40 protein-coding genes (1 of these 40 running past the window's edge) are annotated in these 57,671 nt (G+C 66.6%); 15 read left to right on the top strand and 25 right to left on the bottom strand.

Annotated features, from left to right (window positions below):
- From ACHQ4I_RS27560 to ACHQ4I_RS27535, 6 genes are all read left to right on the top strand, one after another.
- Positions 1-648: the 3' portion of a GHMP family kinase ATP-binding protein gene (locus ACHQ4I_RS27560; RefSeq protein WP_420774756.1), read on the top strand. It extends 444 nt beyond the left edge of the window; 648 of the gene's 1,092 nt are visible here — the last part of the coding sequence; its start codon lies beyond the left edge, outside the window; its stop codon occupies positions 646-648.
- Positions 645-2,558 (top strand): class I SAM-dependent methyltransferase, encoded by a 1,914-nt coding sequence (locus tag ACHQ4I_RS27555; RefSeq protein WP_420774755.1) that lies wholly within the window; start codon positions 645-647, stop codon positions 2,556-2,558. The genes ACHQ4I_RS27560 and ACHQ4I_RS27555 overlap by 4 nt, the downstream gene beginning before the upstream one ends.
- The gene (locus tag ACHQ4I_RS27550; RefSeq protein WP_420774754.1) at positions 2,555-3,745 is read left to right on the top strand and encodes a glycosyltransferase; all 1,191 of its coding nucleotides are present in this window, start codon (positions 2,555-2,557) and stop codon (positions 3,743-3,745) included. Before ACHQ4I_RS27555 ends, ACHQ4I_RS27550 begins: the two co-directional genes overlap by 4 nt.
- Before the next feature lie 999 nt (positions 3,746-4,744).
- A complete protein-coding gene (gene istB, locus ACHQ4I_RS27545) occupies positions 4,745-5,497 on the top strand; it encodes an IS21-like element helper ATPase IstB (RefSeq protein ID WP_476445411.1) in 753 nt (250 codons plus the stop codon).
- 649 nt (positions 5,498-6,146) lie between these two features.
- Positions 6,147-9,596: a beta strand repeat-containing protein gene (locus ACHQ4I_RS27540; protein WP_420774752.1), complete on the top strand. Its 3,450-nt coding sequence runs from the start codon at positions 6,147-6,149 to the stop codon at positions 9,594-9,596.
- 594 nt (positions 9,597-10,190) lie between these two features.
- Complete coding sequence (locus ACHQ4I_RS27535) at positions 10,191-10,619, top strand: GtrA family protein (RefSeq protein WP_420774960.1); 429 nt, start codon at positions 10,191-10,193, stop codon at positions 10,617-10,619.
- Positions 10,620-10,715: 96 nt separating this feature from the next.
- On the opposite strand, the gene ACHQ4I_RS27530 is transcribed toward ACHQ4I_RS27535, so the two are convergent.
- The 4 genes from ACHQ4I_RS27530 to ACHQ4I_RS27515 all read right to left on the bottom strand — a co-directional run bounded on the left by ACHQ4I_RS27530 (position 10,716) and on the right by ACHQ4I_RS27515 (position 14,866).
- Positions 10,716-11,999 (bottom strand): FAD-dependent monooxygenase, encoded by a 1,284-nt coding sequence (locus ACHQ4I_RS27530; protein WP_420774751.1) that lies wholly within the window; start codon positions 11,997-11,999, stop codon positions 10,716-10,718.
- Between the two features lie 277 nt (positions 12,000-12,276).
- Positions 12,277-12,714: a VOC family protein gene (locus tag ACHQ4I_RS27525; RefSeq protein WP_420774750.1), complete on the bottom strand. Its 438-nt coding sequence runs from the start codon at positions 12,712-12,714 to the stop codon at positions 12,277-12,279.
- Between the two features lie 322 nt (positions 12,715-13,036).
- Positions 13,037-13,675, bottom strand: coding sequence for a hypothetical protein (locus ACHQ4I_RS27520; RefSeq protein WP_420774749.1), 639 nt, complete (start codon positions 13,673-13,675; stop codon positions 13,037-13,039).
- Positions 13,676-13,951: 276 nt separating this feature from the next.
- On the bottom strand, positions 13,952-14,866 hold the full coding sequence (locus tag ACHQ4I_RS27515; RefSeq protein ID WP_420774748.1) for a D-alanyl-D-alanine carboxypeptidase family protein: 915 nt from the start codon (positions 14,864-14,866) through the stop codon (positions 13,952-13,954).
- 310 nt (positions 14,867-15,176) lie between these two features.
- Here ACHQ4I_RS27515 and ACHQ4I_RS27510 point away from each other — a divergent pair, with 310 nt between their 5' ends.
- On the top strand, positions 15,177-15,785 hold the full coding sequence (locus ACHQ4I_RS27510) for an AAA family ATPase (protein WP_420774747.1): 609 nt from the start codon (positions 15,177-15,179) through the stop codon (positions 15,783-15,785).
- A gap of 166 nt (positions 15,786-15,951) precedes the next feature.
- The gene (locus ACHQ4I_RS27505; protein WP_420774746.1) at positions 15,952-16,998 is read left to right on the top strand and encodes an asparaginase; all 1,047 of its coding nucleotides are present in this window, start codon (positions 15,952-15,954) and stop codon (positions 16,996-16,998) included.
- A gap of 84 nt (positions 16,999-17,082) precedes the next feature.
- Here the strand turns inward: ACHQ4I_RS27505 and ACHQ4I_RS27500 are convergent, their stop codons facing one another.
- From ACHQ4I_RS27500 to ACHQ4I_RS27485, 4 genes are all read right to left on the bottom strand, one after another.
- Positions 17,083-17,709 (bottom strand): dihydrofolate reductase family protein, encoded by a 627-nt coding sequence (locus ACHQ4I_RS27500; protein WP_420774745.1) that lies wholly within the window; start codon positions 17,707-17,709, stop codon positions 17,083-17,085.
- Positions 17,710-18,206: 497 nt separating this feature from the next.
- Positions 18,207-18,422, bottom strand: a complete 216-nt coding sequence (locus ACHQ4I_RS27495; RefSeq protein WP_420774744.1) for a hypothetical protein — start codon at positions 18,420-18,422, stop codon at positions 18,207-18,209.
- A 287-nt stretch (positions 18,423-18,709) separates the two neighbouring features.
- Complete coding sequence (locus tag ACHQ4I_RS27490) at positions 18,710-20,074, bottom strand: flavin monoamine oxidase family protein (protein WP_420774743.1); 1,365 nt, start codon at positions 20,072-20,074, stop codon at positions 18,710-18,712.
- Between the two features lie 198 nt (positions 20,075-20,272).
- On the bottom strand, positions 20,273-21,259 hold the full coding sequence (locus tag ACHQ4I_RS27485) for a hypothetical protein (protein WP_420774742.1): 987 nt from the start codon (positions 21,257-21,259) through the stop codon (positions 20,273-20,275).
- A 968-nt stretch (positions 21,260-22,227) separates the two neighbouring features.
- Here ACHQ4I_RS27485 and ACHQ4I_RS27480 point away from each other — a divergent pair.
- Positions 22,228-23,631 carry a cellulase family glycosylhydrolase gene (locus ACHQ4I_RS27480; protein ID WP_420774741.1) on the top strand — a complete coding sequence of 468 codons (1,404 nt, stop codon included), beginning with the start codon at positions 22,228-22,230 and terminating at the stop codon, positions 23,629-23,631.
- 47 nt (positions 23,632-23,678) lie between these two features.
- On the opposite strand, the gene ACHQ4I_RS27475 is transcribed toward ACHQ4I_RS27480, so the two are convergent.
- The 11 genes from ACHQ4I_RS27475 to ACHQ4I_RS27425 all read right to left on the bottom strand — a co-directional run bounded on the left by ACHQ4I_RS27475 (position 23,679) and on the right by ACHQ4I_RS27425 (position 33,698).
- Positions 23,679-24,182 carry a COG4315 family predicted lipoprotein gene (locus tag ACHQ4I_RS27475; protein ID WP_420774740.1) on the bottom strand — a complete coding sequence of 168 codons (504 nt, stop codon included), beginning with the start codon at positions 24,180-24,182 and terminating at the stop codon, positions 23,679-23,681.
- Positions 24,183-24,227: 45 nt separating this feature from the next.
- Complete coding sequence (locus ACHQ4I_RS27470) at positions 24,228-24,407, bottom strand: putative sulfate exporter family transporter (protein ID WP_420774739.1); 180 nt, start codon at positions 24,405-24,407, stop codon at positions 24,228-24,230.
- A 242-nt stretch (positions 24,408-24,649) separates the two neighbouring features.
- Positions 24,650-25,414 (bottom strand): DUF8020 domain-containing protein, encoded by a 765-nt coding sequence (locus ACHQ4I_RS27465; protein ID WP_420774738.1) that lies wholly within the window; start codon positions 25,412-25,414, stop codon positions 24,650-24,652.
- Between the two features lie 96 nt (positions 25,415-25,510).
- Positions 25,511-27,118 carry a long-chain-fatty-acid--CoA ligase gene (locus ACHQ4I_RS27460; RefSeq protein ID WP_420774737.1) on the bottom strand — a complete coding sequence of 536 codons (1,608 nt, stop codon included), beginning with the start codon at positions 27,116-27,118 and terminating at the stop codon, positions 25,511-25,513.
- A 48-nt stretch (positions 27,119-27,166) separates the two neighbouring features.
- Positions 27,167-27,823 carry a 3-oxoacid CoA-transferase subunit B gene (locus tag ACHQ4I_RS27455; protein ID WP_420774736.1) on the bottom strand — a complete coding sequence of 219 codons (657 nt, stop codon included), beginning with the start codon at positions 27,821-27,823 and terminating at the stop codon, positions 27,167-27,169.
- A 1-nt stretch (position 27,824) separates the two neighbouring features.
- Positions 27,825-28,577, bottom strand: coding sequence for a CoA transferase subunit A (locus tag ACHQ4I_RS27450; RefSeq protein WP_420774735.1), 753 nt, complete (start codon positions 28,575-28,577; stop codon positions 27,825-27,827).
- A complete protein-coding gene (locus tag ACHQ4I_RS27445; protein ID WP_420774734.1) occupies positions 28,574-29,176 on the bottom strand; it encodes an RBBP9/YdeN family alpha/beta hydrolase in 603 nt (200 codons plus the stop codon). The genes ACHQ4I_RS27450 and ACHQ4I_RS27445 overlap by 4 nt, the downstream gene beginning before the upstream one ends.
- A 42-nt stretch (positions 29,177-29,218) precedes the next feature.
- Entirely contained in the window at positions 29,219-30,556 is a 1,338-nt protein-coding gene (locus ACHQ4I_RS27440) for an MFS transporter (RefSeq protein ID WP_420774733.1), read from the bottom strand.
- A 138-nt stretch (positions 30,557-30,694) separates the two neighbouring features.
- Positions 30,695-31,747, bottom strand: a complete 1,053-nt coding sequence (locus ACHQ4I_RS27435) for a beta-keto acid cleavage family enzyme (RefSeq protein ID WP_420774732.1) — start codon at positions 31,745-31,747, stop codon at positions 30,695-30,697.
- Between the two features lie 43 nt (positions 31,748-31,790).
- Entirely contained in the window at positions 31,791-32,684 is an 894-nt protein-coding gene (locus tag ACHQ4I_RS27430) for a TauD/TfdA dioxygenase family protein (protein WP_420774731.1), read from the bottom strand.
- Between the two features lie 39 nt (positions 32,685-32,723).
- The gene (locus ACHQ4I_RS27425) at positions 32,724-33,698 is read right to left on the bottom strand and encodes a quinone oxidoreductase family protein (RefSeq protein WP_420774730.1); all 975 of its coding nucleotides are present in this window, start codon (positions 33,696-33,698) and stop codon (positions 32,724-32,726) included.
- 175 nt (positions 33,699-33,873) lie between these two features.
- On the opposite strand from ACHQ4I_RS27425, the gene ACHQ4I_RS27420 reads away from it, so the two are divergent.
- Positions 33,874-34,893, top strand: coding sequence for an AraC family transcriptional regulator (locus ACHQ4I_RS27420; RefSeq protein ID WP_420774729.1), 1,020 nt, complete (start codon positions 33,874-33,876; stop codon positions 34,891-34,893).
- Between the two features lie 43 nt (positions 34,894-34,936).
- On the opposite strand, the gene ACHQ4I_RS27415 is transcribed toward ACHQ4I_RS27420, so the two are convergent.
- The 5 genes from ACHQ4I_RS27415 to ACHQ4I_RS27395 form a co-directional block, all read right to left on the bottom strand.
- Positions 34,937-35,431, bottom strand: coding sequence for a hypothetical protein (locus ACHQ4I_RS27415; protein ID WP_420774728.1), 495 nt, complete (start codon positions 35,429-35,431; stop codon positions 34,937-34,939).
- Positions 35,432-35,455: 24 nt separating this feature from the next.
- Positions 35,456-36,583, bottom strand: coding sequence for a TFIIB-type zinc ribbon-containing protein (locus ACHQ4I_RS27410; protein WP_420774727.1), 1,128 nt, complete (start codon positions 36,581-36,583; stop codon positions 35,456-35,458).
- Positions 36,584-37,056: 473 nt separating this feature from the next.
- Complete coding sequence (locus ACHQ4I_RS27405) at positions 37,057-38,211, bottom strand: SPFH domain-containing protein (RefSeq protein ID WP_420774726.1); 1,155 nt, start codon at positions 38,209-38,211, stop codon at positions 37,057-37,059.
- A 132-nt stretch (positions 38,212-38,343) separates the two neighbouring features.
- Complete coding sequence (locus tag ACHQ4I_RS27400; RefSeq protein WP_420774725.1) at positions 38,344-38,862, bottom strand: hypothetical protein; 519 nt, start codon at positions 38,860-38,862, stop codon at positions 38,344-38,346.
- Positions 38,859-40,361, bottom strand: coding sequence for an alkaline phosphatase (locus tag ACHQ4I_RS27395; RefSeq protein ID WP_420774724.1), 1,503 nt, complete (start codon positions 40,359-40,361; stop codon positions 38,859-38,861). Before ACHQ4I_RS27395 ends, ACHQ4I_RS27400 begins: the two co-directional genes overlap by 4 nt.
- A 1,132-nt stretch (positions 40,362-41,493) precedes the next feature.
- Between ACHQ4I_RS27395 and ACHQ4I_RS27390 the strand changes: the two genes are divergently transcribed.
- The 4 genes from ACHQ4I_RS27390 to ACHQ4I_RS27375 are packed head-to-tail and all read left to right on the top strand — an operon-like array spanning position 41,494 to position 54,982.
- The gene (locus tag ACHQ4I_RS27390) at positions 41,494-41,811 is read left to right on the top strand and encodes an acyl carrier protein (RefSeq protein ID WP_420774723.1); all 318 of its coding nucleotides are present in this window, start codon (positions 41,494-41,496) and stop codon (positions 41,809-41,811) included.
- Between the two features lie 13 nt (positions 41,812-41,824).
- Positions 41,825-48,046, top strand: a complete 6,222-nt coding sequence (locus ACHQ4I_RS27385; RefSeq protein ID WP_420774722.1) for an SDR family NAD(P)-dependent oxidoreductase — start codon at positions 41,825-41,827, stop codon at positions 48,044-48,046.
- A gap of 34 nt (positions 48,047-48,080) precedes the next feature.
- The gene (locus ACHQ4I_RS27380; protein WP_420774721.1) at positions 48,081-53,408 is read left to right on the top strand and encodes a beta-ketoacyl synthase N-terminal-like domain-containing protein; all 5,328 of its coding nucleotides are present in this window, start codon (positions 48,081-48,083) and stop codon (positions 53,406-53,408) included.
- Positions 53,405-54,982 carry a PfaD family polyunsaturated fatty acid/polyketide biosynthesis protein gene (locus ACHQ4I_RS27375; RefSeq protein WP_420774720.1) on the top strand — a complete coding sequence of 526 codons (1,578 nt, stop codon included), beginning with the start codon at positions 53,405-53,407 and terminating at the stop codon, positions 54,980-54,982. The genes ACHQ4I_RS27380 and ACHQ4I_RS27375 overlap by 4 nt, the downstream gene beginning before the upstream one ends.
- Before the next feature lie 23 nt (positions 54,983-55,005).
- Here the strand turns inward: ACHQ4I_RS27375 and ACHQ4I_RS27370 are convergent, their stop codons facing one another.
- Positions 55,006-56,850 (bottom strand): serine/threonine-protein kinase, encoded by a 1,845-nt coding sequence (locus tag ACHQ4I_RS27370; RefSeq protein WP_420774719.1) that lies wholly within the window; start codon positions 56,848-56,850, stop codon positions 55,006-55,008.
- Positions 56,851-57,460: 610 nt separating this feature from the next.
- Between ACHQ4I_RS27370 and ACHQ4I_RS27365 the strand changes: the two genes are divergently transcribed.
- Positions 57,461-57,671: hypothetical protein (locus ACHQ4I_RS27365; RefSeq protein ID WP_420774718.1), on the top strand; the 211-nt coding region annotated here is incomplete at its 3' end.

Here is a 57,671-nt window from a genome sequence, read left to right as displayed (position 1 = left end):
CTCGCCTTCCGTGACCTGTACGGGCTCGACATCCGGCCCGCCGACAGCGTCGAACTTGTCGACCGCGCACTCAGCGCTTTCTCCTTTCCCGTCCGTGGGCCCGGCGTGGCAGCCGCCTCGCTGCTCCTGGACGGCGGTATGGCGCTTACTCGCGACACCCAGGACACGACGCACGAATACCTGCCGCTCGACCTCGAGTCGGCGGACCTGCGCTTGTTGATCATCGATACTCGGGTGCGTCAGGGCACCGCCGAGATGTTCCGGACCGACGCACTGGATGTCGACGAGCGCGACCTGGTACAGGAGGCGGTGGCGATCCTGCGTCGCGGCGACGCCGCAGGCCTGGGTCCGCTTCTCACCTCGGCGCACACCCGAGCGCGCGATACCGGACGGACCAGCGTCGAGCAGGACCTCGCGGTGGCGACCGGGGTGTCGGCGGGAGCGCTGGGCGCTCGGGCAATAGCAGACCGAATGGGGCGACCGGCGATCGTGTTGGTGCCTACAGCCCAGGTCGCCGCCGTCCGATCCGCGATCGTTCGAGCATTCGGCGAGAGCGGATGGCGTCCACCACGATTCGTGACCTCGGCTGCCGTCCGCCGCGCCGGACGCATCGCCGGACCGAGTACGAAGACGGAGAGCCGATCATGATCTCGAAGGCATCGAACCGGAGAAAGTCGTTGGGCCTGCTGCCGCTGTTGACCGCGGCAGGGATAGTGGGGAATGGGATCCGATTGCGCCGGCGTCTGCGCCGCCTGCCGGTCCTCGAGCCAGCTACGGGCCCGGTCGGGCCCGGCCACCGATTTCTTACCGCTGCCGGAGTGCAGTTGGACGACGAGACCCGCCGCGCCGCGAGCGCGCACGCCGCTCGGCGCGGATTGCAGGTGCTAGACCTCATCCCGGACGGTCTGACCGCAGAGACGATATCGGAACTGCTGCGCAGGTATGACCCAGCCACGTTCCGTTCCGATCCGTTCGCCCCTGCGCGCAGCGCATCTCACGCGATACTCGCCGACGCGGACGTGGTGGAGCGAGCTGGTATCGGCCAACTCGAGATGCTCGAGCCAGCGGAGCTCGCCAGGATCGCGCTGCGACTCAAGCAGTACGCGGGAACCTCCACCGACGCTGTTCTCGTGCCTGGTCTTGCCGCCTTGCCCGATCACAAAGGTTTGCAGCGTGCGTGGATCCGGGCCGTAAAGGATCAGCCAGCGTCCCCTGCCGAGATGCTGGCCACCTTCGCGGGCCCCCCTTTGACCTTCGCGGCCCTCGTTTTCGGATGTGCCATGGCCAACCCGATCTGTGGCGCCCTTGCCGTATTGGCATTCGGACTGCAGCCATTGCTGACTTCGGCGGGGCCCGGTCCGATCGCGGCTGACACCTCTGTGCGAGGTGTGGTCGGCAGGACGTGGCGCAGGCCGATGGTGTGGGCGGGCGCCGTGCGAGAACACAGCGCGGCCGCGCGATCGGAAATTCTCGAACAGATCGAAGAGCGCCGGCCCGCCTACGAAACCGACCTGGCCACCGGAACGCAGCGGTTCTTCGAGCCGCGCCGGGACACCTGTCCGTGGTGTGGCGCGGCGGACTTGTCGGTGCGCCTGGTCACCCCGGACCTGGTCCAGCACAAGCCGGGCAGGTTCACGCTGGAGGAATGCCGCAACTGCCGGCACGTCTTCCAGAACCCTCGGCTGTCGCTGGCCGGCCTCGAGTTCTATTACCGCGACTTCTACGACGGTCTCGGCGGTCCGGTCGCCGAACAGGGCTTTTCGCTCACAAAGGGCACTTACCTGGATCGAGCGCGGATGCCGCTCCCGTTCACCACACCGAAGTCGTGGCTCGACGTAGGAACCGGTCATGGCCATTTCTGCAATGCCGCCCGCGAGGTCTGGCCGCAGACGGTCTTCGACGGGCTGGACCTCGCCGACGCCATCGAGGAGGCCGAGCGTCGCCGCTGGGTCCGGCGGGCATACCGGGGAATGTTTCCCGGGTTCGCCGACGAGATGGCCGGCCGGTACGACCTGATCAGCATGTTCCACTATCTCGAGCACACCCGCGACCCGTTTGTCGAGCTCGACGCGGCCGCTGCGGCCCTCGCCCCCGGCGGTCATCTGCTGATCGAGCTGCCCAACCCCGAGTCGATTTTCGGCCGGCTCCTCGGACGGTGGTGGGTGCCCTGGCTCCAGCCACAGCATCAGCACATGATCCGGCCGGACAACCTGATCCGCGCACTGACGGACCGCGGCTTCACGACGGTGGCGGTCCAGCGCGGCGAGGCGAACCAGAAGGGTTGCGATCTGACGTGGGGGCTGGTTCTCGCCGTGAACGCCATGACCTACGACCCGAAGCTGCCATGGCTGCCGCAGACCCGGCTGCGCAATTCACGGATGTTCCGAGCCGCTCAAATGGCCCTGCTCGCCGCCGCATTTCCGGTGGGCCTCGTTGCCTGGGTCACCGACTCGGTATGCCATCAGGTCATCCGTCATACCGGCGGCGGCAACGCGTACCGAGTGCTGGCCCGCAAAGAGCGAGGTCCGGTGACCGCATCCGGAAGTGGTGTCCCATGAGCCGATTCCTGTTCGTCGTCCCGCCGCTGGCCGCTCATGTCCACCCGACCGCAGCGGTCGGGCAGGAGCTGGCCGCGCGCGGTCATGATGTCGCCTGGGTCGGGCACTGCGAACGGATCGGACCGATGCTGCCGACCAGCAGTCAGCTGATCGAAGTGGGTTATCCCGCTGACGCTTCCGCCGAGCCGGTTGGGTCGTACGAGTGGGGCCGTTCGATCGAGGCGCGCAGGCAGGGGAGGCGGGGGCCGGAGGCGTTTCGCTTCCTCTGGGAAGACTTCCTGATCCCGCTGGCCAACTCGATGGTGCCCGGCGTCGAAGCCGCCGTCAGCGACTTCCAGCCCGACGTGCTCGCCGTCGATCAGCACACCGTGGCCGGGGCGCTGGTCGCGCGTCGGCGCGAATTGCCGTGGGCCACTTTGGCAATCATGTCGGCGGAGTTGGTCGAGCCGCTCGGACCCAAATTGCAAGCCTGGGTCGGACAGCACCTTGACGTCTTCGCGCGCTGTTGGGGGCTGTCCGAGGATCAACTGTTCGACTTGCGCTTCTCCGACGATCTGGTGCTCGCATTCACGACCGAGGCACTGGTGGGGCAGCTGGACCGGTTCCCGCTCCACTACCGGTTTGTCGGACCGGCGATCGCCGCGCGAGACGGGGAGTTCCCCCTCGACTGGCTCGATCCAGAGCGTCAGCACGTCCTGATCACCTTGGGAACCGTCAGCGGCGATATCGGCCAGTCGTTCCTGACAAAAGCGGTCGCGGCTGTCGAGGGACTCGGCGACCGGCTCCAAGTGGTTGTCGTCGCCCCGCCTTCGTGGATCGACCTGCCCGCTCGGCACGTGCTGGTGCGGGAGTTCGTGCCCTATTTGAAGCTGTTGCCACGCCTGGACGCTGTGGTCTGTCATGCCGGCCACACCACGACGTGTGAGGCCCTCGCACACGGGGTTCCGCTGGTGGTGGCTCCGATCCGCGATGACAATCCGGTCGTCGCGGGTCAGGTCGTCGGCGCAGGTGCCGGCATCCGAGTGAAATTCGGCCGCGTCCGCCCGGCGGAGTTGCGGGAAGCGATCTTGGCCGTCATCGAGGACCCGTCCTACCGGGCGGGGGCGCGCGCGGTGCAGAAGTCCTTTGCCGCAGCGGGTGGCGCGGTCGCCGCAGCCGACCACCTGGAGAAATTGGCAAGGATTTGACCGCGCGCGCCGAATACGGCGCGCGAGCTGGGCTGTGAGCCGGCGCTATTGACCGCGTCGACGGGGTGACCATTCGCCTGGGCAGATACGCACGAATCCGCCTGCCTCAGGGCGATTCCCGAGCGGTCCACGCCGTACTCGGCCGACATCAGGATGGCGGTGTGAGCGGATACGACGGCGCGGAAGATGACCGCCGAATGCCGGCTCGACCTCGACAACCGGGTCCCAGAATCGGGCATCGTGATGGGCCGGCGAAAACCCATGTCGGCGAATCTAATCGAAGCTTCCCCTCGTTGAGCGCCAGCAGCGTTCATGTGTGACGCCCCGGTTGCGGGAAGATATCGGAGTCCGCGCCCTACAGGCCATCATGACGGCCGTAGTCGTCAGAACGGGAAGACCCACTACTGGAAGCGGGTTCGACTTCATACCTCGAGGCCGATCCGTCGAGCTGATGCATCGAGGCTGCCGACCCGGCGGCGCATGGGCCCAGCCGAGCATCCACGCCCGGCGTGCCCGCGAAGCCTTCCCACTGTTGCGCATGGCCAGCGTGTGGTGACTCGACAGTCGCTGTGCAGCAGCGCCGCATTGACCCGCCTGACCGAACACGATCTGCCAATACTCGGGACGGTATCGAGGTCGCACCTCGGGTCCGTTTCCTGTTCATCAACCGTGACAGCGTTTGCTCACGAATCTTGACGGGGCCGTTGCGGAGTCACGGATTCCAGGCAACACCTGCGGTTATAGTGGAATTGTATGTTGCGGGGCGAGGGGAGCCTGCTGTTGTCTGATATGTCGAAAGTTGAGCTGTACGCGGCGATCCGCCAGGATCTTCGCGCCGGCTTATCCATGCGGGCCATCGAGCGCAAGCACAAGGTCGGGTGGCGCACGGTGGCCAACGCGACGGAGTCGGTGTGGCCCGAGCCGCGCAAGGAGTATCCGCCGCGACCACAGAAGCTGGATCCCTACAAGCCGTTCATCGACGAAGTTCTGCGCGCCGATCTGGATGTGCCTCGTAGGCAACGACACACGGCGACCCGGATCTATCAGCGTTTGCTCGAGGAGCACGGCATGAGGGACGTGTCGTATCAGCGAGTCAGTGCTTATGTCCGCGAACGCAGACCACACCTACAGGCCGAACAGATGACAGCCCGCCGCCGCTCCGAACGGCTCGTCAAGGCCGCGGGGTTCCCTCGCGCTAAAACGTTGCGTGACTTCGATTTCGGTGCCAACCCCAGTGTCGACCCTGCCATGATCCGCACTCTCGCTACCTGCGACTGGGTCAGGGAAGGGCTGCCGTTGTGCTTGATCGGTGACTCCGGCACCGGGAAATCCCATCTGCTCATCGCCTTGGGCACCGAGGCGGCGAAGGCCGGATATCGGGTCAGGTACACCCTGGCCGCCAGGCTGGTCAACAAGCTGATCGAAGCCGCGGATAAGAAACGGCTCACCAACACCCTCGCCCGCTACAGCGGCGTCGATCTGCTCTGCATCGACGAACTCGGCTACACGGAACTGGACAGACGCGGCGCCGAATTGCTGTTCCAGGTATTGACCGAACGTGAGGAGAGGAAGTCGGTCGCGATCGTCTCCAACCGCGGCTTCGCCAGCTGGTCCACAACATTCGCCGACGCTGGGCTCCGCGCCGCCATCATCGACCGACTTACCTTCGGCGGCAACATCATCGAGACCGGCACCCACAGCTATCGCTTGGCTCGTGCCAAGGCGGCCGAACCCACCGACGAACCGCGCTGACCCGTCCGATCCCGACTTCCTTCGCGCCTGCCGCTGCATAGGCGGAGCAAATGGCACGATGGGGCCCCGCTTCGGATTCATCGTATGGCCGGGACCGTATGTGAGAAACAAACGTTCCGAGTTCAGAGATGGTCACGTCGCTGACGTCGTCTAAATTTTTGAATAACTCGACCCGAAGCGCCGTTGGAATTCGTGACAAACGCCGTCGAAATTCGTGATAAAACGCCGTTGGAATTCACGATAAAACGCCGTCGGGATTCGTGAAAAGTACTCTGAAACCGCCCCTGACCTGGTCCGACTTGCGTCCGGTATTCAAAGTAAATCATTGCATTCCGATTTTCGTCGGCGTAGGTTTGTGGATGGTTTATATCCACTCAAATTTTCTGCGAGGGGGAATGTAGCCAATTCAAAATAATTGAGGAAGTGGCAGCGCGAACCTGGCGAAGCCGCCTACTCGAAATGCAACTGCGTCACCGACAACGGTGAGCCACATTACTGACCGCTGGCAGCGTCATCGGCGATATCGCTTCGGCAGCGGTCAGGTACTCGTGCACTGCCTGGGGCCGGCTCCCAGCAGCACCACAATCTGCCCCGGCCCACTGCCCCAGGGTCGGACCGGGGCTTCGATCGACTCTCGAAGGAAATAGCCATGACGACCATCACGTCCCTCTCTCCGACCTCGGGCCCCGCCTCGGGCGGTAACAGCGTCACGATCACCGGTACCGGGTTCACCGGCCCCCTCACTGTGCGGTTCGGCACCACTGCCACCACCTTCACCGTGAATTCGAGCACGCAGATCACCGCGATCGCCCCCGCGGGGACGGGCACGGTACAGGTCACCGTCACCAGCTCGGCCGGTACCAGCAACGGTGTGCCCTACACCTATCTCCCGGTTCCCTCCCTGACCAGCGTGAGTCCCACTCAGGGGCCAACCACTGGCGGGAACACGGTCACCCTCACCGGCACCAATCTGACAGGTGTCACCGCGGTCAGCTTCGGCGGTACGGCGGCAACATCTTTCACGGTCGTCTCGGACACGCAGATCACGGCGGTCGCTCCCGCCGGAAGCGGCTTTGCGGTGATCACCGTCAGCTCCCCGGGCGGAACAAGCAACGGGGTGACCTACATCTATGTCGTCGTACCCACAATCACCTCCATCTCTCCGACCGCGGGGCCGGCCTCGGGCGGTAACAGTGTCACGATCACCGGCACCGGGTTCACCGGCCCCCTCACTGTGCGGTTCGGCACCACTGCCACCACCTTCACCGTGAATTCGAGCACGCAGATCACGGCGGTTGCGCCCGCCGGAACCGGAACGGTGCAGGTCACCGTCACCGGATCGGGTGGTACCAGCAATGGGGTTTCCTACACCTATGCCGCTGTGCCGACTCTGACCAGCATCACTCCAAATACAGGACCAGTGGTGGGTGGGACCACGGTCGTCCTCACCGGGACGAACCTGACTACAGCCACGGCGGTAAGTTTCGGTGCTACACCGGCGATCTCGTTTACGGTGAACTCCGCTACGCAGATCACGGCGGTTGCGCCTGCTGGAACCGGGACGGTGCAGGTTACCGTGACTACTGCGGGTGGTACCAGTAATGGTGTCGCCTACACCTATGTCGCGGTGCCGACGCTGACCTTGGTGGTTCCGAATGTGGGGCCGGTGGCTGGTGGCACAACGGTTGTTCTGACGGGAACGAATCTGTCCGGGGCCACGGCGGTGAGTTTCGGTGCTACACCGGCGATCTCGTTTACGGTGAACTCTGCTACCCAGATCACGGCGGTTGCGCCTGCTGGAACCGGAACGGTGCAGGTCACCGTGACCACTGCGGGTGGAACCAGCAACGGGGTGTCCTACACCTATGTCGCGGTGCCGACGCTGACCTTGGCGGTTCCGAACGTGGGGCCGGTGGCTGGTGGCACAACGGTTGTTCTGACCGGAACGAATCTGTCCGGCGCTACGGCGGTGAGTTTCGGTGCTACACCGGCGACTTCGTTCACGGTGAACTCCGCTACCCAGATCACGGCGGTTGCGCCTGCTGGAACCGGAACGGTGCAGGTCACTGTCACGACTGCGGGTGGAACCAGTAACGGTGTCTCTTTCACCTATGTCGCGGTGCCGACGCTGACCTTGGCGGTTCCGAACGTGGGATCGGTGGCTGGTGGCACAACGGTTGTTCTGACGGGAACGAATCTGTCCGGCGCTACGGCGGTGAGTTTCGGTGCCACACCGGCGACCTCGTTCACCGTGAACTCCGCTACCCAGATCACGGCCGTCGCTCCGGCGGGTGCGGCCGGGACGGTGCAGATCACTGTCACGACTGCGGGTGGAACCAGCAACGGTGTCTCTTTCACCTTCGTCGCGGTGCCGACGCTGACCTTGGCGGTTCCGAATGTCGGGCCGGTGGCTGGTGGCACAACGGTTGTTCTGACCGGAACGAATCTGACCGCAGCCACGGCAGTGAGTTTCGGTGCCACACCAGCGACCTCGTTCACCGTGAACTCCGCTACCCAGATCACGGCCGTCGCTCCGGCGGGTGCAGCCGGGACAGTGCAGATCACTGTCACGACTGCGGGTGGAACCAGCAACGGTCTCGCCTACACCTATGTCGCGGTGCCGACTCTGACCTTGGCGGTTCCGAACGTGGGACCAGTGACCGGTGGAACAACGGTGGTGCTCACCGGAACAGATCTGACCGCAGCCACGGCGGTGACTTTCGGTGCTATACCGGCGACCTCGTTCACGGTGAACTCCGCTACGCAAATCACGGCCGTTGCTCCTGCTGGAGCCGGAACGGTGCAGGTCACCGTTACCACGGCGGGTGGAACCAGTAATGGTGTCGCTTTCACCTATGTCGCGGTGCCGACGCTGACCTTGGCGGTTCCGAACGTGGGACCGGTGGCTGGTGGTACGACGGTTGTTTTGACCGGAACGAATCTGACCGCAGCTACGGCGGTGAGTTTCGGTGCTACACCGGCGATCTCGTTCACCGTGGACTCCGCCACGCAGATCACTGCGGTCGCGCCTGCTGGAACCGGAACGGTGCAGGTCACCGTCACCACGGCGGGTGGAACCAGTAATGGTGTCGCTTTCACCTATGTCGCGGTGCCGACGCTGACCTTGGCGGTTCCGAACGTGGGACCGGTGGCCGGTGGTACGACGGTTGTTTTGACCGGAACGAATCTGACCGCAGCTACGGCGGTGAGTTTCGGTGCCACACCGGCGATCTCGTTCACCGTCGACTCCGCTACGCAGATCACGGCGGTCGCTCCGGCAGGTGCGGCTGGGACGGTGCAGGTTACCGTGACTACGGCGGGTGGAACCAGTAATGGTGTCGCTTTCACCTATGTCGCGGTGCCCACGCTGACCTTGGCGGTTCCGAACGTGGGACCGGTCGCCGGTGGCACAACGGTGGTCCTGACCGGAACGAACCTGACCGCAGCTACGGCGGTGAGTTTCGGTGCCACACCGGCGATCTCGTTCACGGTGGACTCTGCCACGCAGATCACTGCCGTCGCGCCCGCTGGAACCGGGACGGTGCAGATCACTGTCACTACCGCGGGTGGAACCAGTAATGGTGTCTCTTTCACCTATGTCGCGGTGCCGACTCTGACCTTGGTGGTTCCGAACGTGGGACCAGTGACCGGCGGAACAACGGTGGTGCTCACCGGAACAGATCTGACCGCAGCCACGGCCGTGAGTTTCGGTGCCACACCGGCGACTTCGTTCACGGTGAACTCCGCTACCCAGATCACGGCGGTTGCGCCTGCTGGAACCGGGACGGTGCAGGTCACCGTGACTACTGCGGGTGGAACCAGTAATGGTGTCTCTTTCACCTACATCGCGGTGCCGACGCTGACCTTGCTGGTTCCGAACGTGGGACCGGTGGCCGGTGGAACACCGGTGATCATCACCGGAACAGATCTGACCGCAGCCACCGCGGTCGACTTCGGTGCTACACCGGCGACCTCGTTCACCGTGGACTCTGCCACGCAGATCACGGCGGTCGCTCCGGCGGGTGCGGCCGGAACGGTGCAGGTCACCGCCACCACGGCGGGTGGAACCAGCAACGGGTTGTCCTACACCTACGTCTGACGGGGCGTCCGGGCAGCTGATGCCCGCGCACCGGAATGACGCCGAACCGCGCCCTGGGCAGACTACGCGTTCCCTGCCCAGGGCGCTGGTTCGGCTGCACGCACCACAAGATCGAGGAGCCGAGGCAGTGAACGATTCGACGCCGAATTCCCGATCGATCCACTTCAGGTGGTGTGGCGCAACCAGGGAAGGATGATCCCCGCAGCGAGGCGGGCCCGACTGATGTGCAGCTGGGTTTCGCAAGACCTACTGAGTGACAGCCGAACTCGCGTGTCGCGAGACCCTGACCAGGGCATAGGTTTTCGTCGCTGCAACATGATTCAACTCAGCATTACTGGATGTCCGGCACCGCAATTGGTCATGGCCATGAAGTCCAGATACACCGCTCGAAACCCAGGAAAGACCAGTCTCCGGACTGCCGGGATTCACACCGTGTCAGGTCGACGTCAGGTCGGTGTCAGCCGGGCTGGCGAGGGTGTTCGAGTGAACAGCACAGCAATTGCCGCTTCCGGGCTGCGGAAGGCCTACGGGGACAAGACGATCCTCGATGGCCTCGATCTGACTATCGGTGCTGGCCGCTACCCGGTGCTGCGCATGGAATGGCTCGACCGACTCGCCCACGTGAGACCGTATCTGCGCGGTGATCACGCCTTCGCCCAGCTGATCCGCTTCGTCCTGGTCGGCGCCTTCAGCAATATTGCCTATGTCCTGCTGTTCGTGGCCATGAACAGGATCGGCCCGCTCGTCGCCAATGTCGCCGGCTCGATCGTCAGCACGGTGATCGCGAACGAACTGCACCGCCAGCTGACCTTTCACGCGGCCGGACGGGTCGGCTGGTTCACCGCACAGTGGCAAGGCGGCGGGCTGGCGCTGATCGGCTTGCTGATCAGCACGGCGGCACTGGCCGGTCTCGAATTCTGGGCACCCGGCCTCGGCGAGATCGCACAGTCGGGCACCGTGATCGCCATCATGGCGATAGTGGGCGGTGTGCGCTTCCTGGCACTGCGCGGCTTCGTCTTCTGAGAGTTCGGCGTGATCCACCATCTACCGACACCTCAACCAGCCGACCCCGTAGCTTCGCCACCTCGACTACCTGTCGCTCGACGCGTTATGTGACACCTACGGCTTGGCCGACGAGGTGATCGGCGGTCCGGCCGGGGCTCCGGAGTCCGGCACCCCCGCGTAGTCGGGCAGTTCTACGCCGTCGATCGCGCGCCCGACCAGCTCGGTGAACCATTCGCCGGCGAAATCGGGGCTCGGCTCGGCGTCCGGCCCGGGGACGTCGCGGATGTGCGCGTGCAACCGGCCGATCTCCTGGTTGGCCTCGACGAACGAGCGCATCCGACCCTCGTAGCCGGCGAACCCGGCCTCCGGGTCCCAGCCGGCGGCGGCTAGTTCTCCGGCCAGCAGGTAGGCGCCGACCAGCGCCAGCCCGGTGCCCTGCCCAGACATCGGCGACGAGCTGAACGCCGCGTCCCCGAGCAGAACCACCCGTCCGCTCGACCAGCGGTCCATCACCACCTGGGCGACCTGGTCGAGGTAGAAGTCGGGGGTGTCGTCCAGGTGCGCGAGGATGCGCTGGGTCAACCAGCCCAGGCCGGCCATCCGCTCGCGCAGCAGGCGCTTCTGGGCCGCGACGTCACGGTAGTCGACGTCGAGGTCGGCGGAGGTGAAGGAGAACATGGCCATCGCCCGGGTGGCGTCCTGGATGGGCCGCAGGCCGGCGGAGCGCCCGGACTCCTGGTAGTCGAGCAGCCAGCGGTCCAGCCCGAACTCGTTGGGCACGCTGTAGAAGGCCAGCACATGCCCGAGGTGGCGCACGAACCGCTCGTGCGGCCCGAAAACCATTGCGCGCAGCGCCGAATGCAGCCCGTCCGCCCCGACCACCAGGTCGAAGCGCCGCCGGTCGCCGCCCGCGAAGGTCACATCGACTCCGTCCGAATCCTGGGTGAGCTCGGCGATCCGGTCGCCGAAGATGTACTCGACATCGTCGCGGGTGTCGTCGTGGAGCACCCGGGACAGGTCCCCGCGCAGGATCTCGATTTCCGAGATGTACCCGTCGCCGCCGTTGTCGTCCGCGCGGTAGGTCTCGAGCACGTTCCCGTCCGCGTCCACGGTGTGCGCGCCGGCGGTCTCGGTGCAGGCCGCGCGCACCGCCGCATCCAGCCCCATCCGCCGGATGACCTCCTTGGCCACCCCACGCGCATCCACCGCCTGCCCACCCGGACGCAACGCGGGAGCCCGCTCCACCACGGTCACCTCGGCCCCCCGCCGGTGCAGCCAATGGGCCAGCGCGGGCCCCGCGATGCTGGCCCCCGCCACCAACACCCTGGGACCGCTCACCCGCGCCCCCTGCCCACCTGTCCGGATCGTGTGCTCCTGTTGGGAGTCGTCGACGCTCATCATTGCCTCCATGTGTTCCCTCCCGTACTGGAACGGTCCAGCACAGGCCCACCGCTATCGGTGTATCCAGCCGTATCGACTACGGATCCACCCGAAATTCATCGGTACAGCCGAAATTGCGTCCACGCTCCCGCAAACACCCTGAACTCGGCTCCTTTAGAAACTTGTGTCACGCCCGGTGTCCGGCCAGGCTCGGTCGAGGTGTTCGGCGGGACGCTATCGACTCGGCTGTCCACTGTCGGCGCTTGATCGGGAGCCTTGCGGCGAGGAGTGTCGTTCAGCGGAGTTCCTCGACCAGCCCGATGATGATGCCGTCGGGGCCGCGGACGTAGCAGTACCGGCAGATGTCTTCGTATTGGGCTACCGTGCCCACGAGTTCGGCGCCGTGGGCGCGCAGGCGGTCGAGGACGTCCTCGACGTCGTCGACGACGAACGTCAGGCGAGGGATGCCAGGGGTGTTCACCGGCGCCTTCGGCGCAGTGCTGGTGGTCGCTGGCGAGTGGAACGTCGAGAGCTCGACCCGGCCATGGCCGTCCGGAGTCCGTACGACGGCGATGTCTGCTCGGACGCCGTCCAGTCCGAGGAGGTCGTCGGCCCATTGGCCCCCGACTGTTGCTTCGCCCTCCAGTTCCAGACCCAGTTCGACGAAGAACGCGATCGCAGCCGCGAGATCCTCGACCACAATGCCGGCGTGATCCATCCGGTGGATCGTCATTGAGATTCTCCTCGAGATTCGTTACGGCCCATTCTGGCCGGGTTGATCGGTTCGGGGGACGGTAATCGCTCCTTCGTCGGTGTCGTCGAGGCTCGTTCGGCTGCTCGTACTCCTGGGACGGAGCCGCCCGAGCGTTCTCGACATCCACGGCGCATGAATTTCCAGATCTTTTTCCGGACCCGATTGTCGAGGCACGCCGATAGTCGAGTCGCCGCACAAGTCCGAATCGTTCGGCGACTCCGAGGGCAAATGAGGAGCTGGATATTGGTTCACGGCCCGAAATCGCCTGGGTCATCGCGGGATTCGGTGTATCTCGGGGACGCTAGAGGTCGCGGTTCTCCTGGTCGAAGGTGAGGCCGATGAGGACGCGGAAGGGGACGGTCACGGTCGGGCCAGGGCGGCCGGGGATGCGGATGACGCCTTCCTGCCACAGGCGTTTCCAGTGGAGGCGGACTTCCATCGTGGTACGGGCGGGGATGGTGCAGACGATCTCTTCGGTGTGGGTTTGTTCGGCCTCGGTGGTGAGCGAATAGTGTTGTTTGACGGCGCTTTCCGTCGTGGACTTCAGTTTGCCGAGCGGGCCCAGGGTTACCTCGATTCCGTCGCTGGCGGTGGCTGCGCGCTCGATGTGGATTTCGTATTTCTGGAGCCAGCGCTTGGAGATGGTCAGGCGGCGGGTGAGGGTGGTGGAGCTCGCGGAGTTGTCTATGCGGCGGACCTCGTCGCCGATGGGTTCCTCGGTGCGGGCGGTCTCGATGACCTCGAAGGCGGGTTCGAGGTCCTGGTCGGCATAGCGCGGCCAGGTGTGGCCGCAGTTGCGGCATCTCTGATAGAACGCGCCGGCCCCCGAGGGGCCTTCCCACCAGCGCAGTCTCGTACCGTCGGCGCGGAACTCCTCCAACCACCAGAGGTTTCCGCTGCAGGACCGACACCTCCAGCCGTTCGCGATCAGCTCCAGCACTTCACGCGAGGGTTGGCGCCCCATGGTGCGAACCTTTCATCGACCGCCCGGCTGCGTTGGCCGTAAAGCCATTGTGCCGCCTTGGGGTTCAGGCCGAGTGGGAAGTGAGCACCTCGGACCGGCTGTTTGCGGGCCGAAGCGGGCGTGGAGGGGTAGAGAAGCACTCGGCAGCGCCCATGCACCATCCTTTGCTTCGTTAAGGATGACGTGGACTGGCCTTCCGCGGATCGTCCTGGCGCGCACAAGGATCCGCGGCCTGCCGGCCCGCATTCGGCGCTAACCGATCGGCAGCCGGCTCAGGATCGGGTCGTAGGCCCAGTTCAGCATGCGCTCAGCGTCGTCCCTTGCGGCGGCGCCGCTGCCGGGTGAGCTGTGCAGGACCACACCGATCAGCGGTATTCCTGCCCTGACCGTCTCGAACAGCAGGCAGGCTCCCGCGGCGTCGGTGGACCCGGTTTTGATGCCGATAGTGCCGGGATAGTCGTGCAGCAGTTTGTTCGTGGTCTGCCAGAGATGATCGCGGTTGCCCGGGCCGGCGGGCAGGTGATAGCTCTGCGACCCGGCGATATCGCGGAAGACCGGCAGGCTCATCGCGCGCAGTCCGAGGGCTATCAGGTCCGCCGGTGTGGAGTAGGTGGAGTCGTCGGTGGGGGTGGGCAGTCCGCTGGGGTCGCTGAAATATGTTCCCGCCAGGCCCATTTGACGCGCGGTGTCGTTCATTTTGGCGATGAAGCCGTCTTGGCCCGGCCCGTAGGCCTCGGCAAGGGTATAGGCGGCGTCGCAGCCCGACGGCAGCAACATCGCGTAGAGGAGTTGCCGCGTGGTGAACACCTCGCCGGAGACCAGGCCTGCGGTGCTTCCGTCATACCTGACGCAGTAGGCGATGCTCTCTTGCGGCACGGTGATGGTCCGGTCGAGGTCGCCGGCGTTGATCGCGACCAGCGCCGTCATCACCTTCGCGATGCTGGCTATCGGAACCGGGGTATTCGGCTCCCGCGACCACAGCAGTGTGCCGGTGATCCCGTCTGCCAACGCTGCTCCCGACGCCTGCACTGCGCCCGGCTCAGAAGTCAACCAGGGCAGCTGAATATGGGCCTCGCTCGCGGCGGGAGCGGCCGTGACGCCATGACCGGCTACCACGACGAGCGCCCCGGCGACGAAAATCTGCAACAATCGGGCAAATGTCCGCATGCTCGCATTCTGCCGTGTGCCCCCGCCAATTAGCGGGATTTCACCGAGCGAGTTATCGCGCTGCTCCGGCGACAGCATGCAATCGGCTAATCCGGGATGTGTCGTGCCCGACGCTTCTCGTGTGCGACCACTCGCTCAGCGGCATGGCCGTACCGATCTGCAGACGAGATCGGCGCTATTCGCCATTGGCCGGCAACGAGGTTCTCACCCGTCTTGCCGTCAGGTACCTGCGCCCGAATTCAACGACGTCGAGCACCGCTGTCGACGGGTCGGCGAAATGCGCGGCCTCCCTGCGGCGTGATCGCTGAGTATGGTCGCTCGGGTGGGGATACTTCCCGAGTCTGTAATAGTCGCGTTGAATCGCGCTGTGGCGACTTCGGCTGGACGTGGCGTCGTGGTGGTGTGTGGGTTTCCTGGCTCCGGGAAGTCCACGGCCGCAGCGTATCTCGCTGCGCGGTCGCATGCGAGTGTGTTGGACAAGGACAGCTTCGCGCCGCGTCTCGAGCAGGACGTGATGCGGGCTCTGGGTGGTGATCCGTTCGACCGCGACAGCGATGTCTACCGGTCGGTGGTGTCGCCCGGTATCTATGACGGCCTGGTCCGTACCGGGCTCGGAATCGGCGTCCGGCATCCGGTGGTACTAGATGCACCGTTTCTTTCAGTGATCCGACGTTCGGCTGAGGCCGACGTGTCCCTGGCACAGCATCTGCGGATGACGGCGTCGGCATCGGAATCGCTTGCGGTTCACACGGTATGGATCGACAGCTCGGCCGCGCAGATCAGGGAACGCATGATCGCCCGCGGCGCCGAGCGCGACGCACCGAAACTCGCCGACTGGGAGGGCTATCGGTCGGCGGTCCTCGACAGCGACCTGCGCGAGATCGCGCACGCCGTGGTGGATGTCGTCATCCACAACTGAGTGTGGCAGTAGTCAGATGCCGACTTGCGTGGTGTGATCCTGCGGCGCGCAGGCGTCGCGGCGGATGACATCGACGTCGCTCGGATCGTCTCCGCTCGGGATTGCACGGAATCGGCGCGTCCCCTTTCTCGCGGATCTCGATGGGGAGGATCGCTAGGCTGCCGGGGTGTCCACTGACGAAACCCGCCGCCGCGTTGTCGTTTTCGCCCTTGGCGGCACCATAGCGATGTCGACCACTCCTGGCGGTGGTGTCGCTCCGACTTTTACTGCGGAACAGCTCATAGCCGCTATCCCTGGGCTTGCCGATACTGGTGTTGCCGTCGAGGTCGAGGACTTCCGGCAGATACCAGGGGCGTCTTTGAAGATTTCCGATATCACCGCGCTCGCCGACGCCATCGGTGACCGGCTCGCCGATGCCGACGGCGCCGTGGTCACCCAAGGCACCGACACCATCGAAGAAACCGCCTACCTGCTCGACCTGCTCCACACTGCGGCCCAACCGATCGTCGTCACCGGAGCGATGCGCAACCCCACCCTGGCTGGAGCCGACGGACCCGCAAACCTGCTGGCAGCCATCCAGACCGCCGCACATCCCCAGGCCCGGCATCAAGGTTGCCTGGTCGTGCTGAATGACGAGATCCATGCCGCACGCCGAGTCCGGAAAACCCACACCACCAGCACCGCAGCCTTCCGATCACCCAACGGTGGACCGCTCGGCTACCTGGTCGAAGGACAACCCCGTCTGCTCAACCACCTGACCCACCGAACGAACGTTCCCGCCAAACCCGGCGATGACACCCGCGTCGCGATCATCACCATCGCGCTCGGCGATGACGGCGCCACCCTGCGCGCCCTCAGCGCCCACGTCGACGGACTCGTTATTGCAGGCCTCGGCGCCGGACATGTACCCGCACATCTCGTCGGAACCCTCGAAGCCGTCGCGGGCCGGATCCCGGTTGTGCTCGCGTCGCGCACCGGAGCCGGTTCAGTGCTCGAATCCACCTACGGATTCCCAGGTTCCGAACGTGACCTCCTGTCGCGAGGACTCATCTGCGCCGGGCACCTCGACCCGATCAAGGCACGCATCCTGCTGCACACGCTGCTCGCCATTGACTCCGACCGTGCGGCATTCGCGACGGCCTTCGGCGCTGCGGGCGGCTACCGCGGACCCGAAACATGGCCCTGGCCAAACGATCTCAGCAAGGACTACTAACCACACGCAGCCACGAACTCACCCTCGGCACGGGTGATGGCCAGCCGTGATGTGACGGCCTGGCACGGCCATCCCGTCAGCCGGTTACATCTGGCCGTGGCGAACCGGGCCGGCTGGTTCGTAGGTGCCGAGGACGATGCCGAGATCGGTCACAGTGAGGTCGACGGGGCGCATCGTCGCCGGGAGGATGCCGTTGTTGAACAGGCGGCGACCGGAGCCGAGTACCAGCGGAAACGTCATCAGGCGGAAGCGGTCGACGATTTCGTACTGCAACAGCGTCTGGAGCAGTTTGCCGCTTCCCCAGATCTGCAGCTCGTCGCCGGGTTCGTCCTTGAGCGCCTGCACCGCAGCGACGAGGTCGCCGGTCACGAGGTGAGCGGTGTCGGGGTGCTCGCCGCGCCATGTGGCATCGGATTCGCGGAGTGAGTTGGACACGACGTACTTGGGCAGTGAGTTGATCGCCGTGGCTATGGGGTTGGCGGGGTCGGTCTGATCGGGCCAGTAGCTGCGGAAGATGTCGAATGTTCTGCGACCGAACAGGAACGCGCTGGCGTGGCTGTTGAGTTCGGTGACGAACTCGCCTACGGCTTGGTCTGGGAATGGGGCCTGCCAGCCGCCGTGGGTGAAGGCGTCGCTGGGATCTTCCTCAGGTCCGCCGGGTGCCTGCATGACGCCGTCGAGGGTCAGGAATGTCTGAACGGTGAGCTTCATGTGAATGCAGACGGAGCGGCGCACTGATTCTGAGCGGTCTCACGTCGAATCGCCGCCGACCGAGTCGGAGCGCATCTCCTTCGAACCATTTGTTCCATGACCGAGCTCCCGCTGTGCGCAAACAGGCCCAGCGCGCCCTGGAGAAGCTGTCTGCTGCACGCGCTGCTCGCCATTGACTCCGACCGTGCGGCATTCGCGACGGCCTTCGGCGCTGCGGGCGGCTACCGCGGACCCGAAACATGGCCCTGGCCAAACGATCTCAGCAAGGACAACTAACCACACGCGCCCACGAACTCGTCCTCGGCCGCTCCTTCAAGCTGCGCCTGATCTGGCACTTCCGATGCGCCGCGGACGCTATCCGCGGATTCGGCTCAATTCGCCGGAGCCACACGGAGTTTGGGATCGGCTCCGGGTGAGTGAAGCGGGGTGAGCACGGTGTCCGGGTATACGACTTTCGTACTCGTCCAACGGAAGTCCAGTTCGTCATCGGTGGGGAATCACCAGGTCGCGGCCCGCAAGGGATTCCCACCGCGAAGGAACAGGTAGTAGGCCGTTGTCGGCTTGTCGTCGTTGTACGGACCGGGCAAGTTCTCCCAGCACATTCCGGGGGTATTCGCGAGCTCGTTCAATTTGTCGGCTTTCATGCCCGGCGTTACGACCACCATGGTGTCCCACTCGTCCTGGAGACCGGCGGCTCGGGTAATTTCCACCACCGAATTCGCCTGAATCCGTTGCGGCGCAGCATGATTCAATCGAAGATAGGCATGGGCTATTCATGCTGGTAGAAGCATGTAAACGAAGATGATCGAAGTGAGCCGAATCCTGTTGTGTCAGAAGCAGAAATTCTAGGGCCGCTTCGATCAGGTCTGAGCTCGGTGTCGCCGATGCCTTGGCGCTGCTGCACAAGTCATGAGGGCACAGCCTCGGCCAGGCGGTGCCACCAGGCGGTGAGTTCAGTTTCTTTGTGGGGACGTGAGAGTGGTGGGATCGTTTCTCATTCTCAGACCACGGTCGCGGTCTCGTGCTCGAGCACTTCACGTGCCACTCGTTCTCCCGAGCGAACGGCTCCGTCGACCCAACCGCACATGACGGCGGAGCTTTCGGTTCCGGCCCAGTGGATGCGGCCGCATGGTTCACGCAGGGCGTGGCCGAACTGGGTGAGGACACCGGTGGGTGCGTGGCTGAGCATTCCGCCGCCCGAGTAGCGCTCGACAGTCCAGTTGTGCTCGATGTAGTCGACGGGGGAGCAGACCTTGTCGCCGAACCGCTCGACCAGTGCGCTGAGCACCGTCTTCCTTCGCTCGGCCTCGTCGAGTTGGCCGATCTGGCGCGCGATGGGTCCCTCTACGATGACACAGAGGATCCCGGGTCGCCCGGTATCCGTGCAGGCATCGATGGTGATGGTCGCGGGTGAACCCGGTGCGGCCGACTGCCCGGACAATCCGTCGCGCCGCCAGAACGGCTCGTCGTACACGGCGGCGATCTTGATGATCGAGCCGCTCGGCATCCGTTGATGGAGAAACGACCGATCGACCGGCAGCATGGGCTCGTACAGAATCTGACTCGCGATGGCCAGGGGAACCGCCACGATCGCCCGACGTGCGCGCACCGTCAACTCCTCCGCGCGCACCGTGACACCGGCGGAGTCCTGCTCTATCCGACGGACCGGCTGCGACAGGTGGATCGAGTCGCCGATCTCGGCCGCCATCGGCCGGTAGATGGCACCCATACCGCCGACCGGCCGAGCATCCTGCGCACCGTCCTTGACACCGAGGACGAAGTTCGGCCCGCCCCCCGATGCCATCTGGTACAGCACGAACAGTAGCGACACCTCCGAGGCGGCCGAGGTGTAACAGCCGGCGACGGCGGTCTCGAGCAGATCATGGGCGGACCTGGACAGCACGTTGTCATCCAGCCACTGCGCCAGGCTGAGCTGGTCCCATCTGTCGGCCTGCTTCGATGTCCACGGCGCGTCGAGGGAAATTGACTCGCACATATGTCCCAGCTCGAACAACCCCGCGCCGAGGTTCAACGCCGCCCAGGGGCTCATCGTCCACGGAATCGTGCCCGAGTAGCGGTGCTGCTTGCCGTCGACCGCGATGATGGCCTCACCGTCGGTGTACTGCTGGTAACTCGCCACCCCGAACTCGTCCATCAGTGCGCGGATCCGGTCCTGCCCCGGTCCCACCCACGCGCCACCGCGATCGATCCACGACCCGTCGGCACGCACTTCGGTGAACGTGCGTCCGCCCAGCCGGTCGCGGGCTTCCAGCACCGCTACCGATCGACCTGCCTGTTTCAGCCGCAGTGCGGCCGTCAATCCTGCGAAGCCTGCGCCGATCACGCAATAGTCGACATCTGTCATGGCGAGCCGCCCTCGTATCGCAGTTCTGCGCACGGCCGCGGTACGACCAGCGCACGATCGCGGCACCCTCGACACAATGGGTGCACATCACCTTCGATCAGGTAGCTGCGTCGAATATCCAGCAATTCTAGAGCGAATTCCGCGGCAGGATAAGCCGGTAGGCCGATCTGCGGAGATGCCCACCGTCGACAGGTCCGGTCAACGGTCCGGCGTGAACGGTTCGGTACCGAGCACCAGGCGCAGACCCGAGATACCGGAATGCGCTCGGGCGTAGGCCAGTTCGTGGCTGATGTCACCGACGTTGTTGACGATGGGAAGCGAAATGGTGAGCGTCGACAGAGTGCCGAGCGCATAGCCATTGTGGTCGAGGAAGGCGCTGCCGCTGTCCCCCGGGATGCCGGGGATGGGCGCGACAATTGCGTGGGTCCAACCAAAGGCAGCGTCATCGTCGATCTTGCTTTCACAGACCTGAGGGGACAGGCTGGCGATTCCGCCGCGCAGAATGGAGTTCCAGTAGCTGTAGAGGCGGTCGCCGGCATTCGCGCCGCTGGTGTTGATGCCGACCGGCCCGCCCCAGTGTGGCACGCTCGGATTGACGTTACCCGCGTCCTCCGGCGCGAGCTCGACCAGCGCGAAGTCGTTGTAGGCGCAGGTATTGCGGTCCTTCTCGCCGTTTTCCTGCATGGCCAGCCAGCTGCTGTACGCGAGCTGACCGCCGGCGGTCGTCGTCGCGCCGAAAACCGGCGAGCCGTTGCGGTTGAAACTCACGGCGGTTCCCAGGGGGAGGCTATCGGCGGTGCAGCCATCGCTATCGGTGACCTGTGTGGTGGCGCAGTGGGCCGCCTGGCCGATGTACACATGGCCGGTGTCATCGATGAAGACGTAGTTCGCCGTACATGGGACCGCGCCGTGGGTAAAGGTCTGTATCCCCGGGGTGATTGCGGCGGCGTCGGCGGGTGCCCATCGGTGTCCGGCCTGGTTGGCGGCAACGGTCGTTCCGTAGCCGGCGCCGAAGGTGAAGGCCGACCCTTGCGGCGATTCGGGCGTCGAAGCCCAAGCGTGGTTGTCTGCTGTGCTGTCGGTGCCGGGCTGGCTGCCGCAGCCGGCGGCCAGATACGTGCCGGTCGTGGCGAGGACGCAGGCCACCGGAATGGCGAACGCGCGGCGAAAACTGGACAGCAGCATGGATGGTCTCCTAATGGTTGTGAGGTTGACGATCTAGCGCCGGGGTGCCGCCGCGGACAGCAAAACGCCGAGCGCGACGGCGTTGCGTGGCGATTGCCATCCGGTCTCCTGCTCACATTGCGTCCTTGGTCGGCCAGCGTCGGCCGTTGCGCAAACTTGTGGCGATGCTCGAATCAGCTTCGGCGCCCGGCAGGCGGCTGCCGCGCAAAACTCGATGAACAGCTGATCTGAACCCTATTCGTTTGCCATCACGATGTGATCGGTTATTGCGCAGAAGTCGTTCAGGCACTGTGATGAAAGCTAGCAAATTCTCGGCACAACTACCGGAACCGGCTCGGCGCAATAGCATCGCGCCGCTCACCGCCGAGGCGATCACGACCGCGACACGGCCTCTGGTTCGAAGCCGAGACGCGACGCCATCGACCCGACGCCGGCCTCACCCCGGCTGGGCGATCGCTTGTACGGACCGGACCGATTGGCCGCCAGATTCAACTTCCAGGATTCGGCCTGCACCACGTTTCGTGAACCGGTGCCCGATGTTGCGGACGTTGCCAGCGGCGGACTGACTCGACAAGTGCGGGCGGTGCTGTGACAGCAGGGTGGACGGGCCGCCACGCGGCTGGCGGTCCAGTTGTCCAGCCGTTCCGCCGGACATAGTGACTGGAATACGCGAATTGGTCGAGGCAGGTGCAGCGGAGTGTCGTGATCGAATCCGGCCAGCGGTATATAGCATTTCCGCATCAGCGTCATGGTCTCGACCACTTCTTGTACGGATTGATCTACTGCACCAGGACCGGGGCATGCCAGCGGTTAACAGCCGGTCCGACTGGATGTACCTGGACATACGGGAGGCCGGTTCGACTCCGGGTGCCGACATCTTTGCGGATCGGCCGGGGAGGGCAGCCGCGCTTCTCTATTCGTCAGCGCCGTAGAAGTGACATCGGCGAATACTTCGAAAGGCTTGCGCGATGACCATCCTGTCCTCGACAGCCCGGTGTCTCGCGTTGGTCATGTTGCTGCTGGGACCGACCACACCGGCCGCGGCGACACCGACAGGTTCCGAACTGGGGCACGCGGGCCGCTGGCTCACCGACGACCAGGGCCGGGTGGTCATCTTGCACGGCGTGAATATGGTCTACAAGAACCCGCCGTACTTCCCCGCAGCGGGAGGCTTCGGCGAGAACGACGCACAATTCCTGGCGGAGAACGGTTTCAACGCGGTGCGACTGGGTTTCGCATGGAAGGCGGTCGAGCCGCAGCCCGGAGTTTATGACGACAACTACATCGCGCAGATCGAGCAGACCCAGCAGTTGCTGGCCCGGTACAACATCTACAGCCTTGTCGATTCCCATCAGGACGCGTTCAACGAATCGGTGGGTGCGAGTTGGAGCGGGTTCCCCGAGTGGGCGACGTTCACCGACGGGTTCCCATTGCAGCCCGATCTCGGCTTTCCGCTGGTCTACTTCACGAGCCCGGCACAAAACCAAACGTGGGCGAACTTCTGGCGCAACCGCGCTGCCCCCGATGGCGTCGGGCTGCAGGACCACTATGCGGCCATGTGGGCGCATGTCGCGCAACGCTTCGCGGACCAGCCGTACGTGTTGGGCTACGACCTGATCAATGAGCCGTGGCCCGGTTGGGAATACCCGACATGCTTTCCCCAGGGCTGCCCCCGGTTCGAGAGCGGTGTGCTCGCGCCGCTCGAGGCAAAAGCGATGAACGCCATCCGCGGAGCCGACCCGAAACACCTGCTGTTCTACGAGCCGTCCGTGACCAACGACTTCGGTACGCCGAACTGGATGCCGAATCCAACCGGCGATCCGAACGCGGGGATGAGCTTTCACGACTACTGCTTCGGCCCGGTCGACACCTGCGTGAGCAACGGATTGGATCGTGCCGACATCGAGGGCGTTGTCGGGCTGGTGACCGAGTTCGGGGCGACCACGGATTGGGCGCGGCTGACTCGTCTCGCCGATAGATTCGACGACAACATGGCTTCCTGGATGCTCTGGTCCCAACCGCAGGATCAGACTCCTGGTCATCCCCAGGAGCCGCCGACCGGCCCCAACCTGATGGATCCGGCGATCGTCCGGCCATATCCACGTGCGATCGCAGGCACCCCGCAGCAGTGGCACTACGACAGCGCCACCGGGACGTTCACCCTCCAATACAGTGCCCGCCGCGCCGATTCCGGACAACCATTCGCAACCGGAGCCCGTACCGAGGTGTATCTGCCGCAGAGCAACTATCCCGACGGCTACCGTGTCGAAATCCAGGGCGCCGACATCGTGTCGTTACCCGATGCCCGGCTACTTCAACTCACCACCAGCCCCGGGCAGGACACCGTGCAGGTAACCGTGACGCGACGGTGATCGATGCCGAGGCCACCTGAGCAGGGGCCGGTCGCGGTCGAAACCGATCAGGGCACGGGCCGGCCGTCCGGTCCGATCAAGTGCCACAGTCCCATCAATCCCTGGCCGCGGGTGTCGCCAGGGGCAACGTCCTGGGCGAAGTAGTACAGGGGTTTGCCTGCGAAACCGACCTGACTGGTGCCGTCGGGCCGCGCCATGATTGCGAGTTTGCCGGGGTCGATACCGGCTTCGGCCGCAACCGGTCCCATCAGCGCCGGCCATTTCACGAGGCACTCGCCAGCGCATGCGATCAGGCCGGGGGTGTCCTTGTCGAAGACGTAGAGTGCCCGCCCAACGTTGTCGACCAGTACATCTCGGCCTTGCACAGTACGCAGCCGGATCGAGGTGGCCGATGCGCTGGCGGTCGGTGCGGACTGGGCAACCGTGCTGCCGGCAGCGGGCGACGTCGTCGACGTGGCTGCTGAGGGGGTGGTGTCCCGGTCGGAACAGGCCACGGCTGTAGCCCAAGTCGCGATGACGAGCAGCGCGAGAGCCGGACGCCGGATTGTCATGAAATCTCCTCCGATAGTGGGCGTGTCATGCCGGTCGCGTGGTGATCAAGCGGTGATCAGCGCGCCGGTGAGCGTGACGACCTGCGTTATTTCGTGGATCGCGGCGCCGGCCCGGACGCCGCTGGCGTGCTCGGTCATCCCGAGCGCGTGCGCGGCGGGTCGCAGCACCGCGATGAACATGGTTCCGACGACCACCACCAGTGCGGGCTCGCCCCGGGAAGCCACCTCCCGAGCATCACGGCGGCGAGTGCGATTCCCGACCAGTGACGGCCAACCCAGACGCCGACGCGGCTGTCGTATCGGCGCGGGGCGTGTGCGGAGGATGTTCGGTGTGGTTGGGCGCGCGGGTTCGTGGGCGCGGTGGTGGCGTGCCATGGTCCTCGGTGGTTGGTGTCGCGGCACCAGGTGGCGGCAGGCTCATGCGGGCTCAGCCCGCCGCCACCTGATGGGTCGGGTGGCGGCGCGGGTTATTTGGCCTGCGGGGCGGGTTGCTGCGCCGGGTCCTTGCAGTAGGCGAGCTCGGGTGGGCAGGGGGCGAGGATGGTGGAGAAGTATTGGATGGCGGAGAACAAGGTGATGGGCCCGCCGGCCAGGACGATGCCGGCCATGGCGCCCACCGCGCCGAGGGTGGCCATACCGAGCACGCAACCGGCGATGGTCGCGCCGACGAAGGGCACCAGCAGCGCGATGACCGGACTGCTGATGGCGGCTCCGACGGCGCCGCCGACCAGGCAGCCCACGCCGGCGCCGAGGACTGCTCCGAGGACCGCGCTGACGGCGGCGCCGATGGCGGCGCGCTGGGCGAAGGCACCCAACGCCTGGGCGTCACGCGGGGTGAACGATTCGGCGACCTGCGTGGCGGCCTGGTCGACGGTCACGATGTCGCTGGCGGCGACCGGTGTGATGGTTTGTGGGTTGTCCTTCGACGGTGTCAGGATGGCGCTGGTGCCGTCGATCCTGGCGCTGATGGGGTAGGCGGTGTCGTCGATGCGGTAGGCCAGGGGCAGGGCGGCGACAGGGCGATCATCACGGTCGAAGAGGACGAGTTGCTGGTCGACGGCACGCAGGGTGCCGTTGGCGATGGTCAGGACGGCGGAGTCGCCGCGGCGGGTGACTTCGTAGCTCACCGCGGCGGATTCGTCCGTCCCGGGCGCGGCGTAGGTGGTGGCCGCGGTGGTCACCAGGGCCGCGGCGGCGAGTGCGGCCGTCATGGCCGTTGTCCTCATTTTCATGATCTTCCTCATCATCGTTGATGCGATCCGGCACCACCGTGAGGCGATTGCCGGCGGTTGAAGCGGTGATGTCCCGCTCCGGAATCCGGCGCCGGATCAGGCGCCGGAAGTCGTGTCACGGGCCGAGTCGGCCGCGACGAGTTCACAGTGGGCGGCGGCGAGTTCGCGTTTGAGGATCTTGCCGCTGGCGGTCATCGGCAGCACGGCGGTGAATTCGATGACGCGCGGATATTTGTAGGCGGCCAGTTGCTCTCGACACCAGGTGATGAGCTCGTTTTCGGTGATCATTGCGCCGGGTTCAGCGACGACGACGGCCTTGATCTCCTCGCCGTAGTGCGAGTCGGGGATGCCGATGACCGCGGCCAGGGATACCGCGGGGTGGGTGAGCAGGACTTCTTCGATTTCGCGCGGGTAGACGTTGAATCCGCCGCGCACGATCATGTCCTTGGCGCGGTCGACGATGTAGTGGAAGCCGTCGACGTCGCGGCGGGCGAGATCTCCGGTGCGGAACCAGCCCTCACGCATGACATCGGCGGTGGCCTCGGGGCGATTGTGGTAGCCCTTCATGACGTTGTGGCCGCGCAGCGCGATCTCGCCGATCTCCCCGACGCCGGTGACGGTGTTCCATTCCGCATCGATCAGTCGGGCTTCGATGCCCCACACCGGAATTCCGATCGATCCCGGTCGGGGGGCGCGGTCGGGATCGGCGAACAGCGCAAGCGGGGAGGTTTCCGACAATCCATAACCCTCGAGGATCTGTACGCCGAAGCGCTGCGCGAACCGCGACAGGATGTCGTCCGGTAGGGCCGCACCGCCGGACACCGCCTTGCGCAGTGTGCCGGCGATGCGGTCGACATCGACGCTGTCATCGACGGCCTGCAGCAGCCCCCAGTACATGGTCGGCACACCGGCGAAGAAGGTGATCTGCTCGTCGGCCAGCATCCGCAGCGCTGTGGGCGCGTCGAAGCGCGCGAGCAGAACCAGCGTCGCACCGACCGAGAGACCGGCGTTCATGTTGATGGTCTGGCCGAAGGAGTGGAACAGCGGCAGTGTGACCAGGTGGGTGTCGCGGCGGTCGGGGCGGTTGTCGAACAGTCGGTTGGCGGTGAGCGCGTTCATGACCATGTTGGCGTGGGTCAGTTCGGCGCCCTTGGGACGGCCGGTGGTGCCACTGGTGTAGAGGATGACCGCGGTGTCGTCGGCCCGGCGGGTGACGGTGTCGAACGTTTTCGGCCGGGCCGCGATGGCCTGGGCCAGGGTGTCGTTCCCCGGATAGGGCGAGGGGGCCTGCGGGTCGGCGGTGATCAGGATTATGTCGCGGCAGCCGGGCGCCTGCTGGAAGCCCGCTCGTCCGTACTCGCCCATCGGCAGCTCGGGCGTGCCTTCGAAGCAGAAATAGAGGTCGGCTTCGGAATCGGTGAGATGGTAGGCGATTTCGCGTGGTCGTAGCAGGATGTTGAGTGGGACAACGACCGCGCCCGCCTTGAGGATGCCGTAATAGACGATCAGGAATTCCGGCAGGTTCGGGCACGACAGTGCGACTTTGTCGCCGGGTTCCACGCCGCGGGCCGCCAACAGGTGGGCGACCTGATTGGCGCGGGCATCGAGTTCGGCGTAGGTGAGGCGTTCGGCGCCGAGTACGACAGCATCGCGGTCGGGGTAGCGGCGCGCCGAATCCTCCAGCAGCACAGCGAGATTGAGCACAAAATACCTTTCGGTGGACTCGTCGGGACCGGGCAGGCTGGCCCGTGGTCAGGACATGGTGGTCAGCGCTGCGCCGGTGGCCGCGCGCACATCGGCTTCGGTGACGCCCGGCGCGCATTCGCGCAACGCCAATCCGGTGGCGGTGACGTCGATGACGGCGAGGTTGGTGATGATGCGGTGCACGACCTGTTCGCCGGTGAGCGGGAGTGTGCAGCGCGGGACGATCTTCGGCGCACCGGTCTTGTCGGTGTGCTCCATCAGGACGATGACCCGCCGGGCACCGTGGACCAGGTCCATCGCACCGCCCATGCCTTTGACCATGTGACCGGGCACCATCCAGTTGGCCAGGTCGCCGGTGGCCGAGACCTGCATGCCGCCGAGTACGGCGGTGTCGATGTGGCCGCCGCGGATCATGCCGAAGCTGGTGGCGGAGTCGAAGAACGACGCGCCCGCGACCGTGGTCACGGTCTCCTTGCCGGCGTTGATGAGATCGGCGTCCACGTGCACGGGGCTCGGGTAGGGGCCGGTGCCGAGGATGCCGTTCTCGGAGTGCAGGGTGACGCGGACGCCATCGGGCAGCTGATCGGGAATCAGGGTGGGCAGGCCGATGCCGAGGTTGACGTACTCCCCGGCGCGCAGTTCACGCGCGGCGCGCGCGGCCATGGCGGTACGGGACCAGCCGAGCACGGCGGTGGCTGTGATCATGTCAGTGCTCCTGGGCGACGGTGAGTTTCTCGATCTGTTTGCGCTGTGGTCCGGTGTGCACGATGCGGTCGACGAAGATGCCGGGCAGATGGACCTGCGCCGGGTCGAGATCGCCTGCGGGGACCAGCGTTTCGACCTCGGCGAGGCAGACGCGACCGGCCGCGGCCGCGAGCGGGTTGAAGTTGCGGGCCGACTTGTCGAATACGAGGTTGCCTTCGGTGTCGCCGATGAGCGCGTGCACCAGCGCGTAGTCGGCGGTGAGGGCTTCTTCGAGCACGTACCGCCGACCGCCGAAGGTGCGGACCTCCTTGGGCGGCGAGGCCACGGCGACCGATCCGTCGCTTGCGTACCGCCAGGGCAGGCCGCCCTCGGCGATGGGGGTGCCCACACCGGCGGGTGTGAAGAATGCCGGGATACCGGCACCGCCGGCGCGCAGTTTTTCGGCGAGAGTGCCCTGCGGGGTCAGCTCGACTTCGAGTTCCCCGGATAAATACTGGCGAGCGAATTCGCTGTTCTCACCAACATAGGAGGCAGTGATGCGGTGAATGCGCTTGTCGGCCAGCAGGATTCCCAGACCATGCTGGTCGGTGCCGCAGTTGTTGGAGATGATCTCGAGGTCGGTGACGTCGCGGGCGGCCAGCGCGGCGACGAGCGAGTCCGGGATGCCGCACAGTCCGAATCCGCCGACCGCCAGGCTGGCGCCTGAAGTGATGTCGGCGACGGCTTCCGCGGCCGAGTCGATGATCTTGTTCACCGCCGGGCCTCCGCGCCGGACGCCGACGGGCTGGAGGTGGTGATCAGCTCGCGCAGCAGTTCTTCGGCCTGCGGCCAATAGCCGTAGCCGGAGGCGGGATTGAGGTGGCCGACGTCGCCGAGTTCCACCAACCGGCTGCCCCACGCCTCGGCCATGCCGGCCACCCGCCGATACGACGCGAGCGGGTCGCTGGTGGAGGCGGCCACGATGCTCGGGAACGGCAGCCGCCGCCACGGAATCGGGGTCCAGCCGTCCGCGTCGAGTTGGTCCAGCGACGGATATCCCTGCGGCAGCGGGGTTTCGAAGTCCGGTGGCGTGGCCAGCAGCGCCCCGTGCACGGGCCGGGTGGCCTGTTGCGCCCAGTGCACGGTGATCATCACGCCGGCGCTGTGGGCGACCAGCGCCGCGGGGCCGTCGATGTCGGCAAGGACGGCGTCGAGCGCGGCGACGCGGGCGGCGCGGGAGAGCTTGTCGTGCTCGAGCGGTGGCACGGTGCGGACGTTGTCGAGGCGTTCGGCGAGCAGGGTCTGCCAGTGGTCGGGTATGTGGTCGCGCAGTCCGGGCACGATCACGACGGTGGGCTCGGCGACGGCTTTCATGGTGTGCGGCAGTTCCTTTCGGGTCGGTGCGAGGGTGGCCGATCAGTGCGCGGCCGTGGCCTCGACGGCGGCGAGCCTGCGCAGTCCTGCGGGATAGGCGCGTTTGCCCAGGACCAAGGCGGCGATAGCGGCCAGGTAGGCCAGTGGTGCGAGGCGTAGCGCGGTCGCCAGGCCGAGGTGGTCGGCGAGCACGCCGACGACGAACGGGCCGAGGGCGAGGCCGAGTAGGCTGTTGGCCAGGGTGAGGGAGCCGAAGGCCGATGCCCGCACCGAGGCGTGGGTGAGGTTGGCGACCATGGCCGCGGTGGGCCCCGACGAGCCGCCGGAGAATAGGGCGCCGATGCCGATGAGCAGCAATTGCAGCGGCCCGGTGCCGAGACTGAAACCGATCGCCAGGCACAGCAGCGAGACGGTGCAGAACACGATGGCGGTGGTCCATTTGCGGGACATATCGCGGCGGCCGACGCGGTCGGTGATCACGCCGCAGCCCACCATGCCCGCGCCGACGAGCAATACGAACACCGACGCGACCGCGCCCGCCCGGTCCGGGGCCAGGTCGTAGTAGCGGTTGAAGAAACTCGGCATCCATGACAGCAGGACCGCGGCGGTGAAGATCTGCAGGGCGCTGCCCAGATACGCGCACACCACCGCCGGATTGGTGAACAGTGTCGACACCGGCGCACGGACGCCGCCGCCGTGCTGTGGGCGCGGTTGCGGATCGCTAACGTGGCGGGCGAGTTTCGTCTCGGTCACCGCCGCGCGGAACAGCAGAGCGAGGATCAGTCCGAAGACTGCCATGGTGGCGAAGGACCACCGCCACCCCAGCTGAACGGCGATGACCCCGCCCAGGCCGACACCCAGCACCGATCCGAACGAGCCACCGGCCATGAACGCGCCGCTGAGTGCGGCGTGAACCCGCGGGGCGAACACGCTGAGTACCACGGCGATTCCGACGCTGCCGTAGGCGGCCTCGCCGACCCCGACCAGGAAACGGGCGGCGAGCATGTGCTGGTAGCTGGTGGCGACCGCGCACAGCAGTGTCGCCGCGCTCCACAGCACGGCCATCAGCACCAGGCTGCGTACCCGGCCCCAGCGATCGGCCAGCACCGACAACGGCAAGGTGAGCAGTCCGACCATCAGGGCGACGACGCTGGTGAGCGATGCCAGCCGGGAATCCGACAGCATCCATTCGGATTTCAGGAACGGGAAGACGGCGCTGAGGACCTGCCGGGACATGTAGTCGGCCAGCAGCAGCCCGAAGGCCAGCGTGAACACGACCCACGGGTAAAGGCGGCGGGCGCGTGATGTCGGATCGGCCGCCGGAGCCGGGGCGGCGACCGACTGGTCGTCCGCCCCGGTGGCGGTAGTGTGCAACTCCATTGGTGCTCCTACGAATCCGGTGTACCGAGACGGTGTGCGGTGCACCGGAGCTGAGGGGAAAGGCGGGGCGGGGCGAGACCACTGCGACTTGCGCCCAGACCGGGCAGGGGACCGAAGTCCCTGCCCGGAAACCGGTGCTCAGGCGTGGTGGGTGAATCCGACTTGGCCGGGCTTGCGGTTGGGTGCGAAGCCGATTTTGGCCAGCGCCTCGTCGGCGTCGGTGTAGCGCTCGTCGAGCTTGTAGATCTCGCGTGCCTCCTTGCCGGTGGCGATCTCGCGGCCGAGTTCGCCGGCGATGCGCACCAGTTGCTCGATCTGCTGCACCGAGGTGATCTTCTGGCCCTTGCGGCCCCACAGGGTGTCCTCGTTGCCGCAGCGGGCGTGCAGGCCCATGGCGATGGCCATGGTGTTGATCGGCAGGCAGCTGCGCATGAGCGTCTCGAGCGTCAGCACCGCCCCGTCGGGCACGCGGCGGATGAACTCCATCATGTTGTAGGGGTTGGGTCCGTCGAATCCGCCGCCGATGCCGACCCAGGTCACCATGAGCGGACCGGTGTACACGCCGCGCCGGATCAACCGTTCCACCGTCTCCAGCTGAGGGATGCTGGAAAGCTGGAAGTGTGGCTGAATACCGTTGGCCTGCAATCGCTTCAGGTGCTCTGCTACCCATGCGGGACCGGCCGGGACCACCATCTCCCGGTACGCCTCGTACACCTCGGGGCGGGTGAAGGAGGTGCCGGCGATGTCGTCGTCGGTCATCAGTTCGACGATGTTCATCTGGCTGGTGTTGATGGCGATGGTGACCTGATCCGGTTTCGGGTCGAGTTCGGCGAGCAGGTGGCGGGCGTCGTCGGACAGCCATTTCGCTTCCGCGCCTTCGTCTTCCGGCGCGAAGGAGATGGAGCCACCGACCTGCAGGATCATGTCCGGCACGGCATCACGCAGCCGGCCGAGCAACTCGTTGAACTTCGACAGCCGCTTGGAGCCCTTGCCGTCGAGTTCGCGCACGTGGATGTGCAGGACGGTGGCGCCGGCGTTATAGCAGTCCACCGCGGTCTGAACGTGCTCGTCCATGGTCAACGGCAGATCCTCGCGAAAGTCGTCGAGTTCCCATTCCGGGCCGTAGGGGGCGGCGGTGATGACCAGCTTCTCCTGGTTCTCCGGGAACAGCGAATCGTCGTGGAAATACATGGAAATGCTCCGATCGGAATCGAACAATGGGGGGAGAGGAGAATTAGAAGGGGCGGTCGCCGATGATCCCGGCGCGCTCCATCTTTCGGACGGCGGGCCAGTAGTCCTGGACCGCATAGTGCTGGGTGGAGCGGTTATCCCAGATGGCGAAGCTGTTCTTCGTCCACCGCCAGCGCACCTGGTACTCCGGGATGGCGGCCTGCCGCATCAGGTAGTGCAGCAATTCCCCGGCCCCCGGCGCGTAATCGCTACCGAAGCGCACGTTTTCGGGCGTGTGGTAATTGACCAAGTGGGTGGTGAAGGAGTTGACGAACAGGATCTGCTCACCGGTCTCCGGATGCGTGCGCACCACCGGATGCTCAGCATCGGGGAAGCGGCGGGCCAGTTCGTGGCGCTTGTCCTCGGGCATGGCCGCGCCGAAGCTGGCCTCGATGCTGTGCCGGGCGCGCAGGCCCTGAATGCGGTCCCGCACGTGCTCGGGCAGTCGCCGGTACGCCTCGACCATGTTCACCCAGATGGTGTCGCCGCCAACGGGAGGCGTTTCCACACAACGCAATACCGCGCCCATGGGTGGGTTCACCCGCCAGGTGGCGTCGCAGTGGTAGGCGTTCTCGTAGTGCTCGGGGGCACTATCGAGATCCTTGTAGATGCGTACCAGACCGGGATGGTCAGGATCGCTGCCCGCCACGGGGTGGTCCTCCAGCGGGCCGAAACGCTGCGCGAGTGCTACATGATCGGCGCGGGTGATGTCCTGATCGCGAACGAACAACACCTTGTACTCGAGCAGCAGCGCGCGCAACTGGGCGAACAGCGCGTCGTCACGAGCCACCCGCGCGAGGTCGACATCGAAGAGTTCGGCGCCGATCGTGCAGGTCAACGGCTGCACGCGGAGGGATCCGCGTGTCGTCGAATCATGCAGTGGGGCAATGGTTGTCATAGGTTTTCCTCCATATGTCGCGCCGCCGCGACGGCCGGGTCAGAGGGTGAAGACCGAGGAGCCGATGCTGCGGCCGGATTCCAGATCGCGGTGCGCGCGCACCGCGTCGGGCAGCTCGTAGCGCTGATTGATCTCGATGCGGATCCGCCCCGCCGCGACGTGGGAGAACAGCTCCCCGGCCAGGTCGGCGCGCTCGGCGGGGTCGGCGATGTAGTCGGCCAGCGCGGGCCGGGTGACGAATAGTGAGCCCTTGACCGCCAGCTGCATGGCATCGATGGGCGGCACCGGCCCGGAGGCAGTGCCGAAGCACACCAGCAGCCCGCGCCGCGCCAGCGAATCCAACGACGTCTGGACGGTGGTCTTGCCGATGCTGTCGTAGACCACCGGCACCCCGTCCCCGCCGGTGAGTTCCCGCACCCGCGCGGCGACGTCCTCGCGGGTATAGATCACCACGTGGTCGCATCCGTGCGTCCGGGCGATCTCGGCCTTCTCCTCGCTCGACACGGTCCCGATCACGGTGAGCCCCAACAGCTTCGCCCACTGCGAGAAGATCAATCCCACACCGCCGGCCGCCGCGTGCAACAGCACGGTGTCGCCGGCACGCAGGGGATGGATGCGGCGCAACAGATAAGCCGTCGTCAGGCCCCGCATCGTCATCGACGCTGCCGTATCGAACCCGATCTCGTCCGGCAACCGGATCAAGTGGCCGGCGGGCATCACCCGCTCGGTGCTGTAGGCCCCCAGCGGACTGCCGGTGTAGGTGACACGGTCGCCGGGCCGGAAACCGTCGACTTCGGGGCCGACGGCCTCGATGACCCCCGCCGCCTCGACCCCCATACCGGTGGGCATCGCGGCCGGGTACAGGCCGCTGCGGAAGTAGGTGTCGGCGAAATTCAGTCCGACCGCCTCATGCCGGATACGTACCTCGCCGGGCCCTGGCGCGCCCACCTCGACCTCTTCCCAGCGCAACACCCCTGGACCACCGGTCTCGTAGAAGCGAACAGCGTGTGCCACAGTGAATCTCCTCTTCGACGTCGTCACGCCGACGTGGGCGCGGTCGGTCCTGATGTCCGACGAAACGGGCCTGGTCACCGCCCTTGTGATGGAACCCACAGTAAGCGGGATCACTCGCGTCTGCTTATCCTGGAGGGACGGATTTCCATTCATCTCGGGACATCAGGAGGATGTGGTGAAGCCGCTGGCCCGCTACGCCGCGCTGCACGACTACGTGGCACTCGGCCAGTCACTCGGCCTGGCCCCGGTCGAACTGATCCGCGCATCCGGTCTGGATCCGGCCAGCCTGAGCCTGCAGGACCGCTGGGTCCCCGCCGAGGCCATCGCGGATCTGCTCGAACGCTCCGCGATCGCATCTGGATGCGAGGACTTCGGGCTACGACTGGCCGAACGCCGCCGCTTCGCCAACCTCGGACCGTTGAGCCTGGTCATCCGCGACGAGCCCGATGTCCGCAGCGCCCTGCGGGTCATGTCCCGGCACCAGCACATGTACAACGAATCCCTGCACACCCGCCTCACCGAACACAACGGCATCGCCACCATCCGCCTGGCCCTCGACCTCGGAGGACCAGGCGACACCCGGCAAGCCATCGAACTGGCCGTCGGTGTCCTGCACGGTCTCCTGCGCGGGTTCCTCGGAACCGGCTGGCAGCCACTGGAGGTCCGCTTCACCCACTCCGCGCCGCGCGACCGTCGCACCCATCACCGCCTGCTCGGCCCGCACGTCGGCTTCGATCAGGAATTCAACGGAATCCTCACCTACGCAACCGATCTCGACGCCCCCAATGCCATGTCGGACCCGCAACTGCACGCATACGCTCAGCAGTTCTTCGACTCCATTCGAGACACCGATGCCGCGGCCACCATCGACCGCGTCCGTGAACTCATCGAACTGCTCCTGCCCACCGGACGCTGCTCGGTCGAACAGATCGCCCGCAGCCTCGGTGTCGACCGCCGCACCATCCACCGCCACCTCGCCGCGGAAGCCGAAACCTTCACATCCCTACTGGACACCACCCGCGCCGAACTCGCCCAGCACATGGTCATCAACCGGCGCCACACCCTCACCGAGATCGCCGAACTACTCGCGTTCTCCTCACCCGCCAACTTCTCCCGCTGGTTCCGGCAACGTTTCGGATGCAGCCCCACCCAGTGGCGAACCCGCACGGCCAGCACAAAGCCGGGGACTCCGTAACACGCCCACATTCCGCCGACCGCACCACGTCGACTCGGCCGTGTCAGCCGTTCTCCAGAGACCTGTGGAGTTCGGCGGCCGTGTCGAGCCGGGCGCGGACGGCCGCCAGTCCCGTCGTCAGCTCGGCGGGCTGGGTCGCGGCCGAAATGTACTGCGCTACCGCGGCTTCGATCGATTCGATGGCGTGGGTCGCGGCGGGCAGTTGCTCGGTCCGGTGCGCGGGGGGCAGGGCCGCGATGGCGACGAGGCGGTTGTCCCAGGCCAGGGCGGACTGCTCGAGTTCGGCGCGTAGGACGATGGTGGTGCCGTCGTCGAGGGTGTTCGCGTCGCGCAGCGCTGTCATGGCGTCGCGTAACCGGCGATGTAGGCGCGGCTCGGGGTCATGGGAGCCTGCCCACGAGGCGGGCGCGCGGGTCGCGATGCCCGGCACGACCTGATTCGCCGCCGCGACCGAGCTCCGCTGCCGGGCCGCCACGATCGCGACACCGGCCACGACCGCGGTCAGCGCGGCCGCGACAACGACGAGCACCCATATCATCGGCTACCTCACCATCCTCACGGGCTACCTCCGATGTCCTCCGGTCCCGTGGTGTCCATGAAACCTCATGTACAGCATCACGATCGCCGCGACCACCGCAAGCGCCAGCAGCACCGCGGCGACGATCTTCGCTTTGCTCCACGGCCGGTCGCCGTGTACTTCGCCGGTGATGCCGTTGACGTACACCTGGAACGGACGCCCCGTGTAGATCACGGTGAGCAGCCAGATGGGCAGCAGCAGGTGCTTGTACGCCAACCGGTTCCACACAACGTCGAGGTTGTGGATGCGTTGCCGGTCGCCGCCGATGTCGTCGCGCGCCGTGTGCTCGATGACATCGCGCATCCGCTGCTCGGCCTCCGGGAACGACTGCTCGGCGTCGTGGTCGTAGGTGCGGCACAGATGTCCGGCCACGTACTCGGGTGTGAATGCCTTGGCTTCCGGGATCGGCCACGGCTCGAGGGCCTTGATCCGGTCCCGGTCGAATCCGTCGTTGGCCAGCACCGGCAGGTCGGCGAATTCGTTGTGCACCGCACCGCTGACCGGGTACCAGCGCACGCGGGTTTCGGTGCGGCGTTCGTCGCCGCTGCCGACCTCGACCTCGTACTCCTCGCCACGATCGCCGGTGTAGTGGGTACGGGTGTCGGCGTCATAGGTGAAATAGGCGGTGTAGACGCTGGCGAACGAGCCCAGCTGCCGGTAGCGCTTGAACTCACTCGGCGCGAACCACCGTCCGTTGATCCACTTCTCGACCAGTTCCCGCGCTTGCTTCTCGCCCACCGCGAACGGGATCACCCCGTCCACCGGCAACCGTGCGGGCGCATTGTGCACATCGTCGCGTTGAATCGGCGTGGCGCAGTAGGGGCATCGCGTGGCCGTCAATGTCCCGGTGAATGTGGTGTGCCCGCCGCAGTTCTGGCACACCACTTCCCGCTCGCCACTCAGCTGCGGTCCCGCGACCGTCGTCACTTGTGCCCGCAATTCCGCCATGGCCGAATGCAATTCACGAGCCGAGACCGGTTGGTCCGGCACGGTGATGGGGGAGCGGTTCCCGCAGTGCGGGCACAGCAGGTCCTGCCCCGCCGGATCGAACACCAACTGCCCGCCGCACGCTCGGCACGGGTAGGTGCGGGTGAGCTCGGTCCGATGCCGCATCGCCCGATCCGAGTCAGCCGAATCGGTCCCGTCCGAATGTTGTGCACCGGGCTGTGACGCAGGTGTTTGCCGGTCTGCCTCGGCTGCTGCGGCATAGGCCATCGGCGGCAATGGCGGTGGCGCGAGCGGTAATGGGGATGGTGTGGCTGGCTGTGCTGAGACCGGCAGTGGCGGCGGGACTACCGGTCCCACAGACGCGGGCGGCGGCGGGCCTACCGATCCCGCAGGTGCGGGCAGCGGCGGCGGCACCGCCGGAGCAGGCGCGGCGGGACCCGCAGGCATGGGTGGGGGATCGACCGCCCCCGCCGAGGCGGGCAGGGGCGGGGGCACGGCAGGACTCTGCGGCTGTCGAGGGTCGTTCACTAGCTACTCACTCGATGGGGCGGACGCGACGGGCATGGGTGGAATGCGCGAAAACCCTTGGCGCACCTGATGCGTCGATGTCCGCGTGAATGACTGGGTCCGCCGGGCGGTTACGGTGTGGGCGGCAGGGGCGGCGGGATGCCGGGCAGCGGCGGTGGGGCCGCGAACAGGGTTTGCAGCACCGCAACCGTTGATGCGGCGGCCCAGCCGGGCATGCCTTCGGTCCACACATTCGTCTCACGGCTCAGTTGTCCGCCGGCGACGAATTGGCGCAGCTGCTCGATCGTGTACGGACCCGCGGGCTGGCCACCATTGTCGAAGTGGAAGGACTGCTGGCTGGGCAGCGGCGGCGGAGCGCTGGATTGCGTTGCCGCGGGGGCCGATTGCTGCGGGGCGAGGCCGCCCTGCATGGCGTTGGCCATCTGCCCGCCGAGCACCACGCCCATCCCGGCCTGCATGGCCGCACCCATGCCGCCACCCGGATTGCCGGCCGCGACGACCATGGCATCGGCGGCCTGCATCTGCTGGTAGCGGTTGAGGTCCACGTTGTTCATGAAGCCACCGGCCTCCACACCGCGGGCCACACCGCGGGTCATGGCCTGCTGGATCTCCTCCGGCAGCGAGATCGTCATGGTGACCGCGTCGATGTCCAGGCCGTAGCCGGTAACCCGCTGGGCTACGAATTCCCGTAGCCTGCCGGACAATTCGACCTGCCTGCCCTGCAGATCGATGGCGCCGAGCCCGCTGGCCAGGACCATGTCGGAGAACGCGGTCGTCACATTGCTGCGCAGCAGTTCGGTGATCTCGTCCATATCGACGACGCTGTCGGTGCCGATGACCTGCTTCAGGAACTTCTCGGTATCGACCACCTTCACCACGGCGGTGCCGTTGGCGCGGATCTGCACCATCCGGAAATCCGGATCGCGCACGGTCACCGGTTGCGGTGTGCCCCAACGCATATCGGTGACCGGACGGGTGTTGACGAAATACACCTCGGACCGGAACGGCGAGTCGAAACCGTGTCGCCAGCCCTGCAATGTGGACATGATCGGCATGTTCTCGGTGGTCAGCGTGTAATGCCCGGGCCCGTACTTGTCGGCGAGCTGACCCCGGTAGACGAACACCGCCTGCTGCCCCTCGCGGACGATCAGCTCCGCGCCGTTCTTGATCTCGTTCTCGTAGCGCGGAAACCGCCATGCCAATGTGGTGCGGGAATCGTCGAGCCATTCGATGATGTCGACGAATTCCCCCCGGATCATATCCATCAGACCCACGGAAACTCTTCCTCCCTTCGGGCAACACGCCCGCCCAGGCGAGTATTGCATACCGGGCCGAACAGCCGCGGTACTCGCCATCTGGGTATCGGGCGAAGTGCCGGAAGGTGTTAACGGCCAGAGCTATTCGTTCACCAAGACCGGTATCGACAGCACCGCGGCCGACACCGGGACGTCGGCCGGGGCCGAGGTGATGGTGAAGTCGATCCCGTCGTTGTGCGGCACATGCCTGCCCCCGCCGTAGGGTTCTTCGTCGGCGTGCTCGAAAAGGCCTGTGCCGATGAGACGTCCGGCCGCATCGTAGAAGGCCGCGCGCACCTCCAAAGCCAGCACGTCGCTGACATCGGTGGTGATGGCCAGCGTGCCGTGCACGGTGGAGCCCGCTAGGCGCGTGCCGGTCAACCGCACTCGATCGGTGAACGGTCCGGGCGTCAGCCGGACTTCACCTGGTGCGGCGGCGATCGAGGCTGCCGGTGCCTCGGTGGTCTTCGGCGTCAGCGACGGAGCCGCCGCCGGGACCGGGGTATCGGCTTGCGGAGCCGACGAGCATGCCGTTCCGAACGCCGCCACCGCCAGCATCCCCGCGACGAGCCCAGCGCGTAGGGGCGAATACCGCACCGCCGCGAAGCGTTTCGGTCTCACGGCAGTAGCGCCTTGTGCATCTTGGTGTAGAGCGCGGTGTTGTCCTGGCTGGTGGCGAAGACGTCAGCGCCCGGGCCGTAGGCGTAGATCTGCACATCCGCACCGGTGTGGTTGCCCGACAGGTAGGTCAGCCACAGGCTGGCCTCCGGCGAGCCGTCCTTCACCTCGACCGGATCGTCCGGCGTGCGGAAGGTCGCGGGCGCGAAGTTACGCGGATCGGCGGCACCGGCACCGTTGATCGCACCGCTGGAGCGGGCCGGATCCTTGACATTGTCCTTGCCGTCGCGCGACGGACTGGAGTTGTTGGCCGAGTTGGTGGTGTCGATATTGGTCGGCGGCGCAACGGCTTCGGCGTTGGTGAAGGTGGTCTTCTCGATGATATTGAAGCCCGCGCATTCGTGGTCGGCGGTGACGATGACCAGGGTGTGGCCGTCCTTCTTGGCGAAGTCCATGGCCGCGGCGACCGCGTCGTCGAACGCCTTGACCTCTTGCAGGGTCTGGGCGGCGTCGTTGGCGTGCGAGCGTTTGTCGATGAGCGCGCCCTCCACCTGCAGCAGGAATCCCTTGCTGTCCTTGCGGTTCGAGAGCAGGTCGATGGCCTTTGTGGTCATGTCGGCCAGGGTCGGCTCCTGCTTCTGCGGCGCGGTGTCCGGCAGCGCGTTGCGGGCCTGGGTGACGGTCAGGTTGCCGCGGTTGAACAGGCCGATCACCTTGTCCGCGCGCACGGCCTTCAGGTCGGCCGCCGTTGGCACCCGCTGGCTCTCGGCGGTCTGCGCCTTCAGCGCCGGGTCGCCCATCGAGCCCAGCACCTCATAGCCCTTGTCCTGCATCGCTTTCTGGTCGTCGGGCTCGAAGCGGGCCAGGCCACCACCGAAGATGACGTCGGCGGTGGCGTTGCGGGCGATCTGCTCGGCGATCGGGGTAACGAGCGTCTTGTCCGCGGGCTGCGCCTCGTAGCTGCCGTCGGATTTCTTGGGCAGGCAGGACGATTCGCTGAATGTCGGTCCCTGGCAGCCGCGCAGCAGGGTGTGCGCGAACATGGCGGCCGGGGTCGCGTCGGTGATCTCGGCGGTCGAGACGTCGCCGGTCGCGAAACCGGCGGACTTGGCCTGCTCCATCAGTGTCTGCACCGGCTTGCCGTAGGCGTCTACGCCGATGGCGGCGTTGTAGGTCTTCACTCCCGAGGACCACGCGGTCGCCGAGGACGCCGAGTCGGTCACCAGCGAGGGCTGGTTGGTGCCGGGGTCCACCGCGTAGGTGGCCACCGCGCCGAGGTAGGGCAGCTGCTCCATGTTCAGGCGCCCGTTCGCGCCGACGAAGCGCTGCCGGGCCGCGGTGACGTGGGTGCGGCCCATACCGTCGCCGAGCAGGTAGATGATGTTGTGCACTTCGTTGTCGGACTTGGTATCCGACCCGCAGCCCGCGAGTATGGTCGCGCTCACCACCGCGGCGCTGACCGCCGCCGTCGCGCCCAGCCAGGCCCGTCTGTTGTGTCGCACTATGTCTCCTTCTACCGTCCGCGCCACGGCGGCCGTGTGCATCGCCCGGTGCTCCCAGGCGGGGCGGACGATACTTGGGCTCGATTGCCCGAAACCGACGCACAGTTGTCGACTCGGTGAACCCATTCGCACCGACTCCGGCGGCTACCAGCCGCGATGACTTGCTCGCAGCACGATCCACGGCAGCGGCGCACGGGGATCGATCCGCAAGCTCATCGAACGGTTTACCATGCGCCGAAACAGTTTTCGGATGAACCCTTTCGTCTTCGCCTGCGCCGGTGGGGTATTGCCTTGGTGGCGGATGGAGCGGTCTTCGGATGTGTCGCGGACGGCCCCGAGCGATTGCAGGTCCTTGTCGGCGCTACGGCGACCCTTGCTTCATTTCCGGCCGCGTAGGAGGAGGAACGCCATCCACGCGGCGCCAGTAACGGCGAGCAGAGCCACGATACCGATTATCGACAGCAGCAGGTCCATGTGATCCATTGTAGGTTTCGGTGAGCGCTCGTGGCGCTATAGATTTGAATCACCCGGAACTCCAGCGGCACATCGCGATTGGGGATAGGTCTAGCCGATTGCTCGGATTTCGGGACATAGGTTTTGAATGCGGTGAGGCGCCGCGTTGTCGTTGGATGCCACGGAGAAGGCGCATCTGGACAGTCACGGATGCCGTCTGTGGACGCGGGAACCACACTGCCAGAAGAACTTCAGGTGATCCTGGATCTTTTGGACCCGCTGCCGGGTGTTGAGTCCTCGCTATGACGTGTTGGCGCACAACAAGTCTTATGCATTCGTGAGATTCGGATTCGATCCGCTGCCCAGTAGCTCGCGCTGCGGATGAGCCAGAATTGGCCATGCCGGCGGATGAATAACACGGCATAGCACCAAAAACATCGCCGATCATCTGCACCACCTAGCCGATGCAGTCAGGGCAGGGAATTTCGATGCCGGTATCCCGTCGCACCGCCATGCGACAACCCGTGCCGAATTCGGATCTTGGATGGAGATCAGATATTTCACCGGCGAAGGGTGCGGTTATCCCAACCTTTGGGTGGGTAGGACGGCATGCCATATGCAACCAAGATGGAAAAACCGCAGCTCGGGGCCCTCTGAGTCGTTCAAGGAGAAGACGAAGATGCCAAACCTGAATGTCATGCCGGATGTAGGCGCACCGACCATGAAGCAGACCGCGCATGCGATCACCGCCGAATCCGTCCGCGACCGGCTCGTGGAGCGGATCGCCGTACGACTGAGCACAAGGGCCCGGGATGTGGACGTGCATCAGTACTTCAACGATCTCGGCCTGAAGTCGGCCGACGCGCTGGTACTGGCGAGCGAACTGGAGAGCTGGCTCGGCGTCGAGGTCGAGGCCGCGGCGATGTGGTATTACCCTACGATCGCGGAACTTTCGGCGTACCTCGCCGAAGAGCACGCCGCGGCCGCAGCCGCCTGACGGGTCGGTTCCTATGGACGGCAATCAGCATGAAATCGACCGGTCGGCTCGGCACAGGATCGCCATCGTCGGTCTGTCCGCCCTGTTTCCCAAGTCGCGCAATCTGCGCGAGTTCTGGGGCAACGTCGTGGAGGCGGCGGACTGCATCCAAGACGTACCCGCCACACACTGGCGGCCCGAGGACTACTACGACTCCGATCCCACGGCGGAGGACAAGACCTACTGCCGGCGCGGCGGATTCCTGCCCGAGATCGGCTTCGACCCCCTGGAGTTCGGTCTTCCGCCGAATATCCTCGAAGTGACCGATGTCCTGCAGCTGCTCAGCCTGGTTGTGGCGCGGGAGGTGCTGGGGGACGCCGGCTGCCCGGGCGCGTCCTGGTACGACCCCTCCCGGACCGGGGTGATCCTCGGGATCACCGGTTCGAACTCCCTCACCCAGCCGCTCTCGGCCCGGCTGCAGACGCCCGTGCTGAAGGAGGTCGTTCGAAGCTGCGGGCTGACCGAGCGCGACGCGGAGGAGATCGCCGAGAAGTTCAAGAAGGCCTACATTCCCTGGCAGGAGAACTCGTTTCCGGGAATGCTCGGCAACGTCGTGGCCGGCCGCATCGCCAACCGGTTCGACCTGGGCGGCCTGAACTGCACCGTGGACGCCGCGTGCGCCAGTTCCCTGGCGGCCGTGCGGATGGCAGCGTCCGAGCTTGCCGAGGGCCGCGCCGACCTGATGATCACCGGCGGCTGTGACACCGAGAACACGATCATGTCGTTCATGTGCTTCAGCAAGACTCCGGCGCTGTCCAAATCGGGGCAGATCCGTCCCTTCGACGAGGCTGCGGACGGCACGCTGATCGGTGAAGGCATCGGCATGCTGGCGCTGAAGCGGCTGGCCGACGCAGAGCGCGATAACGACCGAATCTATGCGGTGCTGCGCGGTATCGGAACGGGCAGCGACGGCCGGTTCAAAAGCATCTACGCGCCTCGGTCCGAGGGCCAGCAGCGCACACTGGACCGCGCCTACGCGGACGCGGACTGCTCGCCCGATTCGGTGGAGCTGATCGAGGCCCACGGCACCGGCACCGTGGCGGGTGACCGCACCGAGCTTGCGGCCTTGCGCGAGGTGTACAGCGCGGCCACCGAGGAGAAGCAGTTCGCCGCCCTCGGCAGCGTCAAGTCCCAGATCGGCCACACCAAGGCGGCCGCCGGAGCAGCCGGGCTCATCAAACTGGCCCTCGCCCTGCATCACAAGGTGCTACCGCCCACGATCAATGTCGAGCGGCCCACCCAGGCGATCCGATTCGACCAGACGCCGTTCTATGTGAACACCGAGTCGCGTCCTTGGGTGCGTCACCCGGGCCGCCCGCGCCGCCGCGCGGCCATATCCTCGTTCGGGTTCGGCGGCACCAACTTTCACTGCGTGCTGGAGGAGCACGACGCGCTCGGGCATGATGTCCCAGCTCTGCACCCGACCGCTCGCGCTTACCTGTGGCACGCCGAAAACCACGAGGCCCTGTGCGCGCGACTCGCGGAAGGCGCACCGGCGGCGCCCGACGAGGAAGAGATCCCCGCCGCCCATACTCGTCTGGGCTTCGTCGCCCGCACCGACGCCGAGGCGACCGGTTTGCGCGAGCAGGCGCTGGCCACGCTGCGGGCCCGCGGCGATATCGAGGAGTGGACGCATCCCAAGGGGGTTTACTACCGGCGCCGGGCCCGCGGCCGCGATGAGAAGGTGGCGGCGCTCTTCGCCGGCCAGGGCAGCCAGTACGTCAATATGGGCCGCGAGGCCGCCCTCGCCGTACCCCCGATCCGGGCGGCTTTCGACCGAGCCAACGAGCAGTTCATCGGCGATACCCCGCTGTCGCGGATCGTCTTCCCGGTCCCGGTCTTCGAGGCGGCCGACCGGGACGAGCAAGAGGCGCTGCTGCGGCAGACCGAGTTCGCACAGCCGGCCATCGGCGCGCTGTCCAGCGGGCAGCACCGGTTCCTGAGCGCGCTCGGCTTCTCCGCGCACGGGTTCCTCGGCCACAGTTTCGGGGAACTCACCGCGCTGTGGGCCGCCGGATGTTTCAGCGACGCCGACTATTACACGCTGGCGCGCGCCCGTGGCCTTGCGATGGCGCCACCGCCGCTGCGTGACGGCCGTTTCGACAGCGGCGCCATGGCGGCGGTCCAAGCGACCCAGGACCGCGTGCGCGAACTGCTCGTCGGCCATCCGGACGTGGACATCTGCAATTACAACACCTCCGACCAGTTCGTCGTGGGGGGCGCCACCGCGGCGGTCGAACGATTTGTCGCCGCCAGCGCGGCCGCCGGCGTGCGGACCAAGCTTTTGCCCGTCGCCGCGGCCTTCCACACCCCTTTGGTCGAACATGCGGTGGAGGCCTTCCGGAAAGCGGTCGAAGAAGTGGAGTTCCGCCCGGGCCGCGGCACCGTCTATGCGAATACCGCGGGGCGCACATATGGCGAGGATCTCGCGGCGAATCGAAGCATCCTGACCGAGCAGTTGCTGCACCCGGTGCATTTCGCCGACCGGATCGAGACCATGTACGCGGACGGTTACCGCATCTTCGTCGAGTTCGGACCCAAGGGCGTGCTGAAGCAGTTCGTATCCCGGATCCTCGGCGACCGGGAGGCCGTCGTCATCAGCCTCGACGGCGGGCCATCCCAGGACAGCGATCTGCGGCTGAAGCAGGCCGCGGTCCAGCTCGCGGTCTGCGGGCTCCCGCTGACCGGGCTGAACCGCTTCACCGGGCCGCCGCCGACCGAGCCGCCGGCAGCCATGAGCATCCCGTTCACCGGGGTCAACCACGTGTCCGAAGGCCGCAGGCGCGAGTACCGCGAAGCGCTGCAGAACGGATACCGGATCAGCGCCCCGGTCAGCGATCAGAAGTTGCGCGAGATACCCGCAGCCGGCCCTTCCTCGCCCGCATCACCGGCCGTGCCGCCACCGGTGCCGCAGCGACCGGCCGTCCCCCCGACCACGACCGCGCCCGCCGCGGAGATCACAGAGTCAACCGTGAGTATTCCGAACGAGCTATCCCCGAACCTGCTGCCCGCATCCTCCGAAACCCTCACCCAATACGCCGCCGACCATCTGACCCTGCATCGCGCCTACCTCGATGGCCAGCTCCAGGTCGCGACCCGTCTGGTCGGACTGCTCGAGCAGCACACGCTGAACGGCGACGGCGACAACGCCCTGATGACCGGCCTTTCCGCAGTCAAGGACCACAGCCTCGCGATCAGCGAGACACACCTGCGCGCACAGCAGGTCCTGCGTGACTTCGCCGCATTGGATCTCGGGCACCGGCCCGATAGCCAGGCGACGACGTCGGCACGTGCGATCGTCGACCTGGCGAATGCCGCAGCAACCCCACCCGACCCCATTCCACCGACGATTCCGATCGTGCCGGCCCCGGAAACGTGGGCCGCCGCGCCCGCCCCGCTCGCCGCCCCTGGTGGCCCTGCTTCCGGTGCGGCCGTCGGTTTGGACGCGGCGTCGGTGCAGTCGGCGTTGTTGGCGATCGTGGCGGACAAGACCGGTTACCCCGTCGAGATGCTGGAGCCCGATATGGATGTCGAGGCCGATCTGGGCATCGATTCCATCAAGCGGGTGGAGATTCTGAGCGGTATGCGGGAGCGCTTTCCGGCTGCTCCGGAGGTCGGTCCGGAGACGTTGGGTGAGCTGCGTACCCTGCGCGACATCACCGATTTCCTGGCCGGAAGCACCCCTACCGAATCACAGACCGCGCCAGAGCCTTCCGGTGAACGTATCGCCGATGCCGAAGCGCCGACCGATGTCCCCATGGCACCGATCGGCCGGACCCGCGTCACCCTGCGAGCCCTGCCCGCGCCCGATCTGCTCGTCTCGGCATACGCCGCGCCGCGCACCGCGCTGGTTGTGGACGATGGGGGTGGTCGCGGCGCGGCACTCAATGCCGCGCTGCGGGAATCCGGCTGGGACGTACAGGTTCTGCGTCTGCCCGGTGTCCACGGGCCGCACGATCCTGACCGCCTCTGGCAGCTGGACGAGTGGCATGAAAACGAGCTCTCCGCGCGGCTGTCGGACATCGTCGCCGCGAGCCAGGGCCTCAGCCTGTGCCTCTATCTGGCCACCGCCGACGCTGCGGACTGGGCCCAGGCCCAGCGGCGCCTGGCGTTCGGGTTGCTCGTCGCCAAACATCTTCAGCGGCCGCTGGAGGATGCGGCGCAGCGCGGGCGCGCGGCGTTCGTCGCCGTCACCGGCCTCGACGGTGCACTGGGCCTGAACGGTTCCGCCACGCCGCCCAACGCTGTGCTCGGCGGCATCGCCGGCATGGTGAAGACACTGGCGATCGAGGCGCCCCGCCTGTTCTGCCGGAACGTCGATATCGCCCCGGCGGTCGACGATGCCGCCGCGGCGGCGCTGGTACTGGCCGAACTGCACGACATCGCCACCGACCCGCCCGAGGTCGGCCTGGACGGCGACCACCGACTGACGTCCGCCCTGGACGACGAATCGGCGCGCTTGGAGGAGGTCGGCCCCGCCGCGCTCGGACCCGACGACGTCCTCGTCGTCACCGGCGGTGCCCGTGGGGTAACCGCGGCGTGCGTGACCGAACTGGCCCGCCGGCACCCGGTCCACCTGGTGCTGCTCGGCCGCACTCGACCCGCGCCCGAGCACACCTGGGCGGCCGGAGTCACCAGTGATGCCGATCTGAAGCACGCGATCTACCAGCACCTGAGCCAGAGCGACGGGAAGCCGACTATCGAACAGGTGAGCCGACTGTTCGGCGAGATCACCGCGCAGCGGCAGATCCGGGCGACTCTGCAAGCCCTGCACGCCGCCGGTGCGACCGCCGAGTATCTGCCGGTCGACATCACCGACCCGGATGCGACCAGCACGGCCCTGGCCCCGTACGCCGACCGCGTCGCCGGCGTCGTCCACGGCGCCGGCGTGCTGGCCGACCGGCTCGTCGCCGACAAGACCCCCCGCGAGATCGAGCGCGTGTTGGCGCCCAAGATCGACGGTTTGCACAATGTGCTGGCCGCGCTGGACAGCCAGCGGCTGCGTCACCTGGTGTTGTTTTCCTCGGTGGCCGGGTTCTTCGGCAACCGAGGGCAATCCGACTACGCCATGGCCAACGAGGCGTTGAATCGCCTGGCGTGCTCGCTCGAGCACGAGCGGCCCGATTGCCGCATCACCTCGATCAACTGGGGCGCCTGGGACGGCGGCATGGTCTCCGATGAGCTACGGACGGTGTTCCGGGCGCGCGGCCTCAGCCTCATCCCGGTCGAGGACGGCGCGGCGATTTTCGCCGACCAATTCGACCGCACCCGAGACCACGACGTCGTGACCGTCATCGGGCCGGCTGCCGGGCTTTCACACCGTGAGCCGCATCGGCCCGTTGGGCGCACGGTCGCCCAACGGCGCATCGCCGGCTTGGGCGCCGATCCGATCATGGAGAGCCACCGGATCGACGGCCACCCGGTGCTGCCCGCGACCGTGGCGCTCGGGTGCATGATCAACGTCGTCGAACAGCTGCACGGCGAACCGGTGGTCGAATGCCGCGATTTCCGGGTCCACAAGGGGGTCGTCTTCGAAGGCACCCAGCCCGAGCGGTTCGAAGTCGAGATGTCACACGAAGCCGCGGGCCACGACGAGGTCGCGATCCGCGGACTGCGGGAGTCGGGCCCGGCTCGACCGCACTATGCCGCCGCTTGCGTCGTCGGAGAGGTCGCGGGCCCCACGGCCACGTCCCATGAGGGGCTGGCCGAGTTACTGGCCGAGACACCCAGCGACTCCGGCAGCGGACCATACGAGGACGGCTCCTTATTCCACGGCCCCACACTGCGCGGCATCACGCGGATTCTCCTCGAGACCCCGGACCGGCTGATTGTGCAGTGCCGGCTGTCCGACCGAACGATCTCGAACGGCGCGTACGAGGGCCGACGGTACAGCCCGGTCCTGGCCGATCTGCTGTTGCAGGCACCACTGCTCTGGGCGCGGCGGATGAAGGACCGTGCAAGCCTGCCCGTCGGTATCGAGCGAGTCGACCTGTTGGACCGGCTGCCACACGACGAGCCCTTCGTACTCGTCGTCGACCAGATCCACGACAGCGAAACCACAATCACTTGCACGGTGAGTGCGTGTGCTGTCGACGGCCGTGTCCTGCAGCGGTTCGCCGGGGTATCCGTCGTCTGCAGTCCGCAGCTGAAGGCCAAGTTCGCGCCGTCACGACGTGAAGACACCGACGCAGCCTGATGCCACCGAGATCTCAGAGAAAGGGCCACATTCCATGGCCACAACCGAGGTGACCACGTCGTCGATCGTCGGCATGGCCTGCCACATCGGCCCACTGGAGAACCTGGACGACTTCGAGCAGGCCGTGCATGCGGGCGAGTCGATGTGCCGCATGCTGCCCACACGGCACAGGTCCGCCGATGCGCGGCGGCGACTGCTGTCACATGTCGCCGACTCCGCGCTGCGAGACGCGGGATTCGACCGCGACGCAGGTGCGGCGGCACCGCGCCGGATCGCAGTGCTGATCGTCCACGACGGCACCGACGACGCTGTCGATATGAACGAAAAGCACGGGCCCGCAGGCGATCTCATGGCCAATCAGGTGTGCGCCGACCTGAACTTCAACGGGCCAGCATCGACCATCGTGACCGACAGCGCCGGCGGCGTCGCCGCGCTGCAGACCGCCGCCCGGCTGCTGATCGACGAGACCATCGAAGCGGTCCTCGTCGGTGCCGTGAATGTCGCTTTCGAAGTCGGCCTCGAGGACCGGCAGATCGGCGAGGGAGCGGTCGTTCTCGTGCTCACACGACCGGCACGCACACCGGCACGCCGGGAATACGCCCAGATCGAGGCCGTCAGTACCCGGCGCTCGATCGACGCAGAGCCGCGGCGCACGGTCTCGGCCGAGCTCGAGGTCATGCGCCAGACCGCGAGAGAGGCGCTTGCTCGCGCGGGCATAACGGCCGCCGACGTGTCCTACCTCGAAGCACACGCCAGCGAGATCCGCGGCGAGGAGAACGGCGAGATCCAGGCCCTCGCATCGGTGTATTCCGCGGATGGCGCGGGCGCGGACTCGTGTGCGCTGGGCAGTGTCCAGGAGATCGTCGGCGACGCCGGGACGGCGTCGGCGCTGCTGGGCGTGGTCAAAGCGGCGTTATGCCTCTACCACCGCTACCTGCCCGGCTCGCCGGCCGGGCGTGCGGGCGGCCCCGAACACCGGCCGGCGATGGACGCCTCGGTCTTCTACATCCCCGCACAGTCGCGACCCTGGCTGCGCGAGTCCTCCACACGCCGGCGCTACGCGGCGGTCAACGCGCTCGGTTCCGGCGGGCACAGCCATATCGTCCTGTCGAGCAGGTGGCCGGCGGTGGCCGAGCGGCCGGCCACCTGGGCCCGCGGTGGTGGGCACCTGCTCCTGCCCATCGGGGCGGACGACCTGCCCGGCCTGCTCGCCGACTTGACGCGCTGGCGCGAGCTGCTGGAGGACGCGTGTGACGCCCACGCGCTCGTCCGGGAGGCCGCGGCGGCGCTGGGGGAGTCACGGTTGCGGGTCGTGCTGGTTGCCGCTCACCGCGAGACGCTGCTACGCGAGGTGGAGCGCGCGATAGGCGACCTGCCTTCGGTGTGGGAGCAAGCCGGGGAGTGGACCACACCGGCCGGTAGCTACTTCACCGCCCGCCCGATCGGCGCGAAAGGCAAGGTCGCGTTCGTCTATCCCGGCGCCTTCAACGCGTACCTGGGTCTGGGCCAGAACCTGTTCCGCATCTTTCCGGACCTGCTCAGCTGGTTCGAGGATCAGGTGTCGCGGCCCTCGGAGCAGTTCCGCGACCGAATCCTCTACCCGCGCGGCAGCGCTCTCGGCCGCCGCCAGCTCATGGCCCGGGAGGCGGAGCTGCTCGCGGACATTCCCGCGATGCTCGAGGTCGGCATCCAGTTCGCGATGTTCCACACCAAGCTGCTGCTCGGGATGCTCGGAGTCCCGCACGGCGCGTTCGGATACAGCCTGGGCGAAACGAGCATGATGTTCGCGACCGGTGTCTGGCGGTTGAGCGCCCGGGACGATGCCAGGACCAGCCGCACTCCGATCTTCCGCGACCGGATCGGCGGCCCGAAACACACCGTGCGACAGCTGTGGAACCTGCCCGAGTCGGTAGCGGACGCCGACGTGTGGGCCACCCATGTGCTGCTCGCTGATGCGGCGATCGTGCGCGAGGTCCTCGCCGGCTTCGACCGTGTCTATCTCACCCACGTCAACACGCCCCGAGAAGTGGTCATCGCCGGCGACCCCGAACAGTGTCGCCGAGTGATCGAGGCCGTCGGCGGCCGGGCGGCGCGAGCCCCGGCCAACCATGTCCTGCACTGCCCGGTTGTGGACGGCGAGCTCGCCGAGTTGGCCGAGCTGCATCGCTACCCGACCGGTGAGCGACTCCCGGTGGAGCTGCTGTCCGCGTGCGCATACGACCGGATCGAGGCGCTCGACTCCGACACACTCGCCCAGGACATCGCCAGAACGCTGGCGGGCACCGTCGATTTTCCCCGTCTGGTCCGCGCCGCGTACGACCGTGGCTATCGGTGCTTCGTCGAGGTCGGACCGGGCGCGACCTGCACCCGCTGGATCAACGCGACGCTCGAGGGCGAGATCCACCTCGCGGTCGCCGTGGACCGTCGGGGCGCGAGCACCGGCGCCGCCCTCAGCCAGGCGTTGGCGCGGCTGCTCGGCCACGGGCTTCCAGTTGATCTGAGCGTCCTCTACGAGTCGCCGGCTCCGCCCGCCACCGAACCCCCCGACGCTGCTATCGATGTAAAGGCACCTCCACCCATGATCACCGAGCCGGTCGTCACCTGCCCTGACCTGATCACCTTCGAGGGCGAGCCCTTCGGCTACGTTCCCTCGACACCGGCCCCGCCCTCCGAGCCGGTCGAGGCTCCGACACCTCTGCCACGCCTCGTCCCCCCGCCGCCGCGGCAGCCATCGCCCGCCATCGGGGAAACACGAGCGCAGAGTCTGCTCCGAGAGCTACGTGAACAGGTGCTCGCTACCCACCTGATGGCGATGCAGGCCCAACAAGCCCTGCAACACAGCATGGTGGCGGCACTCGAGCGGCAGGTGAACGGCTCGGTCGACCCACAGGGCTCGGTCGCTCCGCAGCCGCTCGACCAAGCATCGCCGGATCTGCCTGCCCGAGGCACGGCGCCAGGCGTCATCTGGGACGAGAAGGACGTGCTGGAATTCGCGAACGGGAGCGTCGCGGCCGTCTTCGGGCCCCAGTTCGCGCCGATCGACGGCTACGCCACCCGCGTCCGGCTGCCCCAGCCCCCGTACATGTTCGTCACCCGCGTGACCGAGCTCGAAGCGACAACCGGCCGCTTCGAACCCTCCTTCATTCGCGCCGAGTACGACGTGCCGCGTGACGCCTGGTACACGGTGGACGGGCAGGTGCCGGCCGCCGTGGCGGCCGAGGCCGCCGGCCAGTCCAAGTTCCTACTCCTCGGTTACCTGGGCATCGACTTTCGCAACCAGGGCAGCCGGGTGTACCGGGTGCTCGGCGGCACGCTGAAATTCCATCGCGAGCTGCCGCACGAGGGCCAGACCCTGCGCTACGACCTATGGATCGACCGCTTCGTATGGAACGGCGACACCCCGCTGGTCTTCTTCCATTGCCGAGGCTATGTCGACGACGAGCTCCTGCTCGAACTCGAGAATGCGGGCGCGGGATTCTTCACCGAGGCCGAACTCAACGTGCCGGGTGGCGTGGTGACCAGCGATTCCGAAGACCGCCGCCGCGCGAAGCCGACCCGCACCTCCTTCAAGCCGTTGGCATACACCGCCAGGCAGCACATCGGGCCCACCGACCTGGACCTGCTGGCCGGTGGCCAGGTAGCCCAGGTGTTCGGCGCGCCATACGACCAGGACGGCTGCAATCCCTCCCTGCGCCTGACCGGTCAGCGGCTGCGCATGGTCGATGAGGTCACCGTTCTCGACCGGTGCGGTGGGCGGCGCGGGCTCGGGTCGCTCACCGCCGTCAAGCGCCTCACACCGGACGACTGGTACTTCCGTTGCCACTTCAGGGACGACCCGGTGGTCCCCGGGTCCTTGCTGGGCGCAGGGTGCGTGCAGATCCTGCAGGTCTACGCCCTCTACCTGGGCTTGCAGCTGTGCCTGCCCGACGCCCGGTTCCAGCCGATGACCGGCCTGCAGACACAGGTGAAGGTCCGCGGGCAGATCACACCGGACTGCCGGATGCTGCGGTACGAGGCCGATATCACCGAAGTGACCCTGGTGCCGCGGCCGACCGTGATCGCCGACATCCTGATCTACGACGGGGACCGGCCGCTGACCAGCATAAGGAACCTCGGCATCCAGCTGCGGGAGAAACCGGGCACCCCGTACCGGCCCGAGACCGGTGGCATCCCAACGGCGTTCCTCGGCCGCACGAACGAGCGCGGCGAGCGTGCGCTCACCAACGAACTGCACATGGCGCACCTGGGTAAGGGCGATCTGGTCATCGCCATGGGCCCGGAGTTCGAGATCTACCGAGACAGCCGCACCCCGCACTTCCCGAACGGGGATCTTCAGTGCGTCGACCGGATCATGACACTGCAGGGCACCCGGAGGCAGCTGCTGCCGGGGGCGACCATGAGCGCGGAGTACGACTCCCCGGCGGACGCCTGGTACTACCGCGACAACTCATATCCCTCGATGCCCAACTGCATATATATGGAGACGGCGCTGCAAGGCGCGTTCCTGCTCGGCTACTACCTGGGCGCCACGCTGGACCAACCGGGCGAACAGTTCAGCTTCCGCAATCTCGACGGCCGCGCGACGCTGGTCGAGGACATCGACCTGCGCGGCAAAACCATCAGGCAACGCTCGCGGCTGTTGACGAGCCACGCCATGCCCGGAACCGTCCTGCAGAACTTCTCCTTCGACTTGTCGGTCGATGGGCAGGTCTGCTACGTCGGTGAAGCACTCGGCGGCTACTTCAACGAGCGGGCGCTGGCCCATCAGATCGGCTTGGATTCCGGCACATGCGTCGCCCCCTGGTTGGATCGCCAGGACAGCGCTCCGGAAACCGTGCACCGGATCGATCTCGGCACCGACCCCGCTCCCTACGGTGGGGACGGCGCTCACCTCGAACTGGCCGATGGACAGCTGCGCCTGGTCGACCGGGTGGACATCGTTCCGGGTGGTGGTGACTTCCACGCCGGCTACCTGCGCGGATACCGCCAGATCCGACCCGATGAGTGGTACTTCGACTATCACTTCCACCGTGACCCGGTGATGCCGGGCTCGCTCGGCGTGGAGGCGATAATCCAGGCGCTACAGCTCTACGTCATGCAGACGGGGCTGGCCGAGGGGATTGCCCGGCCGCGCTTCGCGATGGCCCGGGGAGTGGAGATGTCGTGGAAATACCGGGGCCAGATCCTGCGCGAGAACCGCGATATGGACTTCGAGGCCCACATCAAGGAGGTCCGGCGCGAAGACGACCGGTTGCTCGTCATCGCCGAGGCGAACCTTTGGAAATCGGGCATGCGGATCTATGAAGTGCACGACGTGGCGGTCGAGGTGCGGCCCACGGACTGGAAGGGGGAACGGTCATGACCATCGCACCCGAGTGGATGTCCGCCCGGGACGTCGATGGGATCCGCCAAGTCCTCGCCGACCTGGAACAACCCTGCTATGTGGTCCGCGGGGCCGAGGGCATCGGCGTGGCCAGCGCTGAGCCGCCACTTGGACGTCCGTACCAGGTGCTCGCGGCCGCCGGGCCGCTCCCACCCGCGCGGCTCGGCTCGCAGGCCTTCCTGCGGCATCACGGCGTCCGCTTCCCGTACATGTCGGGCGCCATGGCAGGCGGTATCGCCTCAGAAGATCTGGTCATCGCGCTGGCCGCCAACGGCTACCTGGCCTCTTTCGGCGCAGCCGGCCTGCTTCCGGATCGCATCGAGGCCGCGCTACAACGGTTCCAGCGCGAGATTCCGGGGCTGCCCTACGCCTGCAACCTCATCCACAGCCCGGCGGAGGAAGGGTTGGAACGCGCAGCCGTCGAGCTCTACCTGCGTTTCGACGTGCGGTGCGTGGAGGCCTCGGCGTACCTGGGTCTCACTCGGCACATCGTGCGATACCGGGTCGCCGGGCTCGCCCGTGACCCGCATGGCCGGATCGTCGCCGGCCACCGGGTGATCGCCAAGCTCTCGCGGGCCGAGGTGGCTGAGCAGTTCATGCGCCCCGCCCCCGCGGCGATCGTCGCCGAGCTCGTCCGGGACGGGTTGATCACGGCCGATCAGGCCGAACTCGCCCGGCAGGTGCCGATGGCCGACGACATCACCGTGGAGGCCGACTCCGGCGGGCACACCGACCGCCGCCCCCTGCCTGCGCTGCTTCCCGCCGTCCTCATGCTGCGTGATCGGGTCGAACGCGAGCAGGGGTACGCGACACCGATCCGGGTCGGTGCCGCCGGGGGGATCGGGACGCCGCAGGCAGTCTGCGCTGCCTTCGCCGCTGGCGCGGCATACGTGGTCACCGGGTCGGTGAACCAGTCCTGCCGGGAGTCGGGGGCCTCGTCGGCGACCAAGGCCATGCTCGCCGCGGCCGCCATCACCGACTGTGAGATGGCCCCGGCCGCGGACATGTTCGAACTCGGGGTGCAGCTACAGGTGCTGCGCAAGGGCACGCTGTTCCCGATGCGAGCCAGGCGCCTGTACGAGCTGTACTGCGCCTACGACGGCATCGACGCGCTGCCCGCAGACGAGCGTCACAAACTGGAGACCCAGTTCTTCCGCCGTCCGCTCGAGCACGTGTGGCAAGAAACCGTCGCCTATTTCGAACAGCGCGACCCGGCGCAACTGGAGCGGGCCAGCGGCAGTGAGAAACGCCGCATGGCTCTGATCTTCCGCTGGTACCTGGGCATGTCCTCGCGCTGGTCCGGTCTCGGCCAGCCGGACCGGGTGGCGGACTATCAGATCTGGTGCGGCCCGGCGATGGGCAGCTTCAACGACTGGGTGCGCGGCAGCTATCTGGAACCACCGGAGAACCGTCGTGTCGTGGCGGTGGCCCACCACCTCATGCACGGTGCGGCATACCTGAGTCGCGTCATGCAGCTACGTTTCGCGGGGGTCGGGCTGCCCAGCCGCTGCCTCGACTACCGGTTGACGCCGATCGAATCCCTGGGACAGTGAACGGCGCCCGAACCGTGGCCCCTTCACCCCTGCGGTGCCATCCGTTGTGCTCGGCGGTACCTGCGGATCCGCCCCGATCGCCAGGCGCCGACCGCCCCCGCGCCGCCGGCGAGCACGCCGAGAACAACACAGGTCACCAGCGTGGCGAGGGTCGGCTGGCGTCCGGCCAGCACCCACAGCAGCCCGACGATCGCGATGGCGAGCACGCCACTCGCCCCGGCCAGTCCCAGGCCCGCGCCGATCCGGCTGCGGCCGTGCCGCAATGACCGCGCATTCGACTCGAGATAGGCGATGCCGAACAAGAGGAGCAGGACGTTACCGACGGCTACCGCCGTGGTCGTCGCCGACTGCGTGGTTTGCACGGGAAAACGCCAGAACGCCACGGTTGTGCCGCCCGAAAGCAGGGTGATTCTGCCGGTAAACCGCCCCGCGACCAGATACCGGTTGACCAGGGAAGGCAAGGTCGCGGCGAATGTCGGTCCGCTCTCGACCAGCGGCGCTGTCTGCTGCCCCACTGTCGTACCGAGTACTTGCAGTTCGATGCGTACAGCATCCGCTGGGATGGCACCGTTGCTTGTCACGGTCACTGGTATGGACAGATCGAGGTTCACCGGAGTCCCCGTGGTGGGATCCACCCCTGCGACCGTGACCGAGCCTGGTGGCACAGTGCCGTCGGACGAGGGTGTGCCCGGCGCGATGAACGCGATGACCATTACCAGCAGAGCGAGCAGTGCCGCGGCGATCAGCGGACCGCGCGCAGGCCTGAGCTTGATCACCGCCTGGATCGGCACCAACTCGTCGCGAGCGATGTCGGCCAACCGCGGACCGGCGTCTTCGGATGTGATCACCGGTCTCACCATCGTGGTCGACGTTCGGCCGACACCGCGAGTGGCTGCAAAAGATGACGTGCTCGACTCGGATCTGCTGGTGGGCGGGGTCGACGGTTCGGCTCCACCGCTGGCGGCCGACGCGATCGTGTCGGCGCCGATCACCGAGATCCCCGGCCCGGACAGCCAGCCGGGGCCCCAGCTTTCCGTGCATGCCTGCGCGAGCGCGACGCCGAAGTCCTCGGCGGTGGCGTACCGCATCGCCGGATTGGTGGCGAGCCCGCGCATCACCACCTCCGCTATCGGTTCGGGAACGGTCGGGGCTCGCTCGGACAGTGGTGTCGGAGCCTCGTATGCGTGCTTGAAGAGCGTCGCCATGCTGTCAGTGCCGCGCGGGAACGGCAGCTCGCCGGCCAGCAGTTCGTAAAGCATTGTGGCGGTCGCGTACACGTCGGTCGCCGGTGTGAGCGGTTCACCGCGCGCTTGCTCGGGTGCGATGTAGGAGGGCGTGCCGATGACCACGCTGGTTCGCGTTGCCAGGGTTTCATTTCCGCCGATCACCTTGGCGATGCCGAAGTCGGTGACCTTGAGGGAGCCGGTGGCAGCGAACATGAGGTTCGCCGGCTTGATGTCGCGGTGCAGAATGCCACGATCATGTGCGGCCTGCAGGCCGGCGGCGCAGGCCAGTGCCACCGCGGCGGCGGAGGGTGCGTCGAATCCCTCGGAGGTGAACCGAGTCCATACCGTTCCACCGGGTAAGAGCTCCATCACCAGCAGGCACAAGTCGGCGTGCTCGACGAAGTCGTACACGGGTACGACGTGCGGGTGGTCGATGGACGCCAGCAGCCGAGCCTCGGCCAGGAAACGGCGCTTGACCACGGGATCGGCGGAAAACTGACTCGGGATCTCCTTGATCGCGACCGGGCGTCCGAGCTGACGGTGATGGCCGGAAAATACCAATCCGCATCCGCCCCGGCCGAGTGGCTCGCCCACGTCGTAGCCCGGTAATGCCGCACTGACCAATTCGTTCTCGGAGCTCATGATCAGCCCTCCTGATCAAGGCGTTGAATTCATAAAGGCGGCCCGAACCTGTCCACAGCCTGCGCTAGCCGAAACTTCGGGTCTCGAATGTGCGCGATCCCGATTTTCTGCCCGCTCCATCGCTCGACATGAAACATGCGACATCCACAGAATGGCACTTCGCTGCATCCGAGCATAGGGAGGGCGGGGTATCAATGCGCGGATCCCAGGGATTGTTCGAGCTCACCCAGGTGTGCAGTTTTCACTCCTAGGGGCGGTGGTCTGCAGGTTTGCTGCGAATGAGGATTTGTTTATCGACCTTGATCGCCGCCCCTGCGGGCCCTACCTGTTCTGGAAGTCATGTTCCCTCCTATCCCGTCTGATGCACTCGGCACCACAATCGTGAATCCGCCGCCGCGCGGGCAGGCACGCCGCGCGCGTCGCGGGTGCGGGAATTGGCGCCGGCTCGGTTCGGCGGCGAGCCTTATCTGGGCGATGTGCTTGGTCGCACTAATGATCATTGCGGCGCATGAGCTTCCCGGCCCACTCATTGCGGCAACGGCCGACGCCACGCCGCCAGCGGGTGGGTCTCCGGTGTCTGCGGATCCGAATCCTCTGTCCGTGTCGGGCTGTGGCTATTTCTGCCCGGCCGGTCGCGGTGGCGGTGGCGATGGCGGTGGAGGTGGCGGTTCGGGATCCGGTGGTGGTTCGGGTTCCGGTGGCGGTTCGGGAACTGGTGGTGGTTCGGGTTCCGGTGGCGGCTGGGGAACTGGTGGTGGCTCGGGAACTGGTGGTGGTTCGGGTTCCGGTGGCGGCTGGGGAACTGGCGACGGCTCGGGAAC

Origin of the sequence: Nocardia nepalensis, assembly GCF_048910785.1 — a bacterium.
GTDB lineage: Bacteria > Actinomycetota > Actinomycetes > Mycobacteriales > Mycobacteriaceae > Nocardia > Nocardia nepalensis.
This window is presented reverse-complemented; position numbering and strand designations above follow the sequence as displayed.

What these genes read in the sequence shown, in the direction of transcription:
- ACHQ4I_RS27390 (WP_420774723.1), top strand. Translation starts at nt 41,494, where the DNA reads ATGCCAAACCTGAATGTCATGCCGGATGTAGGCGCACCGACCATGAAG.
- ACHQ4I_RS27375 (WP_420774720.1), top strand. Translation starts at nt 53,405, where the DNA reads ATGACCATCGCACCCGAGTGGATGTCCGCCCGGGACGTCGATGGGATC.
- ACHQ4I_RS27510 (WP_420774747.1), top strand. Translation starts at nt 15,177, where the DNA reads ATGGTCGCTCGGGTGGGGATACTTCCCGAGTCTGTAATAGTCGCGTTG.
- ACHQ4I_RS27410 (WP_420774727.1), bottom strand. Translation starts at nt 36,583, where the DNA reads ATGCGGCATCGGACCGAGCTCACCCGCACCTACCCGTGCCGAGCGTGC.
- ACHQ4I_RS27405 (WP_420774726.1), bottom strand. Translation starts at nt 38,211, where the DNA reads ATGGATATGATCCGGGGGGAATTCGTCGACATCATCGAATGGCTCGAC.
- ACHQ4I_RS27550 (WP_420774754.1), top strand. Translation starts at nt 2,555, where the DNA reads ATGAGCCGATTCCTGTTCGTCGTCCCGCCGCTGGCCGCTCATGTCCAC.
- ACHQ4I_RS27475 (WP_420774740.1), bottom strand. Translation starts at nt 24,182, where the DNA reads ATGACAATCCGGCGTCCGGCTCTCGCGCTGCTCGTCATCGCGACTTGG.
- ACHQ4I_RS27370 (WP_420774719.1), bottom strand. Translation starts at nt 56,850, where the DNA reads ATGAGCTCCGAGAACGAATTGGTCAGTGCGGCATTACCGGGCTACGAC.
- ACHQ4I_RS27490 (WP_420774743.1), bottom strand. Translation starts at nt 20,074, where the DNA reads ATGACAGATGTCGACTATTGCGTGATCGGCGCAGGCTTCGCAGGATTG.
- ACHQ4I_RS27540 (WP_420774752.1), top strand. Translation starts at nt 6,147, where the DNA reads ATGACGACCATCACGTCCCTCTCTCCGACCTCGGGCCCCGCCTCGGGC.
- ACHQ4I_RS27440 (WP_420774733.1), bottom strand. Translation starts at nt 30,556, where the DNA reads ATGGAGTTGCACACTACCGCCACCGGGGCGGACGACCAGTCGGTCGCC.
- ACHQ4I_RS27555 (WP_420774755.1), top strand. Translation starts at nt 645, where the DNA reads ATGATCTCGAAGGCATCGAACCGGAGAAAGTCGTTGGGCCTGCTGCCG.
- ACHQ4I_RS27500 (WP_420774745.1), bottom strand. Translation starts at nt 17,709, where the DNA reads ATGAAGCTCACCGTTCAGACATTCCTGACCCTCGACGGCGTCATGCAG.
- ACHQ4I_RS27380 (WP_420774721.1), top strand. Translation starts at nt 48,081, where the DNA reads ATGGCCACAACCGAGGTGACCACGTCGTCGATCGTCGGCATGGCCTGC.
- ACHQ4I_RS27435 (WP_420774732.1), bottom strand. Translation starts at nt 31,747, where the DNA reads ATGTATTTCCACGACGATTCGCTGTTCCCGGAGAACCAGGAGAAGCTG.
- ACHQ4I_RS27525 (WP_420774750.1), bottom strand. Translation starts at nt 12,714, where the DNA reads ATGACGATCCACCGGATGGATCACGCCGGCATTGTGGTCGAGGATCTC.
- ACHQ4I_RS27535 (WP_420774960.1), top strand. Translation starts at nt 10,191, where the DNA reads ATGGAATGGCTCGACCGACTCGCCCACGTGAGACCGTATCTGCGCGGT.
- ACHQ4I_RS27385 (WP_420774722.1), top strand. Translation starts at nt 41,825, where the DNA reads ATGGACGGCAATCAGCATGAAATCGACCGGTCGGCTCGGCACAGGATC.
- ACHQ4I_RS27415 (WP_420774728.1), bottom strand. Translation starts at nt 35,431, where the DNA reads ATGATATGGGTGCTCGTCGTTGTCGCGGCCGCGCTGACCGCGGTCGTG.
- ACHQ4I_RS27455 (WP_420774736.1), bottom strand. Translation starts at nt 27,823, where the DNA reads ATGATCACAGCCACCGCCGTGCTCGGCTGGTCCCGTACCGCCATGGCC.
- ACHQ4I_RS27445 (WP_420774734.1), bottom strand. Translation starts at nt 29,176, where the DNA reads ATGAAAGCCGTCGCCGAGCCCACCGTCGTGATCGTGCCCGGACTGCGC.
- ACHQ4I_RS27485 (WP_420774742.1), bottom strand. Translation starts at nt 21,259, where the DNA reads ATGCTGCTGTCCAGTTTTCGCCGCGCGTTCGCCATTCCGGTGGCCTGC.
- ACHQ4I_RS27465 (WP_420774738.1), bottom strand. Translation starts at nt 25,414, where the DNA reads ATGAAAATGAGGACAACGGCCATGACGGCCGCACTCGCCGCCGCGGCC.
- ACHQ4I_RS27480 (WP_420774741.1), top strand. Translation starts at nt 22,228, where the DNA reads ATGACCATCCTGTCCTCGACAGCCCGGTGTCTCGCGTTGGTCATGTTG.
- ACHQ4I_RS27515 (WP_420774748.1), bottom strand. Translation starts at nt 14,866, where the DNA reads ATGCGGACATTTGCCCGATTGTTGCAGATTTTCGTCGCCGGGGCGCTC.
- ACHQ4I_RS27530 (WP_420774751.1), bottom strand. Translation starts at nt 11,999, where the DNA reads ATGAGCGTCGACGACTCCCAACAGGAGCACACGATCCGGACAGGTGGG.
- ACHQ4I_RS27430 (WP_420774731.1), bottom strand. Translation starts at nt 32,684, where the DNA reads ATGACAACCATTGCCCCACTGCATGATTCGACGACACGCGGATCCCTC.